The sequence below is a fragment of the Neopararhizobium haloflavum genome (genome assembly GCF_002750855.1).
Lineage (GTDB): Bacteria > Pseudomonadota > Alphaproteobacteria > Rhizobiales > Rhizobiaceae > Georhizobium > Georhizobium haloflavum.
On sequence record NZ_NWUC01000001.1, the window covers coordinates 1 to 48,754 of the forward strand.

82 protein-coding genes and 1 tRNA gene are annotated in these 48,754 nt (G+C 61.4%); 39 read left to right on the forward strand and 44 right to left on the reverse strand.

What is annotated here, in order from left to right; all coding sequences use genetic code 11:
* From CN673_RS00005 to CN673_RS00090, 18 genes are all read right to left on the reverse strand, one after another.
* Positions 1–656, reverse strand: a 656-nt coding sequence (locus CN673_RS00005) for a hypothetical protein (RefSeq protein WP_198585843.1), incomplete at its 3' end; no start/stop codon positions are given.
* Positions 628–810 (reverse strand): hypothetical protein, encoded by a 183-nt coding sequence (locus CN673_RS00010; protein WP_099863695.1) that lies wholly within the window; start codon positions 808–810, stop codon positions 628–630. The genes CN673_RS00010 and CN673_RS00005, both read right to left, overlap by 29 nt.
* Positions 811–820: 10 nt before the next feature.
* On the reverse strand, positions 821–3,112 hold the full coding sequence (locus CN673_RS00015) for a hypothetical protein (protein ID WP_099863698.1): 2,292 nt from the start codon (positions 3,110–3,112) through the stop codon (positions 821–823).
* 9 nt (positions 3,113–3,121) lie between these two features.
* Positions 3,122–3,754, reverse strand: a complete 633-nt coding sequence (locus CN673_RS00020) for a phage tail protein I (RefSeq protein ID WP_099863701.1) — start codon at positions 3,752–3,754, stop codon at positions 3,122–3,124.
* Positions 3,755–3,983: 229 nt separating this feature from the next.
* Positions 3,984–4,859 (reverse strand): baseplate assembly protein, encoded by an 876-nt coding sequence (locus tag CN673_RS00025; protein ID WP_099863704.1) that lies wholly within the window; start codon positions 4,857–4,859, stop codon positions 3,984–3,986.
* Positions 4,856–5,275, reverse strand: coding sequence for a GPW/gp25 family protein (locus tag CN673_RS00030; RefSeq protein WP_099863707.1), 420 nt, complete (start codon positions 5,273–5,275; stop codon positions 4,856–4,858). Before CN673_RS00030 ends, CN673_RS00025 begins: the two co-directional genes overlap by 4 nt.
* Before the next feature lie 10 nt (positions 5,276–5,285).
* On the reverse strand, positions 5,286–5,690 hold the full coding sequence (locus CN673_RS00035) for a hypothetical protein (RefSeq protein WP_099863711.1): 405 nt from the start codon (positions 5,688–5,690) through the stop codon (positions 5,286–5,288).
* 13 nt (positions 5,691–5,703) lie between these two features.
* Positions 5,704–5,985 (reverse strand): PAAR domain-containing protein, encoded by a 282-nt coding sequence (locus CN673_RS00040; RefSeq protein WP_099863715.1) that lies wholly within the window; start codon positions 5,983–5,985, stop codon positions 5,704–5,706.
* Between the two features lie 12 nt (positions 5,986–5,997).
* A complete protein-coding gene (locus tag CN673_RS00045) occupies positions 5,998–6,477 on the reverse strand; it encodes a phage baseplate assembly protein V (protein WP_099863719.1) in 480 nt (159 codons plus the stop codon).
* Positions 6,470–7,255 (reverse strand): hypothetical protein, encoded by a 786-nt coding sequence (locus tag CN673_RS00050; protein WP_099863722.1) that lies wholly within the window; start codon positions 7,253–7,255, stop codon positions 6,470–6,472. Before CN673_RS00050 ends, CN673_RS00045 begins: the two co-directional genes overlap by 8 nt.
* Positions 7,252–7,698 (reverse strand): hypothetical protein, encoded by a 447-nt coding sequence (locus tag CN673_RS00055; RefSeq protein ID WP_157928727.1) that lies wholly within the window; start codon positions 7,696–7,698, stop codon positions 7,252–7,254. Before CN673_RS00055 ends, CN673_RS00050 begins: the two co-directional genes overlap by 4 nt.
* Positions 7,699–7,728: 30 nt before the next feature.
* Positions 7,729–8,757, reverse strand: a complete 1,029-nt coding sequence (locus CN673_RS00060) for a major capsid protein (RefSeq protein ID WP_099863728.1) — start codon at positions 8,755–8,757, stop codon at positions 7,729–7,731.
* 67 nt (positions 8,758–8,824) lie between these two features.
* Positions 8,825–9,208 (reverse strand): head decoration protein, encoded by a 384-nt coding sequence (locus CN673_RS00065; RefSeq protein ID WP_099863731.1) that lies wholly within the window; start codon positions 9,206–9,208, stop codon positions 8,825–8,827.
* Between the two features lie 36 nt (positions 9,209–9,244).
* Positions 9,245–10,552 (reverse strand): S49 family peptidase, encoded by a 1,308-nt coding sequence (locus CN673_RS00070; protein ID WP_099863733.1) that lies wholly within the window; start codon positions 10,550–10,552, stop codon positions 9,245–9,247.
* 3 nt (positions 10,553–10,555) lie between these two features.
* Positions 10,556–10,798 (reverse strand): hypothetical protein, encoded by a 243-nt coding sequence (locus tag CN673_RS00075; RefSeq protein WP_099863736.1) that lies wholly within the window; start codon positions 10,796–10,798, stop codon positions 10,556–10,558.
* Positions 10,779–12,404 carry a phage portal protein gene (locus CN673_RS00080; protein ID WP_099863739.1) on the reverse strand — a complete coding sequence of 542 codons (1,626 nt, stop codon included), beginning with the start codon at positions 12,402–12,404 and terminating at the stop codon, positions 10,779–10,781. Before CN673_RS00080 ends, CN673_RS00075 begins: the two co-directional genes overlap by 20 nt.
* A 6-nt stretch (positions 12,405–12,410) precedes the next feature.
* Complete coding sequence (locus CN673_RS00085) at positions 12,411–14,447, reverse strand: terminase gpA endonuclease subunit (RefSeq protein ID WP_099863742.1); 2,037 nt, start codon at positions 14,445–14,447, stop codon at positions 12,411–12,413.
* Complete coding sequence (locus tag CN673_RS00090) at positions 14,347–14,856, reverse strand: hypothetical protein (protein WP_099863747.1); 510 nt, start codon at positions 14,854–14,856, stop codon at positions 14,347–14,349. The genes CN673_RS00085 and CN673_RS00090 overlap by 101 nt, the downstream gene beginning before the upstream one ends.
* A gap of 93 nt (positions 14,857–14,949) precedes the next feature.
* Here CN673_RS00090 and CN673_RS00095 point away from each other — a divergent pair, with 93 nt between their 5' ends.
* Positions 14,950–15,492: a DUF3489 domain-containing protein gene (locus tag CN673_RS00095; RefSeq protein ID WP_099863752.1), complete on the forward strand. Its 543-nt coding sequence runs from the start codon at positions 14,950–14,952 to the stop codon at positions 15,490–15,492.
* 34 nt (positions 15,493–15,526) lie between these two features.
* Here the strand turns inward: CN673_RS00095 and CN673_RS00100 are convergent, their stop codons facing one another.
* From CN673_RS00100 to CN673_RS00115, 5 genes are all read right to left on the reverse strand, one after another.
* The gene (locus CN673_RS00100; RefSeq protein ID WP_099863757.1) at positions 15,527–15,739 is read right to left on the reverse strand and encodes a DUF7220 family protein; all 213 of its coding nucleotides are present in this window, start codon (positions 15,737–15,739) and stop codon (positions 15,527–15,529) included.
* Complete coding sequence (locus CN673_RS00105) at positions 15,736–17,061, reverse strand: site-specific DNA-methyltransferase (protein ID WP_099863760.1); 1,326 nt, start codon at positions 17,059–17,061, stop codon at positions 15,736–15,738. The genes CN673_RS00100 and CN673_RS00105 overlap by 4 nt, the downstream gene beginning before the upstream one ends.
* A gap of 116 nt (positions 17,062–17,177) precedes the next feature.
* On the reverse strand, positions 17,178–17,369 hold the full coding sequence (locus tag CN673_RS20735) for a hypothetical protein (RefSeq protein WP_157928729.1): 192 nt from the start codon (positions 17,367–17,369) through the stop codon (positions 17,178–17,180).
* Between the two features lie 124 nt (positions 17,370–17,493).
* On the reverse strand, positions 17,494–17,673 hold the full coding sequence (locus tag CN673_RS20740) for a hypothetical protein (protein ID WP_157928730.1): 180 nt from the start codon (positions 17,671–17,673) through the stop codon (positions 17,494–17,496).
* 36 nt (positions 17,674–17,709) lie between these two features.
* The gene (locus tag CN673_RS00115; RefSeq protein ID WP_099863766.1) at positions 17,710–18,309 is read right to left on the reverse strand and encodes a hypothetical protein; all 600 of its coding nucleotides are present in this window, start codon (positions 18,307–18,309) and stop codon (positions 17,710–17,712) included.
* A 472-nt stretch (positions 18,310–18,781) separates the two neighbouring features.
* Here CN673_RS00115 and CN673_RS00120 point away from each other — a divergent pair, with 472 nt between their 5' ends.
* The 8 genes from CN673_RS00120 to CN673_RS00150 all read left to right on the forward strand — a co-directional run bounded on the left by CN673_RS00120 (position 18,782) and on the right by CN673_RS00150 (position 21,711).
* Positions 18,782–19,048 carry a hypothetical protein gene (locus tag CN673_RS00120; RefSeq protein ID WP_099863769.1) on the forward strand — a complete coding sequence of 89 codons (267 nt, stop codon included), beginning with the start codon at positions 18,782–18,784 and terminating at the stop codon, positions 19,046–19,048.
* Positions 19,049–19,111: 63 nt separating this feature from the next.
* Entirely contained in the window at positions 19,112–19,348 is a 237-nt protein-coding gene (locus tag CN673_RS20745) for a hypothetical protein (RefSeq protein WP_157928731.1), read from the forward strand.
* On the forward strand, positions 19,348–19,626 hold the full coding sequence (locus tag CN673_RS00125; protein WP_099863772.1) for a hypothetical protein: 279 nt from the start codon (positions 19,348–19,350) through the stop codon (positions 19,624–19,626). Before CN673_RS20745 ends, CN673_RS00125 begins: the two co-directional genes overlap by 1 nt.
* A 99-nt stretch (positions 19,627–19,725) precedes the next feature.
* On the forward strand, positions 19,726–20,034 hold the full coding sequence (locus CN673_RS21025; RefSeq protein ID WP_198585844.1) for a hypothetical protein: 309 nt from the start codon (positions 19,726–19,728) through the stop codon (positions 20,032–20,034).
* Entirely contained in the window at positions 20,031–20,375 is a 345-nt protein-coding gene (locus CN673_RS00135) for a hypothetical protein (RefSeq protein ID WP_099863775.1), read from the forward strand. The genes CN673_RS21025 and CN673_RS00135 overlap by 4 nt, the downstream gene beginning before the upstream one ends.
* A complete protein-coding gene (locus tag CN673_RS00140; protein WP_157928732.1) occupies positions 20,362–21,066 on the forward strand; it encodes a hypothetical protein in 705 nt (234 codons plus the stop codon). Before CN673_RS00135 ends, CN673_RS00140 begins: the two co-directional genes overlap by 14 nt.
* Positions 21,063–21,260 (forward strand): hypothetical protein, encoded by a 198-nt coding sequence (locus tag CN673_RS00145; protein ID WP_099863784.1) that lies wholly within the window; start codon positions 21,063–21,065, stop codon positions 21,258–21,260. The genes CN673_RS00140 and CN673_RS00145 overlap by 4 nt, the downstream gene beginning before the upstream one ends.
* 13 nt (positions 21,261–21,273) lie before the next feature.
* The gene (locus CN673_RS00150) at positions 21,274–21,711 is read left to right on the forward strand and encodes a hypothetical protein (protein ID WP_099863786.1); all 438 of its coding nucleotides are present in this window, start codon (positions 21,274–21,276) and stop codon (positions 21,709–21,711) included.
* 182 nt (positions 21,712–21,893) lie between these two features.
* Here CN673_RS00150 and CN673_RS00155 read toward each other — a convergent pair whose 3' ends face one another.
* The 12 genes from CN673_RS00155 to CN673_RS00205 form a co-directional block, all read right to left on the reverse strand.
* Positions 21,894–22,388 (reverse strand): hypothetical protein, encoded by a 495-nt coding sequence (locus tag CN673_RS00155; RefSeq protein WP_099864950.1) that lies wholly within the window; start codon positions 22,386–22,388, stop codon positions 21,894–21,896.
* Between the two features lie 43 nt (positions 22,389–22,431).
* Complete coding sequence (locus CN673_RS00160) at positions 22,432–24,627, reverse strand: AAA family ATPase (RefSeq protein ID WP_099863788.1); 2,196 nt, start codon at positions 24,625–24,627, stop codon at positions 22,432–22,434.
* A gap of 3 nt (positions 24,628–24,630) precedes the next feature.
* Positions 24,631–24,945, reverse strand: a complete 315-nt coding sequence (locus CN673_RS00165) for a hypothetical protein (RefSeq protein ID WP_099863790.1) — start codon at positions 24,943–24,945, stop codon at positions 24,631–24,633.
* A gap of 14 nt (positions 24,946–24,959) precedes the next feature.
* Complete coding sequence (ssb, locus tag CN673_RS00170; RefSeq protein ID WP_099863792.1) at positions 24,960–25,421, reverse strand: single-stranded DNA-binding protein; 462 nt, start codon at positions 25,419–25,421, stop codon at positions 24,960–24,962.
* Between the two features lie 61 nt (positions 25,422–25,482).
* Positions 25,483–25,749 (reverse strand): hypothetical protein, encoded by a 267-nt coding sequence (locus CN673_RS00175; protein ID WP_099863794.1) that lies wholly within the window; start codon positions 25,747–25,749, stop codon positions 25,483–25,485.
* A 22-nt stretch (positions 25,750–25,771) separates the two neighbouring features.
* On the reverse strand, positions 25,772–25,948 hold the full coding sequence (locus CN673_RS20750; RefSeq protein ID WP_157928733.1) for a hypothetical protein: 177 nt from the start codon (positions 25,946–25,948) through the stop codon (positions 25,772–25,774).
* Entirely contained in the window at positions 25,945–26,124 is a 180-nt protein-coding gene (locus tag CN673_RS00180) for a hypothetical protein (RefSeq protein ID WP_099863796.1), read from the reverse strand. The genes CN673_RS20750 and CN673_RS00180 overlap by 4 nt, the downstream gene beginning before the upstream one ends.
* Positions 26,121–26,396, reverse strand: a complete 276-nt coding sequence (locus CN673_RS00185) for a hypothetical protein (protein ID WP_099863798.1) — start codon at positions 26,394–26,396, stop codon at positions 26,121–26,123. The genes CN673_RS00180 and CN673_RS00185 overlap by 4 nt, the downstream gene beginning before the upstream one ends.
* The gene (locus CN673_RS00190) at positions 26,393–26,950 is read right to left on the reverse strand and encodes a hypothetical protein (protein ID WP_099863801.1); all 558 of its coding nucleotides are present in this window, start codon (positions 26,948–26,950) and stop codon (positions 26,393–26,395) included. The genes CN673_RS00185 and CN673_RS00190 overlap by 4 nt, the downstream gene beginning before the upstream one ends.
* Positions 26,950–27,246: a hypothetical protein gene (locus CN673_RS00195; RefSeq protein WP_157928734.1), complete on the reverse strand. Its 297-nt coding sequence runs from the start codon at positions 27,244–27,246 to the stop codon at positions 26,950–26,952. The genes CN673_RS00190 and CN673_RS00195 overlap by 1 nt, the downstream gene beginning before the upstream one ends.
* A 60-nt stretch (positions 27,247–27,306) precedes the next feature.
* The gene (locus CN673_RS00200) at positions 27,307–27,714 is read right to left on the reverse strand and encodes a hypothetical protein (RefSeq protein ID WP_099863805.1); all 408 of its coding nucleotides are present in this window, start codon (positions 27,712–27,714) and stop codon (positions 27,307–27,309) included.
* 66 nt (positions 27,715–27,780) lie between these two features.
* Positions 27,781–28,074: a hypothetical protein gene (locus CN673_RS00205; protein ID WP_099863807.1), complete on the reverse strand. Its 294-nt coding sequence runs from the start codon at positions 28,072–28,074 to the stop codon at positions 27,781–27,783.
* A 100-nt stretch (positions 28,075–28,174) separates the two neighbouring features.
* Between CN673_RS00205 and CN673_RS00210 the strand changes: the two genes are divergently transcribed.
* The 22 genes from CN673_RS00210 (at position 28,175) to CN673_RS00310 (ending at position 39,847) form a co-directional block, all read left to right on the forward strand.
* The gene (locus CN673_RS00210) at positions 28,175–28,900 is read left to right on the forward strand and encodes a LexA family protein (protein ID WP_245409716.1); all 726 of its coding nucleotides are present in this window, start codon (positions 28,175–28,177) and stop codon (positions 28,898–28,900) included.
* Positions 28,901–29,161: 261 nt separating this feature from the next.
* Positions 29,162–30,367 (forward strand): DUF932 domain-containing protein, encoded by a 1,206-nt coding sequence (locus CN673_RS00215; RefSeq protein ID WP_114149031.1) that lies wholly within the window; start codon positions 29,162–29,164, stop codon positions 30,365–30,367.
* A 619-nt stretch (positions 30,368–30,986) separates the two neighbouring features.
* The gene (locus tag CN673_RS00225; protein ID WP_099863812.1) at positions 30,987–31,442 is read left to right on the forward strand and encodes a cupredoxin domain-containing protein; all 456 of its coding nucleotides are present in this window, start codon (positions 30,987–30,989) and stop codon (positions 31,440–31,442) included.
* The gene (locus tag CN673_RS00230; RefSeq protein ID WP_099863814.1) at positions 31,442–32,377 is read left to right on the forward strand and encodes a PD-(D/E)XK nuclease-like domain-containing protein; all 936 of its coding nucleotides are present in this window, start codon (positions 31,442–31,444) and stop codon (positions 32,375–32,377) included. Before CN673_RS00225 ends, CN673_RS00230 begins: the two co-directional genes overlap by 1 nt.
* Before the next feature lie 18 nt (positions 32,378–32,395).
* Entirely contained in the window at positions 32,396–33,136 is a 741-nt protein-coding gene (locus CN673_RS00235; RefSeq protein ID WP_099863817.1) for a hypothetical protein, read from the forward strand.
* Positions 33,133–33,474 (forward strand): DUF7736 domain-containing protein, encoded by a 342-nt coding sequence (locus tag CN673_RS00240; protein ID WP_099863819.1) that lies wholly within the window; start codon positions 33,133–33,135, stop codon positions 33,472–33,474. The genes CN673_RS00235 and CN673_RS00240 overlap by 4 nt, the downstream gene beginning before the upstream one ends.
* 5 nt (positions 33,475–33,479) lie before the next feature.
* On the forward strand, positions 33,480–34,676 hold the full coding sequence (locus CN673_RS00245; RefSeq protein ID WP_099863821.1) for a hypothetical protein: 1,197 nt from the start codon (positions 33,480–33,482) through the stop codon (positions 34,674–34,676).
* The gene (locus CN673_RS00250; protein ID WP_099863823.1) at positions 34,669–34,995 is read left to right on the forward strand and encodes a hypothetical protein; all 327 of its coding nucleotides are present in this window, start codon (positions 34,669–34,671) and stop codon (positions 34,993–34,995) included. Before CN673_RS00245 ends, CN673_RS00250 begins: the two co-directional genes overlap by 8 nt.
* 36 nt (positions 34,996–35,031) lie before the next feature.
* The gene (locus CN673_RS00255) at positions 35,032–35,688 is read left to right on the forward strand and encodes a 3'-5' exonuclease (protein ID WP_099863825.1); all 657 of its coding nucleotides are present in this window, start codon (positions 35,032–35,034) and stop codon (positions 35,686–35,688) included.
* A gap of 4 nt (positions 35,689–35,692) precedes the next feature.
* Positions 35,693–35,848: a hypothetical protein gene (locus CN673_RS20755; protein WP_157928735.1), complete on the forward strand. Its 156-nt coding sequence runs from the start codon at positions 35,693–35,695 to the stop codon at positions 35,846–35,848.
* A 57-nt stretch (positions 35,849–35,905) separates the two neighbouring features.
* The gene (locus CN673_RS00260; RefSeq protein ID WP_099863829.1) at positions 35,906–36,112 is read left to right on the forward strand and encodes a hypothetical protein; all 207 of its coding nucleotides are present in this window, start codon (positions 35,906–35,908) and stop codon (positions 36,110–36,112) included.
* A gap of 61 nt (positions 36,113–36,173) precedes the next feature.
* The gene (locus CN673_RS00265) at positions 36,174–36,392 is read left to right on the forward strand and encodes a hypothetical protein (protein ID WP_099863831.1); all 219 of its coding nucleotides are present in this window, start codon (positions 36,174–36,176) and stop codon (positions 36,390–36,392) included.
* Complete coding sequence (locus tag CN673_RS00270; protein ID WP_099863834.1) at positions 36,385–36,627, forward strand: hypothetical protein; 243 nt, start codon at positions 36,385–36,387, stop codon at positions 36,625–36,627. Before CN673_RS00265 ends, CN673_RS00270 begins: the two co-directional genes overlap by 8 nt.
* Positions 36,628–36,662: 35 nt before the next feature.
* A complete protein-coding gene (locus CN673_RS00275) occupies positions 36,663–37,223 on the forward strand; it encodes a J domain-containing protein (protein WP_245409717.1) in 561 nt (186 codons plus the stop codon).
* 85 nt (positions 37,224–37,308) lie between these two features.
* Positions 37,309–37,515 (forward strand): hypothetical protein, encoded by a 207-nt coding sequence (locus CN673_RS00280; RefSeq protein WP_099863839.1) that lies wholly within the window; start codon positions 37,309–37,311, stop codon positions 37,513–37,515.
* Positions 37,512–38,270, forward strand: a complete 759-nt coding sequence (locus tag CN673_RS00285; RefSeq protein WP_099863842.1) for a hypothetical protein — start codon at positions 37,512–37,514, stop codon at positions 38,268–38,270. The genes CN673_RS00280 and CN673_RS00285 overlap by 4 nt, the downstream gene beginning before the upstream one ends.
* On the forward strand, positions 38,257–38,454 hold the full coding sequence (locus tag CN673_RS00290) for a hypothetical protein (RefSeq protein WP_157928736.1): 198 nt from the start codon (positions 38,257–38,259) through the stop codon (positions 38,452–38,454). Before CN673_RS00285 ends, CN673_RS00290 begins: the two co-directional genes overlap by 14 nt.
* Positions 38,447–38,617, forward strand: a complete 171-nt coding sequence (locus CN673_RS20760; protein ID WP_157928737.1) for a hypothetical protein — start codon at positions 38,447–38,449, stop codon at positions 38,615–38,617. Before CN673_RS00290 ends, CN673_RS20760 begins: the two co-directional genes overlap by 8 nt.
* A 36-nt stretch (positions 38,618–38,653) precedes the next feature.
* Positions 38,654–39,043: a Ros/MucR family transcriptional regulator gene (locus CN673_RS00295; protein WP_099863847.1), complete on the forward strand. Its 390-nt coding sequence runs from the start codon at positions 38,654–38,656 to the stop codon at positions 39,041–39,043.
* A complete protein-coding gene (locus CN673_RS00300) occupies positions 39,043–39,399 on the forward strand; it encodes a hypothetical protein (RefSeq protein WP_099863849.1) in 357 nt (118 codons plus the stop codon). Before CN673_RS00295 ends, CN673_RS00300 begins: the two co-directional genes overlap by 1 nt.
* Positions 39,396–39,614 carry a hypothetical protein gene (locus tag CN673_RS00305; protein WP_099863852.1) on the forward strand — a complete coding sequence of 73 codons (219 nt, stop codon included), beginning with the start codon at positions 39,396–39,398 and terminating at the stop codon, positions 39,612–39,614. The genes CN673_RS00300 and CN673_RS00305 overlap by 4 nt, the downstream gene beginning before the upstream one ends.
* Before the next feature lie 35 nt (positions 39,615–39,649).
* The gene (locus tag CN673_RS00310; RefSeq protein WP_157928738.1) at positions 39,650–39,847 is read left to right on the forward strand and encodes a hypothetical protein; all 198 of its coding nucleotides are present in this window, start codon (positions 39,650–39,652) and stop codon (positions 39,845–39,847) included.
* Positions 39,848–39,867: 20 nt separating this feature from the next.
* Here the strand turns inward: CN673_RS00310 and CN673_RS20765 are convergent, their stop codons facing one another.
* Positions 39,868–40,032: a hypothetical protein gene (locus CN673_RS20765; RefSeq protein ID WP_157928739.1), complete on the reverse strand. Its 165-nt coding sequence runs from the start codon at positions 40,030–40,032 to the stop codon at positions 39,868–39,870.
* On the opposite strand from CN673_RS20765, the gene CN673_RS00315 reads away from it, so the two are divergent.
* Genes CN673_RS00315 through CN673_RS00350 form a run of 8 tightly spaced genes read left to right on the forward strand, consistent with a single transcriptional unit; the run spans position 40,031 to position 43,518 of the window.
* Complete coding sequence (locus CN673_RS00315) at positions 40,031–40,411, forward strand: hypothetical protein (RefSeq protein WP_099863859.1); 381 nt, start codon at positions 40,031–40,033, stop codon at positions 40,409–40,411. The two genes, CN673_RS20765 and CN673_RS00315, sit on opposite strands and share 2 nt — an antisense overlap.
* Positions 40,408–40,800 (forward strand): HNH endonuclease signature motif containing protein, encoded by a 393-nt coding sequence (locus CN673_RS00320; RefSeq protein WP_099863862.1) that lies wholly within the window; start codon positions 40,408–40,410, stop codon positions 40,798–40,800. Before CN673_RS00315 ends, CN673_RS00320 begins: the two co-directional genes overlap by 4 nt.
* On the forward strand, positions 40,784–41,008 hold the full coding sequence (locus tag CN673_RS00325; protein ID WP_099863865.1) for a hypothetical protein: 225 nt from the start codon (positions 40,784–40,786) through the stop codon (positions 41,006–41,008). Before CN673_RS00320 ends, CN673_RS00325 begins: the two co-directional genes overlap by 17 nt.
* Positions 41,005–41,349 (forward strand): hypothetical protein, encoded by a 345-nt coding sequence (locus CN673_RS00330; protein ID WP_099863867.1) that lies wholly within the window; start codon positions 41,005–41,007, stop codon positions 41,347–41,349. Before CN673_RS00325 ends, CN673_RS00330 begins: the two co-directional genes overlap by 4 nt.
* Positions 41,346–41,756: an SLOG family protein gene (locus CN673_RS00335; protein ID WP_099863870.1), complete on the forward strand. Its 411-nt coding sequence runs from the start codon at positions 41,346–41,348 to the stop codon at positions 41,754–41,756. The genes CN673_RS00330 and CN673_RS00335 overlap by 4 nt, the downstream gene beginning before the upstream one ends.
* Positions 41,753–41,995 (forward strand): helix-turn-helix transcriptional regulator, encoded by a 243-nt coding sequence (locus CN673_RS00340; protein WP_099863873.1) that lies wholly within the window; start codon positions 41,753–41,755, stop codon positions 41,993–41,995. Before CN673_RS00335 ends, CN673_RS00340 begins: the two co-directional genes overlap by 4 nt.
* Before the next feature lie 13 nt (positions 41,996–42,008).
* Entirely contained in the window at positions 42,009–43,118 is a 1,110-nt protein-coding gene (locus CN673_RS00345; protein WP_245409718.1) for a tyrosine-type recombinase/integrase, read from the forward strand.
* A 4-nt stretch (positions 43,119–43,122) separates the two neighbouring features.
* Positions 43,123–43,518, forward strand: a complete 396-nt coding sequence (locus CN673_RS00350; protein ID WP_099863880.1) for a thermonuclease family protein — start codon at positions 43,123–43,125, stop codon at positions 43,516–43,518.
* 73 nt (positions 43,519–43,591) lie between these two features.
* Here CN673_RS00350 and CN673_RS00355 read toward each other — a convergent pair.
* The 8 genes from CN673_RS00355 to CN673_RS00390 form a co-directional block, all read right to left on the reverse strand.
* Positions 43,592–43,667 (reverse strand) — tRNA-Phe (locus CN673_RS00355).
* A gap of 113 nt (positions 43,668–43,780) precedes the next feature.
* Positions 43,781–44,005, reverse strand: a complete 225-nt coding sequence (gene yacG / locus CN673_RS00360) for a DNA gyrase inhibitor YacG (protein ID WP_099863882.1) — start codon at positions 44,003–44,005, stop codon at positions 43,781–43,783.
* Positions 44,006–44,008: 3 nt separating this feature from the next.
* Entirely contained in the window at positions 44,009–44,632 is a 624-nt protein-coding gene (locus CN673_RS00365) for a Maf-like protein (protein WP_099863885.1), read from the reverse strand.
* Positions 44,633–44,684: 52 nt separating this feature from the next.
* Positions 44,685–44,903 carry a translation initiation factor IF-1 gene (infA, locus tag CN673_RS00370; RefSeq protein ID WP_014327290.1) on the reverse strand — a complete coding sequence of 73 codons (219 nt, stop codon included), beginning with the start codon at positions 44,901–44,903 and terminating at the stop codon, positions 44,685–44,687.
* Positions 44,904–45,040: 137 nt separating this feature from the next.
* Positions 45,041–45,508 carry an arsenate-mycothiol transferase ArsC gene (locus CN673_RS00375; protein WP_370852993.1) on the reverse strand — a complete coding sequence of 156 codons (468 nt, stop codon included), beginning with the start codon at positions 45,506–45,508 and terminating at the stop codon, positions 45,041–45,043.
* The gene (locus CN673_RS00380) at positions 45,505–45,981 is read right to left on the reverse strand and encodes a UPF0262 family protein (RefSeq protein ID WP_099864952.1); all 477 of its coding nucleotides are present in this window, start codon (positions 45,979–45,981) and stop codon (positions 45,505–45,507) included. Before CN673_RS00380 ends, CN673_RS00375 begins: the two co-directional genes overlap by 4 nt.
* Positions 45,981–47,282 (reverse strand): histidinol dehydrogenase, encoded by a 1,302-nt coding sequence (gene hisD, locus CN673_RS00385; RefSeq protein WP_099863888.1) that lies wholly within the window; start codon positions 47,280–47,282, stop codon positions 45,981–45,983. The genes CN673_RS00380 and hisD overlap by 1 nt, the downstream gene beginning before the upstream one ends.
* Positions 47,283–47,379: 97 nt before the next feature.
* Positions 47,380–47,826, reverse strand: a complete 447-nt coding sequence (locus CN673_RS00390; RefSeq protein ID WP_099863890.1) for a DUF2948 family protein — start codon at positions 47,824–47,826, stop codon at positions 47,380–47,382.
* Positions 47,827–48,754 lie beyond the last annotated feature (928 nt).

The window sequence follows — 48,754 nt, forward strand, 5'->3', positions numbered from 1 at the left end:
TATCCATAGCCGCCACCACCACCGCCCCACAGTTCTACAAAATAGGCAAAATCATCGTCTTCCTTCGTGAACGTACCCGACGCTGTGAACACCTCTTTGACGACATCGCCCGCAAGAGCCGCGATGGCCTGCGCAGTCCGAAGCGGGGTCATGGGCCGCGAAGCATTGACGCCTCCAATGGCATCAGACTCCGAAGCCCAATTGACGGTCAAGCCGCCCGCAAAGGAAAACGTGAACGCCTCCGGGCCATCGAGCGCCCCCGAGATGCTGTCGATATAATCGCTGAGCTCGTAGAACGCCCCTTGCGCATTGACGTTCTCGTATATCCCGTAATTCGGGATCGTGATGTTGATCGCCTCGACGCCGCCCTGCTGAAGCGCGGCCAATTGGTCTTCGGCGAGATCGAGCTGTTCGTTGTAATCCCCGATCCGCTGCCCGATCTGGTCGAGTTGATCGGAGACGGCGTTCTCGATGATGGCTTCGGCCATCGCTGTGCCGGCTTCCTGCGCGGCCGCATAACCCGCCGCAACGACTGCCTCGATGTCGTCCAGCCGCAAGGCCACATCGCCGAACGCAGCATTCCAGACCGCCGGCGACAAGGTGAAGTTGACGGTAACTTGATAGCCGTCAGATCGGTTCGGCAGAAGCGATGACATCGGGTCCATACTCCGAGACGAGGCGGTTCAAGAGCGAGCCCACCGCGCGATGCTCGTCGCGCGGCAGGTATTTCAGACGGCCGGCATAGGCCGGGTAGGCGACGCGCATTCGATAGGTCTGCCCGTCGCTATAGGGCTCAGTGCTTTCAGCCATGGCGTGATCCTCAGAAGGCGTTGAGTTGGATGTCCTGGACGAACGGCACGTTGATCTGGCTGTTCGTGTGGCCGTCCACCTTGAGACGGCAGGCCGATGCCGCGGCCCCCAGTGTGAAGTTGGCAACGAAGGTCGACCGCGACGGTTTTTCAGGATCGACCGTCTCGCTCACGGATGTTGCCGCCACCACGCTCCCGTCAATGATGAGAGAAGGTGTGAAGTCGTGGTTGATCGCCTGATAGGCGTCGACATTCATCACGATCTGCAGCTCGTCGGTGGCAAAGCCGAAGTCGAGTTCCTGGCTGACCGCCTCCATGTTGTGCTTCATGCGCCCGGTGATCGAGAGCGCATTCGTGTCGAGGATGATCGACGGCGCGACATCCTCCGTCCCGACGAAGACGGCCCGCAGCTGAACATTTGCCGGCAGATTGGCGAGAGGGTTATCCTCCCGCTCGTCCATCGGCACCCATTCGCTCTGGCCCTCCGCCTTCACTTCCCAGACGAGCCGCGTGAAGTCCGGCTCCCAGCCCTGGTAGACCATGCGCAGTTCCGACATGCCGCCGGTAAGCTGCAGGTTCTCGAACGGCACGACCGTGCGCGACGCTTCGAAGCGCGCCGCATTGAGCCGGAACGATATGTCTTCGCGGATGTCGCCCTGCGACCAGATGCCATCGGACGACACGAACATCGTTCCGCCGGGGAAGGCATTCTCGCCGGTAGCTGCAAGCTGGTGGTTGCCGGTCGTTACCGTGAAGAAGCCGTAACGCTTGCCCTGCTCAAGCAGCGTTGGAGGGATAGCGAACTTGTTCCACGCATTGACCTGAAGGTCGCCTTGCGGCTTGTTCACCTTGGCGATGACGGACGAATAATCCGGCGCGCCAGATGGCGTGATCTCGCAGATGCAGAGCAGCACGTCACCTTCCGACCCGACGCGGGTGAAGTAGAGCTCAAGCGACGTTGCAACCATGATCTGGCTGCAGACGAATGTCTGGCCGTAGACAGCGCCCGACAGGCCGAACTGCTCGGTGTGATAGGTCGTATAGGTCGACGTGAACGTGTCGCGAATGACACGCTGCGCAGCAAACTGGCTATGGCCGTTCTGCGCCGTCGCCGTCTGGTTCCAGGGATTGTCGGTCTTGCCTTTGGAGACAAACTCCTGGCCTCCGACTGCAAAGATTTCACCGGCCTTCCGACCACCGATGGATTGCCAGCCAACCGTGTTCTCGCACACATTGATCGTTTCGCCATAGCGGATCGATGTATGGGTCGTCTGGTGCTGCGTCGCCGTGGTGATCGTGTGGACGGTGTTCGCGATGTCCTTGCGCAGACTGCCAAGCTTGTTCTCGATGCGGCGGCGCTCGGTGTAAGCCGGAAGCACCAGCGTATTGTCGTAGATGTCGATGTCGCTTGACGCCGGGTTCAAGAGCCGAAGCTGCGTCTCGCGTTGGTTCTCGTACGGAAAGCGGATGCCCTCCAGAACCCGCATGTCCGCGCCGACATAGGCGAAATCCCAGAAGTCTCGCAGGAGGCCCTGATCGAAATAGTAGTTTCGTGCTTCCTCGGGAAAGTTAAGCAATTGCCGCGTGATCGAGACATCGCGCGTGATCTGCCGAAAGATGCGTGGATCGGGGATCAGCTTGAACTTGGCCGCAAGGTTAGCCATGTCAGTCTGGATGGTTGCCGTCGTCTCGACCACAACCTCGATCGCCTGCTCGACAGCCGTCAGTCGGCCATCGAGCTCATAGACGGTTTTCACGCGTGCGCCGGAATTGGAAACGATTTCGGCGATGCCCGAGGTCGTCAGCCTGACGAACGCGACACAGCAATCGTTCTCGGCAACGGTCGGGCGCAGAGCTGGCGGCGGTGCGATCGGCCCCGTCTGCACCACGACGCTCATGTCGAGCGAGTGATACTTCGGCGTCGACTGGTTGACCGGGACGCTTTCGGTGAGCGGCTCTTCGGATGTTTCGAAGGCTCGCGTCGCGTTGCTGGTCACGGCCGAACCGCGCAGGATGAGGGCAACCCACCGCTCGTCGCCGGACACCGGCGGCTTATAAGACTGGAGGTTGACCTCGATCGGCGCTTCGTTGGTGTAGACCGCACCCTCCTTGTGGTAGGCGCCGGGAGAAAGCTGCACCACGTCCGAGGTCAGTTCAGCAACCGTGATCCGGGACCAGTGTGCCGGCCAGCCGAGCGCCGCTCCATGGATCAGCTCATCGCCGTCCATGGCGAAGATGCCGATGCTGCTGAGGTCTTCCGGCGAAGCGATCTCGGCATTGGAAAAATCAACGCGCTTGTTCATGTGTCATCCTCAAAGTCGCGCACGATCGACGTAACCGCCGAAGGGCGCTTCGCCATCGAATGGCAGGGCGTCGCCGAAGGTCGCCGGACGGCGCCAGGCAAATGAGATCAGGTATTCGGTCTCCGGTGCCTTGGAGACCTGCAGCGCGCGCTTGGCGCGGCGGATCGGCTCAAGATCAGGCTGGCGCAGTGCCGCCATCCCGACGGCCGAGCGGCCGAGGACGAAGGCATTCACCGGCTTTGTCAGATAGACCCGCACGAGATACCGCGCCTTGAATGGTGGATGGCCGATCGGTGTGATGCCGATGGCCGAGCGGCCGAAGACGAAGCGCGCTGGATAAGCCACGGTGTCGATCACGTCAGCGTCGACATAGGCCAGATAACGAACGACCCCCTCATGGGTGCCTTTCAGTTTCGCAAGCTCCGTCGCCTCGTTGACCATCTGCCGCTTGCGCGACATCGACCAATCGCTGAACCACAGGTCGACACTTTCGTGCCCCGCAAGGAACGGGACGAAATTAACCGGGGTCTCTTCAGCATTAACCACGTCGCGGATTTGGATCGGCAGATGGTCGGCCGAAATCTTCGCGAGGGCCTCTTCCGTCGTGCTCGAATGGCGCGGAAGGATCGATGCGTCATTCATTTGCGAGATACCCGATGTGGAGAATTGATCCGAATACGAGTGCTCAGTGAAAGAGGGGACGGGGTCGTGCGCGAAAGGAAATCGCTTCGCGTTAAGGTCTGCCGAACCAGCGAAACAGAACGGCGAACTTCCTCAAAAACATCACCACGAAAGAGGTCGACGTCCATGTTCTCGGTGTTTTCGCAAACCGATATCCGGTCCCGACCAATGGTTTTCCTTACGCCGTTCATCATTGCGCCTCCACGGTCAGATTGATCGACGTAAGAACAGGCACGGAATAGGGATCAGGCGGTATTACGACCGGCGCAAGATCACGAACAGAGATGATGCTCGGCCCAAAGGCTGCGCCGACAAGATAGCCAGGAGGGATTTCCTCGCCGATCTTCGTTCGCGCATCACCGGCCGCGCGGATACGCGCTTCGGCTTCCTGCATAACGACCGAAGCATCTGGCCCGTCGCGAACGACAAGAACCATGTCTACGGCGTACTCTACCCGCTTCGCGGCGATTACCGCGACGCTGACGGCCTCTGGCTTGACACCGGGGGCGCGAACGGCAGCGCTCACAAGCGCGCGCTCGACTTCCGTAGGCGCGGCTCCCGCCGGGCCAATGATGACAATGTCCGTGTCGCCGCGGCGCCCGTGTACCTGGAAGCCGTTCACGCGCACGTCATGAAGTTGCGGCCAAGCCTTCATGGCTTCGGAGACGTATAGACCGGCCGATCCGGCCGACTGCCGATCGAATGAGGCCATGTAGCGAATAAGGAACCGATCGTCGCTTTCCATGACGGCCGGGGTGGTTCCAACGGCCGGCGTGACGACGAGCCTTTGCAATCCCTGGCGGGCAGCGATTACATCCAAATCCGCCCCGGAAGAAAGCGGGGCAAGGACGGCGCGGGTGGCGTCGTTGATCCGCAGCCGCATCAGCATTTCGCGAGTGGCGTAAGCCTGGATCAATTTCTTGACGATCGCGCTTTCCGTCTGAAGAACCGGCGCAACCTGAGGGAACCGCGCAACTAGATCGGCCTCGATCTCCGCAAGGATTTCCTCGAAATCCACTTCTTCGATGATGTTCGGCTTCGGCAGCTTTGATAGATCGATGCTCATGCGTCCCTCGCTCTAAGTCCCGATCCGTCACGGAAGACGTTCACCCTCCGAGCACCTTCAGCCGAGAAGTCACCGAGAAGCGCACGGGGCCGATAGATGCCCTCAAGGCGCACTTCAAAGTGACCATTGCGATCGACACTGATCGGCACGATCCGGCTGATCTGAAAGCGCGGCTCCCACTGATCGAGAGCGGAGCCGATCGCGGCGAAGAAGTTGATGACTGTCTCTTCGTTCAGGTTCTCGCCGAGAAGGCGAGGGACCATCGATCCGAACCACTCGCGCATGATGCGCTCGCCGAACGAGGTAAGCATGATCTCGTCGATGCTTTGGACGACCTGATCCCAGCCGGTGATGTTCCCGCCAGTGACGCGATCGATGTCGACACTTGGACTTAGAAGATCGACCGCGTCTGCCATGGTGGGCTCCTTACTTGGCGTTGATCGCCTCCGCGATCTCAGCCTTCGTCATGCTCGACTTGACCTCGACGCCGGACTTCTCCGCCATTTCGATCAACTCGTCTTTTGTGTGATCGCTTGGATCGACCGGCTCATCCGTGGCGCCCTCGGCGCCTTCGTCGGCAGGATCGACCCCGCCTTCCGCTCCTTCGTCGCCGGCCTCCGTGCCTTCTTCCGCGTCTTCTTCAGCTTCCGGCCGATGGACGATCTCCAGGTCATCCCCCTTCACTTGCAGGACGACGCGGCCATTTCGGGCAACGCCACCGAATGTCAGGAAGACCCGGTTCGCATTGATCGAGAGCGCCGCCGTCATCGCGCGCGGGTCTTTCAGCCGCTCGCGCAGAAGGGTTTCGAGATCGTCTTCGCGTTTCGTCATTTCGGTTGCTCCTTTAAGGGATGCGGAAGAAGCCACGTCCCGATGTTGCGTGGCCGCAAGACGCCAGATGACCGGCCCGGCATACAGGGATGCCGCCAATTCTGAATTTCGATGTCGCCGTTGCCATTGTTGGCCCGGCGATGTGCGGATTGCCCGGCGGAACAAGCGGCGGATGCGGTGTGACCGGATCGCCCAGGACGACCGCGATGATGCCACGCACCTTAAACTTCGATTGCCCGCCGCCCATCTGCGAGCCGCCGGCCGTATCGACGCCGACGCAAGCGATCCCAGGCATCCGCGTCTCCTGTCAGTCGAACTGATAATCGGGGGCGCTCATCCGCAGACCGTCGCCGGATAGGTCGAAGGTCGAACCCCCGCATTCGAGGCGAACCTTCGGGCCGCTGATGACAAGCACGTCGCCGGCAAAGCCGATTGTGAAGCCACCGAAAGTGATCACGTTCGTCTCGGCCGTGTCCCCTGGCGACTTGTCGGCGTCCGACCAGCTTGAGGGCATCGCTACCCCCTGCTTGAAGTCGCCACTCTCGCTCAAGATGACCATCGATTGCCCCTTGCGGGGCGGGATGTGGGCTTTGAGGGCGCCCGAATGCTGCGCATAAGGGATCGGCGGGGATAGATACGGGCCGTCGGCGCCTTCCCCCAACTTCAGGCGAACCGTCTGTGCTGCCGTATCGACCTCTTCCACCGGCCCGCGCCGCACCATTCCGGCGACGCGCGCTTCAAGCGCGAGAACACGAAGGGTCAGCGCTTGGAGCGGATTGTCACTCATCCGGCAAGTTCCTGTCGATTTCGGCCTGATCAATCACGCCGATGCCTTCGATTTCGACCTCGTTCCATTCGACCGGCTCTTCCGGTGGAAGGTACGGGCCGAAGATGCCAATACCGCGCGCCTCACTGTCGGTAAGCCCGATCGACCGCGCCGCCCTACGCCACTCGGGAATGGGCTCGCCGACGATTGCGCTTCGGACTGCGGACGCAAAATGCTGGTAGGCTTCGTCGGCTTCGAGCGCATCGATGAATTCGAGCCAAACCCCCTCGATCGCCACCCCGAAGGGAGGCTCGGCCAGGGGCTCGACCGTAAGGATGATCTGCTTCGCCGCGAAGCGCGTGCCGCTCGCGCTCGCACCGCGGCGCGTCAGGACACTTCCGACCTGGGGTGCAAGCTTTCGGAAGATCGAAGCCCACGGCCCGCTTGAGCCGTATAGGGCGCGCATGATCTGCCGCGACATGAGCGCGAGTGATAACTCGAGCCCGGCATCGGTCGCCGGGATATTGACGGCACCTTCTTCGCTGTTTGCATTCGTGGCTGAACCGAGAACCGCTTCGATGATCAGGTCTATTGATCGGTCGCCGGCCAGCACGTCGCGCCCTTTGGGCGACACTCGCTCGTCTTCCGTCGATACGATGATCAGCGGCTTCGCCCCTTCTTTCGAGACAAGCTCGTCGAGGGAAGAGATCGCGCTGTCGTAGACCTTGCTCTCCGCGATTGTCGCGCCTTCGATCAGGCGGCGGGCTGCAAGGCGGATAGCAAGGGCTGCAATGCTCATGGCGACGGGTCCGCTTCAGGCGGGAGCGTCGCCGCCCCGCGCGTCATAAATAGGCTCATATCGCCGTTGTCGTTCGGATACGCGGCGATGACCGTGAAACTGCGCGGCCCACCTTCGCGTGCGGTTGCTCGCACGATGTCGCCTCGTTTGGGGCGCCATTCGAGCGCGTCTACGGTCTCGGATGCTATCCATAGAACCGGGTCGTCCGTCACGATCCGGGCGCCGCCTTGGAAGTCGCTGCCCGGGCCAGTCACTTGACCCTTGAGGCCGACACTTTCGGATGCGGTCATCAAGACCGCCGTGATCTGCTGGATCGGCCGCGAATTATCGTGGGCCGTCGAATAGTCTGTCGATGTCATCGGGATAAGGTCGATGTCCTCGCCGTGCACCTTGGCAACCGCCGCCTGTGCGCGACGGGCTGCTCTATGAAACGGCGAGGACATGATCGACTTTCCTTATCCGCGGGCTACAGCTTAACCGCTTGCGGCGCTGCTACCCTTGAGCAGCACCTTCGGGCGGGTGCAGATTTGCAGTGCGTTCGACTGCATCTCGCCGTTGATGCCCTTGTCGTTCGGCATCGGCCATTGCTTCGAGTAGAGGCGACGGCCAAGCGTGTTGACGGTCTCGATGTAGTCCGCAGGCCCGTAATAGGTGCGGAAGAGGCCGGGGACGCCAGTCGGGAAGATGTGTGCTTCCTCGACACCGACGCCGATGCCTTCGCCATCGATCTCGCCGTAGTTCTCCCACACGATGCCGCCGAACTCGAAGATCGGGTTCGAAGCGCGGTTCGGGCCGATATAGCTTTCGCGCAGGATTTGCGCGTCAGACCAGCCCTTGTAGGTCTCGCGTACTTCGGGGTGCTTCAGGAGCTTGTCGAAGAAGTTGTCTCCGACGAAGGCATGAAGATTGCCGAAGCTCAGACCTCCAAGCTGCTTGCGCGCCAGACGGATTGTCTGGACGCACTTCTCGCGCAGCGCGCCGTCTGCCGGATCAGCCGCAGACAGATCGAAGTAGATCACGCCTTGCTGCTGGACGCCGAACTGATCGAATAGGTTGAGCGTGGTCCCGTCAGCATAGGTGACGATGCCCTTCACCGCGCCCAGGCGCGCATGCTCTTCAGTGACTTCGAAGTCCGCCATGTTGGCATTCATCTTCTCGCCAACGACCTGCTGGACGGTGCGAAGCTGCGTCTCGGAGCCAAGAGCGCGGATGCCCTGAACTTCGTCTGCATAGACATGCCAATCGCGCTGGAAGTGCGGGATGGTGATGTTCTGCAGCTTGCGCTTCGGCATGTCGCGCGTTTCGCCTGGGGCGCCGCGCGGGGACGGCTTCACAAGCTGGAGGATGTCGCCGATGCTTTCGATCGCAATCGAAGTCGTCGAGACGGCAGTCGAAGAGAAGAGGCCGAGATCGCGGATGCGCGAGGGCCGGTATTTCAGTTCATTGACCACGTCCGTCAGCGCACTGACCGAGAACGCGGAATTTCGGAAGATGTCGAGCATCCTATTTTTCCCATAAAAAAGCCCGCTCGAAGCGGGTCAAAAGAATTCGAGGGGCTGATCGCGGCGCTTAGTAGCGAACGATGATCCCGGCGTCGGCAAGCTGGGCGACCTTAGCCGCCCGCTTGGTGTCGTCGTTGACGGTATCGTCGAGCGTCAGGATGTGGCCGTTGACCTCGGCATCACGCTCGATGATCGCGATTTCCTGGTCAGCGTCCGTTGCATCGCAGCCGTAAAGGGCGATGGCTACGCCGGTTTCCGCGCCTTCGCTGCCGACGACTTCGGCATTGCCAGATGGGATCATCTTCCCGCTGGCGGTGATGGCGCCGAGGACCGTGCCGGGCGCCACAACCCCGGCGCCGGCAGCGATGGTCGCCTTACCGCGGCTGCGGTGGAAGTTGGCCTCCGACAGGAGGAATTCGCCGGGGTGCCGGCCTTCTTCGAAAGTGGTCATTTCGGGGTTCTCCGATTGAGGACGAGGCGACGCGTCTTAAGCGACGCGCGCGTTGATGTTGTCGACGACGCCCGACCAGCCGGCCTTGGCGGCGGCGATCGGCTCTTCCTCTCCGCCTGCGCCCATTTCGGCGGCGCCGGCCGCGCGCTGCTCGATCGTGAGCGTCGCATCGGCCTTGCCCGTTGCACCTGCCGGTGCAGAGGCGAGAACCTTCTCGGCGGCTTCCGCCGACATGTCGGTTTCGAAGGCAAGCGTCATTGCCATTTCGGCGCGACCCTTGGCGGCATCGCAAGAAAGGATCGACTTGATCCGCGCAGACGCCTCGGTGGCGCCTTCCTTGCGAGCGGCGGCGACTGCGGAAGCGTGGGCTTCAGCGGTAATGGTGTTTTCGTTCTCCCCGGACATACGGGCTGTCTCCTGTGCGGTTTGGCCCGATGGACCGGGCTTGGATGGCGAAGCGAGAAGTTCGGCAAGCGTCCCGATCCGGTCTGCGAGACCGGCGTCGATGGCCTGTTGTCCGATAAAGGTTTTCGCCTCGGTTCGACGGGCGGCGGCGGCGGTCGTCCGCTCGCCTCGCCCGGCTTCGACCGTTTCGAGGAAGCGGTCATAGAAGGTCATCACGTCGCGCTGAAGCGAGGCGCGGACCTCTTCGGTAAGCGGGCCGAAAGAATTGCCGTCCACCTTGTGGGCGCCCGCGTGAATGAAGGTCGGCTTGACGCCCTTCGCCTTAAGCTCGTCCGAGCGATCAAGGTGAAGCATGACGACACCGATCGACCCCACGACAGAAGTCGGAGATATCACAACTTCCGTAGCCGATGCGGCAATGCCGTATGCGGCCGAAGCCGCAACATCGTTGATAAAGGCCACGATCGGCTTTTGCTCCCGAAGCGCGCGAACCGTAGCCGCGAGCCCGAACATGCCGGTCGCCTCGCCGCCGAAGCTGTTGATGTCGAGGATGATCGCCGAAATCTCGGGATCGCCTGCCGCGTCCATCAACTGCGCCTCGATCCCCTCATAGGAGACAAGGCCGGACGAAGCGCCGATCCAAGCGCCTCTATTAACGAGTGAGCCATCGATCGTGATGATCGCCGTGCTCCCCATCTTCCGCGTCAGGCCATACCCCCGCGCGCTATCGCGGCGGTTCGTCCCAACAAAGCGGCTTGCCTGGGGATGCAGCGCGGCCGGGGATTGATCCCCGGCCTGCGCGCCCTCATCGCCTGCCTCAAGCGAGCCGGGAAGGATACGGCCCTCAAGAGCGGCAAGGATGACTTCCGCCTTCGACGGATCGAGAAGGAGGGGCCGGTTTAGAACCCTGTCGGCCAGCAGGGGAAGGTGTCGGTTCATCGTCTACCTCGGCATGATTGCGAAGCGACGGGGCCGCTTGCCGTTCCTGATCGCGCAGGCGTTGTCAGCCGCGGCAATCTCCTGGTCGAGCCTCGTAAGGTTCGCCGCAGAGTACTTGACGCGCTGCCGACCGCCGTTGCCGCTTTCGATGTCAGTCTCGACGACGCCGACCCCGGTGATGATCTCATCGCGGATCGCGCGAAGCTCTTTCGCTCGCTTGCAAGGATCATCTTGCTCGATCGGCATCGTCGTCCTCGCTTGCTTCTGCTTGCTGCCCCGGGGCGCCGCCTACGTTGTTCTGGACCGGCTCGGGGAGGCCATAGTGCTCCCGAAGCTTTCGCTCTCGATCCCGCTGCGCGTAGACATCCTCGATGTCTACGCCGAGATCGTTCGCGATCATCTCGTCGGTGATGACGCCCATGTTCCGGTAGACCTCATGCGCCTTCGCGCTCTTGAGATCGTCTGCCTGGGGCTTCGGTGCTCCCGGCCATTCGGCGCGACAAGCTGCCGTCCGGTTGGCAAGGAAAGCATCGATCCCGCCCGGGAAGGGCACGTCCCCGTTCTCGATCGCCTCTTCAAGCCATGCCTCGTAAATTGGCTGGCAAAGCGGGGCGACGATATGCTTCCGGCGCATCGACGTGATCGCGAAGATTTCGGTCCCAGCCATACGAACGGACGAGTAACTGGCATCCGAATAGTCGCCAGTCGCGCTCTCGTATGTCAGCCCCAGGCAACGCGCCAATTCCCGAAGGAGATGAAGCGAGAAGTCCTTGTAGGCCGTCGTCGGCTGGTTGGGCGAAAGGAACTCCATCTTCTGCCCGGGGAAAAGCTGCGCGATGCGCCCGCCCATCCCGACATCGATAGAATTCCCGTCGTACCACCCGGCCTGCGCCTGATACCAAGCCTCAAAGGGCGATACGCCCTCCGCTGCCATCATCGCTTGCTCTTGCGGCGAAAGAAGCCCCTGAAGGATATCCTCCGTCGGCGCATCCGATTGGACCGCAGCGGCAAAAACCGTCTGGATCAGCGACGCAAGAAGCGTCGCGTCCGCAAGCTGATCAAACTGCTTGGCGACCTTCAGTCCCGGGGTCAGGGGTGAAATGCCCCGGACCTGTCCGGGTAGCCCCTGGAATACGAGGATCACCGCCGGCCGTCCGAGCGCATCGCGAGCCGGGACAAGCGCGTCATACTCGCCGATCAACGGGTGCTTACGCCGAGCCACGTAGGCTATCGGCAGACCGTCGGCATTCATTTTCACGCCAGACTTCACGCGATTGAGCGGGTCGTCGGTGCGCGAAAGCTTATGCGGCGACAATAGCCGGACCTTCGTCCCGTAGCGCGAGCCGTAGCGACGCCGATAGACGATCTCGGCGAGGATTTCCCCTGTAGCGAACCACTGCCGAAAGGCCGCGTCCTGCATCTGGCCGATCGTGCGCCGCCCCTCGATGTCGCATTCAAGCGGGTTGTTCGCCCAAAGGCTGAAACGCTGCTCGACCAGCTTCCGCCACTTCTGCGCGTCCGCTTCGGACATTCCGAAAAGCTCGTTCTCGGGCATGCACCGTAAGCGCAGGCCGTTTCCGACCGTATTCGCTGCGGCCTGCTCGATCGCGCCGGCAATCCATCCGCTGTTCTGGATGACATCGACGGCCCGTCCCGCCGCCGCGTCCCAGGCGGCGGCTACATCGTCGGAGACATCGCGCAGGGCAGGGCGCCAAGTCGACATCGTGACGCCGCGGCCACCGCGCATGAACTCGGATCGGACATGAGCAGGCGCCCCCAATCCGCTGTCCGCGATCGTCGGCGCTGCCGCCCCGCTATCACGCTTGAGCGGAATTTGGGGAACTCGAAGCATCGGGCATTACCTCATGCGCGCCCCGAGATTTCGGAAGCGGTTGCGGAGATCGACAGTCTTTGGAGCCGGCGGCATCGGATCGTCGTCATCATCGTCCGGTACATCTTCGGCCGGGGAGGGCGTAGGGCTGCTCTCTTCTTCATCACCCCACGAGCGAACGACCCCTTCGGGGATCGTCTGAACGTTGAGCGAATAGCCAGCCACCGCCACAAGGGCTTCACAGTCGAAGAAGTGATTGTCTTTGCGCTGCTTGACCCACTTCGGCTTCGGCGAGCCCGGCTCGACGACGCGCACTTCCGACAAGACTTGCCGCGCATATTCCTCGTCGGCGCCTTGGTGCAGGAAGAACGCCCCGCTTTGCTCGATCGGTGTCTTGATCCGCGAGTGCACCAACCCCTTGAAGAAATCGGTGTTCACATGGACAAGATTGATCGAATAAGGGCGCTTCGAGCCGTCCGGTTTGACCTCGATTTTGGCGACCGAGTAAGGCCGGCCGTTCAACGTGTCCCGCCCCTTGGTTGGAAGGCAAAGAAACGAATAACGCCGACAGAACTCGTAGACTTTGTGTTCCGACCCGGCATCCGTCTTGTTCGGACGGAAGCCACTGTCGATCATGACCTTCTCAATGTGCAGCCCAGCGATCGGCGCGAGCATGATGTTGGCGAGATCGCCCCACACCACGTCGTCGTCGGTCATTCCGTGCAGGATGCCGTAGTCGAGAAGGAACGATGTCCCCCGCGAGCCGAAGCCGCGGATGACGTAGTAGAGCGTGCGCTTGCCCACATCGACGCCCATCGCAACACGAATAACCTCGCGCGGCGCGGATCGCGCCGGGTAGGGGCGGACGTTCTCTCGCAAGAGCGTCTGCCATTCCGGCAGATCGCCCCCACCCTCGGCGTAAAGCTCGCCGAAGCCGGCGTTGACCGCCGTCTGTATCTTGTCCGGCTCGCCCGAAAGGACGGCGTTCAGATATCGTTCGGCGCGATCGCCCCACGTCACGAAAGGCGAGCAGAGGCCGGAATTCCACGTCGAATACGTGCTGTTCTCTGGCACGTTCCGATCTGCGAATGCGTCCTCGATGGTCTGGCCGGGCGCGATCATCACGCCCTTCGCATTCATTTCGGCCTTATGGTGCTCTTCGATCGGGTCCGCGCAGCCCTGCGGGCATTGCAGATAGGCCGAACGCTTCGCTTGAACGGGCGTCGCACCCTTCGGCCACTTCAAGTGCTTCAGGCGCGGGACGAAGAACTCGCCGCAGTGCGGGCAGGGCCACGCCCAATGATGCCGCGTCCCTTGCTGCCAAAGCCGCCAGATGGGGCTTTCGATTTCTTCGGCGCTTCCGGTCTTCCAAAACTCGAGCCCCGATACGGGGTCGGTCTCGGTTTCTACGATCCCGCGGCCCGGTGTCGAAGTGACGACGGTCACGAAGTCCGCGTAGGTATCACCACGCGCCAGGACAAGGCCGAGCGGATCGCCCTGGCCTCGAATGTTGGCGAGCATCTCATCGTATTCGTCCACGATCGCCATCCCCGCCGGATCGGACTTCAGCGCCGTCGAAGAACCCGCATGCGCAAGCCGGATGGGAACGCCCGCGACGATCTTTTTCGTCTTCTTCATGCGCTTGCCGCGCGCGACCTTCGCCTTAAGCGTCTCGGCCTCATCGAGCAGGCCCATAAGTCGGGGCTCAAACTGGTCGGTGTTGAACTCTTTCGACGGGCCGACGTAGAGGATCGGAACCGGCCGCTGCGACAGGCGCGCGCCGATCAGGTCAAGAATGTTGTCAGTCTTGCCGGACTGTGCCGACATCATCGCCACGGAAAGCGCATAGCGGCCCGAGTGGGCCGCGCGAGCGAAGTGGACGCCATAGGGCGTAAGCATCGGGTCACGATCGCCGGGAACGCCGGCCGTCTTCGGATACGTGCGGTTGTTCGCACCCCATTGATCAGGTGTCGTCAGGGCTTCCGGTTGAAGGAAGCTCTCCGCCCTTCTCAAAAAATTCGGCAGATGCTGCGATGGCTTTCGCGATGCGCTTGAGGCTGTCATTTACTTCGGCTTCCAGCTTGCGGCGCAATTCCATGTCGCGCGTCGTCCGGGCCGGCATGCCGTCGAATTCTTCGCGGACCTTGCCGAGAACGATATCGAATGCCGCCTGGGCGTCCTCAATCGGGACCAATTGGCGAAGGCGCTCCCTGATCCGAAGGTCGATTTCGGTCGCCTTGGCGTCCTGCATCCGCGTCGCTGTCGCCGATTTCGACGACCGGCGCTCTTCGTCCTTGAGGAAGCGGATGTAGCCTTGCACGGCGCCGACGAGCGTCACCTTCCCGCGCGCAATGCGCGGGATGTAGTCCATTTTGCAGAGTTGGCGGACGCGCTCTTCGCTGATCATCAGTAGGCGCGCGGCCTGGGCGATTGGAATTGTGCCTGCCTTATCGGCTTCCTGCTTCGGCGCCATAGGCTTCCACCTTTTTCCAACCACACATCATTTTCGAGTTGCTGTTTCCAACGCCAGAGCTATGTGTTCATCACCGAAAAGGGAGATTGATCGATGACGAAGGCAGAACTCACCGGCAAGGAAATCTCGATGCTGACCGCAGAGCTTACGGGCGGCGGCTTCAAGCGATCAGCCAATCGGGAAGCGGCCGTTGCGCGCTTCCGCAGCGCCGCCGCAGAGGCGGGTATTTCCAATCCTGACAACATCCTCGCCATGAACTTTGAAGACGCTCAGGCCTCACTCAAGCCAAAGCCTGTCGCCACCGGTGGCGAAGATGGGGCGATCGAACAGGCCCTGCGCGAATTCATCGGCGGGGATGAGCGCAGCCACGTTTTCATGCGTGATCTTTTCCGCCGGGTCTTCCAGGCGGGCGCGGCGTCGAAGCCGGCCCGCAAGCCCCGCGAGCGCACCGGCCCGACCAAGCGCGAGATCGCCGCAGGCCTCCTGATGCGCCCCGAAGGGGCGACCTCGAAGGAAATCCTTGAAGCGACCGGCTGGCCGGCGGTTTCCGTCCCGGCCATCGCCCGGGCAAGCAAGCTTTCCCTTCGAACGGAGAAAGACGGGCGCGCCTCCCGGTACTTCGGAACGTCCTCCTGACAGTCAGAGTATCCCCGATCTGAGAAGCCGCCGGTCAACCCCGGCGGCTTTCGAATATCCGGCGCAGGACATAGCCGCGAGCCAGCGAAACGATCGTGAAGATCGCCCCCATCGCCATGCTGTCCGAAAGCCGCGCTGGCAATCCGAACCACGGAAAGATGACAAGCTGCGTCGCGACCGCCAGCCAATAGCCGACCAAGACGTTCGTCGCCGCTTCGAAAAGCGACATCGCCCGACTTTGTTTCACGCCGCTTCCTTCGTGCGCTCGGCACTGATCTCGGCGAAGGTCTGCCCCGTTTCAGCGTGGGTCGCCTCTTCCCCGGTGAACGCTTCCCATCGCTTGATTGCAACGTCGACGTAAGCCGGGTTCAACTCGATGGCGAAGCAGCGCCGGCCGCTCATTTCCGCCGCGATGATCGTCGTCCCCGAGCCGCTGAACGGCTCGTAAACGGCGTCGCCCGGCTCGGAATTGTTCTCGATCGGACGTTTCATGCACTCGACAGGCTTCTGCGTTGAGTGCCCGGTTTCCGATCGGGACGGCTTCGGGATTTCCCACAGCGTCGATTGCTTGCGACCGCCGTGATAGTGACCCTTTCCACCCTTCCGAACCGCATACCAGCAAGGCTCATGCTGCCAGTGATAGTCGCCGCGACCGATAGCGAACTGCTGTTTCGCCCAAATGATCTGCGATCGGATGGCGAAGTCGGCCGCATTCAGGCTTTCGGAAACCGTCGCCGCGTGGATGCCGGCGTGCCAGACGTAAGCAACCTCTCCGGGGAAAAGTGCCCACGCCTCGCGCCAGTCGGCGCGGTCGTCGTTTAGAACCTTCCCGACTGCTCGCGCACCAACGACTGTGCCATTCTCACGCAAGATGCCATTTCGGAAGGCGGCATCGTATTCGACGCCGTATGGCGGGTCCGTCACCATTAGGTGCGGTTTCTCTCCGCCAAGCAGTGCTGCGACCGTTTCGGCATCCGTGCTGTCACCGCAGATGATCCGGTGATTGCCGAGCAGCCAAATATCGCCGGGAAGGCTTACCGGCGCCTCCGGGGCTTCTGGCGTTTCCTCGGGGTCGGCTTCGCCAGCATTTCCGCCAAACTTAAGCAGGCGATCGAGTGACTTCGTATCGAAGCCGGTCAGGCCCAGGTCGAATTCTGCCTCGCTCAAGAACGTCAGTTCCAGCTTGAGAAGCTCGTCGTCCCATTCGCTCGTTTCCGCAAGCCGGTTATCGGCGAGCGTGTAGGCGCGGCGCTGCTCTTCCGACCAGTTGCTGCAGTCGATGACCGGGACGAAGCCCGCCGGGAGGTTCCGCCCCGACGGGAGCCGGATCGGATCGCCTGCTTCGAGCAGCTTCATCGCAGCCAAGCGCCGGCCGTGGCCGGCTATGATCACGCCGCCATCGTCGATGTCGGCAAGGATCGGATTTGTGAAGCCGAACTCCCGCATCGCCCCAGCGATCTGCTCAATCTGGTCTTCGGGGTGGGTCCGGGCATTGCGCGGGTTCGGCGTCAAGTCGGCAATCGGAACAAGCCGCCCATCGAAGGCGGTATCGGCGGCGTTCTTCGGCATTTTCGGCGTCCTATAACCGCAAGCTATACAAAACAAACAGGCGATTTCATTTTCTTATAAATACGCGAATTTCGGGGGGCAGCGGCTCCGCGCCATTCGGGGGGCGCGAAAGGTACCTAACCCGGGGGGTGCGCAATATTCTTTCGCGAGGCCGAGGGGTGCGGGGTCGCACGGGGTCGGCGTGGTGGCTGCGACGGGAAGGGGAGGAAGGCGTCGGGATGGCGGATGGTGATGAGGGTGATGCCGATGATGAATGCGGCGATGATTGCGAAGAGGACGCTGAAGCCGATGATGATCGTCGGGTCCATAGGCCACCCTTCTTGTTGGATGGAAGGTGGGGCCGGGGCTTCGCCCCGCCCCTTCGGGGCTCTTCCCCCTATGGTGTTTTCCCTTCCCCCCTTGAGGGAGATGATAGGGCTGCGGATGTGCAGGCTATTCCTCGCTCGACAAGGCGGCGAGCAGGAGGAAGGACATCAGCCCGCCAAATCCTCCTGGCTGGTCAACTCCACCACGACTTTGAAAGTCACGCTGGCGCTTCATTGCGTCCTGCGCCTTCTTCCGAAGCTCGGGGTCTTCGGGAAGCAGCGGCGGCGGTGCGGATGGGATGCCCATGTTAATTTTCGCTCCCGCTTTTGAGGCGCTTGCCGATCAGAACTTGAGCGCGCGGCTGATCTCGTGGAAGACGCGCTGCGGCAGCATCGTCGCTACCGTCTGCTCGAAGGTCCGCCGGCTTTCGCCGCGGACCATCTCTTCAGGGATCGAAGGACCGAACATCATCTCGACCGCGTTATTGCGGCCTGACCTTGTGTTCGGCCCGCGCGTGTTCGTGAAGACGTGGCCATTCCCGACGTAGATGCCGGATCGATACGTGCCGGCGTAGATGAAGGCGCCGGGGAAGCGCTGCGTCTGCCCCCACACCTTGGCGCGAACGCCCCAGGAGAATTGCTTCGGCCGGAATTCCTTGAGGGGCAGCGGGCGACCTGTCGCCCAGATCACGCCTTCCAGCGCGCCCATGCCTCCTGGCCGGACTTGCCGCTTCTTGATCTCCTTGCGGACGCGACCGGCTGTAAGGCTGGTTTGCTTCGCAACTGCGCGGACGACGCGGCTGTGAACGGTATTGGTTACGCGATTGACTGCCCGGGCAAGCGCCTTGTGCGCCTCTCGTTCGCCGAGAGCGCCGAGCATGTTGCCATATCGCTCAAGGACTTCATCGCGCGTCTCGATGACGACAAGCGGGTTCTTAGCCATCGCTGCACCGTCTCTTTATCTGGCGCCGTACCGACCTTACCGGCGGCGCGCGGCTTGGGCCGCGTCCGCCTCGTTCGGTGTCTTGATTGCAATGAGATTGTAAAGCCCGCTGCTTGTTCCCGCCGCTATCCAATCAATGAGCGGGCTTTGTATGTGCACGGATCGAGCCTGATGACGCGAAGAAAGCAGCCATTTTGTCTCATTCGTCAAGCGGATTTTTTCGCATCATTCGCCATTGACGTATGGAGGGATCGCAAAAATCGAGGAAGATCAACGGTGTGACACGATGCAAAAAAATTCGCTGCGGGGCCTTGGGAACCCACTCAAATGATTGACCTATATCTTGTGCCGCTCATCTAAGCCGCCACAATTACCGAATATTTCCGACAATTTCCAACCGATGCGTTGTCAAATCCTACGATTGATTGTAAATCTCCAACGTCGATAGAGAACGACCGATGGAGATACCCGAATGAAGACCGCCGAAGACCGCATCACTTCCGCCCATTGCTTCCAAAGAGGCGCTCGCGTTGCCCCTCTCAACGCTGAGGTCGCCGACACCCTGGCCCGCCGCAAATTCTTCAAGCGCGGCGTCGGCACTTGCGTTCGCGAAGACGCATTCATTCCGGCAACCGGAACCGTCGTTGGTCGGGCTGGCGATTACGCCATGGTTCATTGGGACAGCAAGCCGAGCGGCTGGGATGAGGCCGTCCACCCGGCCAACATCAAGGCGATTTAGGAGCCTTCCGGTTTCCCGCCCGGAGGGCGGGTTTCCCGAATGCTTGGCGAAAGGGGAATTCCGATGAAAGACTGCCCAAACTGGCCGAAGTGCGACTGCCCGAACGGCTTCCGGCTTCAATCCTGCCCAGTGCTTCAGGAGCGCATATCGCTCGCGAAGGATCACTCCGAACTCTTTACGGCAACGACCCGGGCGATCGTTTTTGTGGTGGCCGTCGTGGCGCTGCTTCTGGCGGGCGTCCAGCTTGCCGGCGCGCTTGGCGACCTTGACCGTAAGATCGAGCTTGAGGCGCGGGTCTGATGGAAGCTGAAGCGATCACCATCTACGACACGCTCAGCGCCTTCCTTTCCGATCCCGCTGCGCCTGAGCGCCCGCATGTCCCGCCTGGGGGATGCTGCGGCCATCGCGACAACAGCCACATGACGTTCCTCGCGATGACGATCAGGAAGACGCGCAGCAACACCGAGCGCCTCCGCAAGCTTCAGGACTACGCCGTCCTTCTTGAACAGGTCGCCCCCGGCGATCCCTGCGTCGGCCGCGTAATGTCCTGGCACCGGGAACTGATCGGGGCGCGCTAAAGGCGCCCCTCCTTTCCATCCCCTTTTCCAAGGATTGCCAGCCTATCCGCCCACACCGGCCGATAGACGGGCAATCAGGCCCGGAAGGGAGAATAGCTGATGAAAAGCATGGATAGCGTCGTCGAGGCCGTGCGCGCCGACCTTCTTGCCCGATCACAGACGGGGATTGAGAAGTACGGAAAGACGCTCGATCGCGAAGACCTTTGCCTGCGGGAATGGCTGCAGCACGCCTACGAAGAAACGCTCGATCAGGCCAATTACCTCAAGAGATCAATCATGGAGATCGATGCCGTCAGCAATGAATGGCCGATCGACAAGGTTCTCCTTTCACCACGCCGCGCGGCCGATGAAATCGCCCGGCTCCGGGTAGGGCGAGGCCAATCATTTACCGAAGGAACATCATCATGACGGATAAGACGGATAAGGGCGCGTGGCGCTATTCCATCAACTACGGGCCGGAAGGCGAGGCGAATTATGCCAACGTATATGACGACCAAGGTGATCTAGTCGGCAACTTCAAGATACGACATGCCATTGCGGTTGTTCGCGGTGCCAACGCTATCGACCGGCTGGAAAGCGCCGAGCGGGCGCTGCGGGCTTCCATGCGCGCCGCCGAACTGGCCATCTTCGTGGTCCGCAAACAAGGCGTCATGCCAAATTCAAGTTGGTCGGCCGGGTTCAAAAAAGACATGGACGCCGCCCTCGCTCACCAACAGAAATATGGAGGCAAGACCGATGCGGATAACTGACGAAATGCTGGAGCGTTGCGCCGCTCTTATCGGCGGCGGATCGACCTTTAGCCAAGAGGATCGGATTGAAACGGCGCGAGCGATACTGGAAGCCGCCATGCCCGACCCGGTGACGGATGATCCGGTTGCTTGGCGAACCGTAGGCAAGAGGGGTGACCCTCTCTTCAAGACGGCAGTCTACGAAATTGAAGGCAACGCCAAGAAGGTCGCCGAGCACCCCGAAACACCTGCTGTCAGCTATGAACCCCTCTATTCCGCCGCCACAGTCGCCCGCCTGCAAGCGGAGCGGGAAACGCAAGCAAAATTGTATCGGCAAGCTCTTTCCCGTGCCAAGCGCGCCGAAGCCGAGCGGGACGAGCTAGAGCGCGCACACGATGTGACATGCAACGTCCTGGCGGACACGACCAGACAGGCCACCGCCGCCGAAGCCGAGATCAACAGGCTGCGGGAGGCGTTGACGCCGATTGTGCGGCTGATCGAGAGTGTCGATGCATACGCGGCGGAATATCTCCGCGCCAACCCCGGCGAAGGAAAAGCCGACGGCATGACTGACAATGAACTGGCGTCGCTTTTTGCTCCAGACAACCAAGCCTGCTTAACTGACGGCAAAATCAAAAGCCCCGTCAAAATCACATGGGGCGATCTTCGCGTGATCCGATCAGCCCTCAGCACAGAGGGGGATGGGCGGTGAGCGAAGTGGATCAGACACAAGCGGAAGAGCTTCTGAAGGCAGCGAAGAAGCTCATCGCTGCAGTCGACTACGACGTGAACGGTATTCGCGGGAAGGGCGGTAATGGTGGCCTTACTTCTACCGACACGATCCGAGCCGCGGACGAAGCGCGGCTTGCTATCTACCGATACGAGCGGAAAAAGAATGAAGAATGACGAACTTCCACCTATGCCGATCGGCAAGGTCGCCGAGCTTATCGGCGTGCCGCAAAAACTCCTTTCGCGCTGGCGAACAATGGGCGAGCTTGCGGGGATCGCCCCGCACCCGCAAAAGAAGCGCAGCAAGGCCGTGTGGGAGCCGGATGCGATAAGGGCGGCTCTTGAGCGAAAAAAGCGTCAAGAGGCGGCCAGGAGCCGCCCTGCCAAGCGATCCGGGAGCATTCCTAAGAAGACCCGATCCACAAGCCCAACTGTGCGTCAAATATTCAACGCGGCCGACGCAAAGGATATTCGAATGGTCGATATCCAGCAGGCGACAAGTCGCGGATATGACCTGATCATGCGGTGGCGCTACGGGAAGAACCTTCCCTCGATCGCGGCGGTGGAAGAGATGGCTGAAGCCTGCGGGCTTGAGATCGTCGTCCGCGAAAAATCAGAAGCGGAATAAAGCTGCGGCGCCCATCGTGGGCGCTAACCGCTCAGGACTAAGGCGCAAGGCGATCCTGATCACAATGATCGGGAAGCCTTGCCGCCGCATCCCCCTTGCCGCAGCCATGATGCGCGGGCGCTTGCTATAGGCGCGGACGCATAGCGTCGAAGCGCCAGCGCGTTTGATGAAGACGTGCCGGCTCAATGTTGCCCCCGCGCAATTTCGTTTCCTGCCAAGCCCTGGGCGATCGTTGAAAGCGCCTTGTCCCGCGCGCGGTAGGCAGTCGCCCGCGGCCAACCGAGATGGTCGCAGGCAGCATCAAACTTCGCCTTCTTCGTGATCTTGCATCTGATCCAGACGTGCAGGACGCGCGCCGGTCCCGGCTGCTCGCGGAGATACTGCGCCGGCCACCACAAGATGCGCTCGAATTGGCTGACACGGGCCGGGCTGTAAGCCCGGCGGCGGACGGGAGCATCAAGCTCGTCGATATCCGGCCATCCCTCAAGATCGCGCTCGGCGGCGGTAATCAGGAGATCGGGAAAACTGTTGATCCGGGTCGAGGGGCCGACAGGCCCGGCGGCAGCACGCGCCCATCGCACCGCCTCGACCAACTCTTCGCCGACGGCCTTTGGCGTCCAGACATCCTCAAGGCCGCGATGCGTGACACCGCGATTGTCACGCTGATAATTATTCATGTCACTTTCCCAATCTTCCATGAATTTTCCCGATATTTCCGCGTCACGACTGAAGGAGATCGAGAACATCATCCTCAGGCGGCAGATCATCCGCTTCGGCCGGTGGCGGCTCGACGTAGCTGTTCTCGATTTCGTTGATGCCGCGGATGCGGAAGTTGCGGACCTGCTTGCCGGTGAACCAGAGCCATGGCTTCTTCGATCCGATGATGCCGAATTTCAGCAAGCTCTTCGTCGCGCGCGACCAGCGCTGCCGTAGGCGCGCCTCTATCTGTTCGTCGGTCCCCGTCTCGGTTCCCGAGAACTTCTCCTTGTAAGCGGTTCGGACATCTTCCGACGCAACGATGAGAGCGACCTTTGGCGGCACAAGAACGTCTGAAGGGGGCATCACGCCCCGCTTCTCGATCATGTCCGCCAGGACGGTCAGGAACTCCCGCTCGGTATCATTGACCTTCCAGCCCTTGGGCTTCTCTTCGCCTGCCGCTTCTTCGGTTGCCTGCTGGCTGACGACCACGCATGAGGTAATCGGGTCGCCGTCGACATCTTCCCCGAGCGTCTTCTGTCGGAGCCGGAAGCGATGCGTGGCGCCACCGGGGCCAGCCTTCAGCTTTCGCACGCTCCAGAGGTTCGGCGTATCCGGCGTGGCGCCTGAGACCTCGATTTCGAAGTCGGCGGCGCCGTGCAGTGCTTCGTGGCCGCGCGGCCCGCGGCCGGCTTCCTTGCCCCCGTGGTGGACGCCGATGCACGCGACCTTGGTCATCTCCTGAAGCTTGCCGCAGTTGATGACGAAGGCACCCATGACTTCCGAGGCGTTCTCATTGCCGCCGGCCAGGGCGCGGGCAACGGTATCGATGACAACGACCTCGGCGCGGACGCCGCACCGTTCTTCCATCACGGCCGATATGCCGGCGATCTCTTCCGCCAGACGCTTCGTGTCGGCATCGCTTGAACGCATGTCGATCGCTGTCGGCAGGAAGACGAAGGGGATGATCTGGTCATCCTCGATGCCATGCTCCGCCCGCCAAGCGTGGAGCCTGATCTCGAAGTCTTCGCGGCCCTCTGCGACGACGTAAATCACGCCAAAGGGGCGCCCGCGGTATCCGAACCAGTCGGGCCGGTTACGGCCGGGAAGCGCCGAGGCTGCGCATGAAAGCATCATGTCGGAGGTCAGGAACGATTTCCCGCACCCCGGCGGGCCGTAGATGATCCCGAAGGAATTCGCGAGGATCAGGTTCTTGACCAGCCAGTCGCGCTGCGGCTTGTGCTTTCCGACCTCGTGAAACCATACGGCCCCGAAGCTTGACTTAAACTCTGGCAAGGCCGGCGGCTTCGCCGCGGCTGCAAGCTCATAAAGCTGCTCGATCGTCCCCCCGGCTTCGATCCAATCGAAGGCGTCGCCTTTCGGCTTGAGGTCAGGGAGTTCAAGGACGCCGATCTTCTCGGCCGTGCCCTTGAGCTTTGAAGCGACAAGCGCCGCATGCTCGCGGCCAGGGTCATCATTGTCCGGCAGGATGACAAGATCGGCACCATCGAAGTGCGGCGTCAGATCATCCCACCACTTCTTCGCGCCCATCGGGTTGCACGTCGCCGGCACGCCGAGATCATTCAGAGCGTCGGCCGTCTTCTCCCCCTCGACGAGGAAAACGCGATAGCCACCCGAGAGCGCTTCGAGAAGATCAGGGAGGCGGTAGGGGACCATCCGCGCCCCCTTGAGGCTGTAGACCCAGCCGTCGCGGCTGTCTTCGCCATCCTGCGCCTTGCGGCGCTGCATATAAGTCTTCTCAGGCTTGCCGTCTTCACCCAGGCGCCACGTCCCATCCGGCTTTTTGAATTGGTAGCGAAGCGTCTGGTAAAGGACCGCCCCGTTCTCGTCGGTGTAATCCCACGACTTCACAAGCTCCTTCTTCGCGCCGTCGGCCGGGTGCTCCTTCTTGCGGCCAGCCGGCTTTGCATCGCGGTTGCTCAGGGCTTGCGGGGGGCGATTGTCTTCGACGTGGAAGCCATGGCCGCGAAGCCAGTCGACGGCTTCCTTCCCCTTGCGCCCCGTCTCCCGTTCGATCAGGGCGATGACGCCGCCGCCCTCGTCGGCCGAGTGATCAAACCACGTCCCCTTGGTCGGATTGACCGTTCGGCCTTCCCCGAACCTTTGCTCCGAATTCGTGCCGCCTTTGCGCGGATCGCCCCACAACTCGGATGCGACCGCCATCATGTATTTGCCTAAGTCCTCGCCCGACGCGGACATCAATCAGTCTTTCTTTTTTGGCTTTTGGGTCAGTAGCTTCTTGATCTCGGGAAGGACCGGCGCGAGCCGGTCCAGGAATTTGCTACAGGCGAGCAAGACCTCGATCTCGCGAAGCTGCTTCTCGCTTGGCGGGTTGCCGAACTCCCGCTCTATGGCCCGGGTTGTGAAGCGCCGCCGAAGACCTTCTCCAAGGATCAGGTCCGACATCTCCGAAAGGCCGATCGGCTTCGAGGGCTTGAAGTCCTCGTTATCCTCGGGCGCTTTGTTGATACCGGGATCTGGCGCATCTTCGTCGCGCTCGGTGTTTTGGGCCGACATCAGCGATCCTCCGGTCAGAACGGGATTTCGTCGTCCATTTCCTGCTGGCCGTAACCGCTGCGGTCGTTCCTGCGACTTCCTTGATCATCGTCGTCGTCGCGGCTTCGACCGCCGCCGCCGCTGCCGCCGCTCTCTCCAAGCATGATCATGGTGCCGTTGAACGCCTTCAGGACGATCTCGGTCGAGTAGCGATCATTGCCGCCTTGGTCCTGCCACTTGCGGGTCTGAAGCTGCCCTTCGATAAAGACCTTCGAGCCCTTCTTGAGATACTGCTCGATGACCTTGCAGAGCCCTTCGTTGAAACAGACGACCCGGTGCCACTCGACCTTCTCGCGGCGATCGCCCGTATTCTTGTCGCGCCAGCTTTCCGAAGTGGCGATGCTCAAATTCGCGATCGGTCCATTATTCGACTGCCGCATTTCGGGGTCTTGCCCGAGGTTTCCGATAAGCTGCACGCGGTTCAGCGATCCCGCCATGGTTCAAAATCCTTCTTGTGTCTGACTGAAAAGAGAACCGGCCCCACGAGGGGGCCGGGAGTTAGGACCGGATGCCGCGGAGGGCTTCGGAGACGCGCCCGATATTGACGTTGAACTTCCGCGCAATCTCTTCGTAGGAGGCTTTGGAGTGGGCCAAGCTGTAAGCCTGGATCAGTACCTTGAGTTCTGGCGTCATCGGCTGGCTCGAGTTCGGCGCGCGCTTCTCCGGCTTGCGCCTGCGAAGATGCTCGGCAAGCACCGCAAGCTCGCGATCGTTGTGCTGTGCAGCCTTCTCGATCAGGCGATTTCGAATATCGGGTATCCGCATCTTGCTTCTTCGCCCCCGCGTTTCAGCGGCCGGCGATCCTTGTCTCGTGTGCGCGGTCGCGGATCGCCCAGGTATTGCGGGCGATCACGCTTTCATGGAGGGAGAGCCGCTCGGCGATCTCGGCAGTTGATTTGCCCTTGCGCCACATGACTGCGGCGATCTCGATTTGATGATCGTTCAGGCCTTCTGGGGCGGTCATAGCGGCGCGCTCACGAAGATCGCGAAGGCCATCATCAGAGCGCCATGCGCCATGTGATACGCCGCTTTGCCGTAGAGGCGATCATCCGCATCCCGCATGCCTCGACGGTGATCACTCCAGGCAAAGAGGACGAGGATGACAGTCGCCGCTATGCGCATCCCGTCATAAAGCGTCATTGGCCTTCCCCTTTGAATAGCCGGCCGCTCGGCCCGCAGGGACCGATAAGCCGCATCGCCAGGGCGTCGATCGAGAAGTCGATGAGCATCGGCTCGCCCGTCAGCGGGCTTCGCTCGAAATCGTTAATCTCGCCCATGACCTCGCAGCGATCGCGAATGTCGGTGTCCTCCGTGCGGACCGTCTGCCGGATCAGGCCGTGGACGATCGGCGGATCGCCTGGGATCGAGGTCGCGCGCGGCCGAAAGAATTTGCATTGCTTGCAGAGTTTCATTCGCCGTTCTCCTTGAATAGCGGCGCCTTCGGCGTCTGCAGACGCAGCTCAGGCACCTTGACCGCGGACATGAAGCTCCACAGAGCAAGCGCGTCCGCTTCGTCATCATTTTTGACGTCCCATCCGCGCCGCCGGCATGCGGCGACGACTTCCCGCTTCGCTTCTGCGCGCTTGAGGTTGCGCTTCCCGATGAAGAAGCCGCGCACATCGTTGGACGTGGCTTCCTGAAGGTCGTGGACGCCCATGCGGTAGGCCACGCCCTGCATGACGGCGGGGAGCCCGAAGAGAACTTCGATCGTGTGCCGGGTCGCCTTGCCCGATCGCAGACGGAAAAGCTCGGGCGCCTCGAATACAATCGTCCGTGGCCGGAAGGCTTGGAGGCGCGACCCCAGGAATTGGATCATCCCGCCGAAGATGGCTGCTTGCGACGAGCCATCCGGGGCGAGGCGAACCGAGCCGAAGCGCGGCTCTTCGCCCGGCTCACCCTCGGCCCACCCGCAATTGCTGGCGATGTCGAGGGCGAGGATTGATCCTTTCCAGCCACGATCTTGCATCAGGCGGCGCTCTCGATGAGTACCGGCTCGCGATGCGGATCAGTTGCGTCGAGAAGCGTCTGATGAAGAGGGGTGATCGAGATGAAGCTGTTGACGCCGAGGATCATCGGAACCTTGCGCGTCACGTGAAGCGTCCGGCTGTTGCGGCGCTCGCCTTCATACTTCAATCCCTTGATGCATCCGGCCCCATCGAGTTCTTCGAAGACTTCGTCGATATCCTCGCAATCAAACTCGACCGGCCACCAAACAAAGCCGGTGTGGCTCGGGATCACGGTCATTACGGACAAAACAATCATCGGGGCTTCTCTCTATAAAATTGGGGGAGCCGGCCGCGCCTGGGCGCAGCCGAAAAGTGATCAGTTGATCATCGAAGAGACGACATCATCGCCTTTGGACTTGGGCGGGTCTGTCTCGCGCTTATCAGCCTTGGTGACGATGTCGCGCATGACCTCGATCACGTCGGAGAAGGCGTCTTGCTGGTCGAAGAAGCCCATCTTGCCGGAGTATTCGATCAGGCAGCGCAGCGTCGCTTGTCGCTTGCTTTCATCGGACTTCTTGAGCCCGGTGATGATAGACAGGGCTTTGCGATCAAGGTTGTATCGCTCGATCGAATTCTTCGCATGCTGGCCCGCCAGCCCGTTGCTCTCGGAAGCCGCCTCCTTGTGGCGCAGGATTTCTCCAACGACCCGCTTCAGATCATCGGCTTTGACGCCACCCTTCGCTTCCTGCGAGGACGCGGCATCCATCTTTGCTCGCTTCGCCATATCGGCGCTCCTATGGTTGGATTTTGGGAAGTGCATCTGCCGTCATCGGCGGGAAATCAGAGGCGGTTACGACGCCAGCTTGCGCTTTCGCTCGCGGACATCGCTTTCAGAGAAACGCGGAATTCCTTCAGGCCAGGGGGTGTCTTCCGGCCATTGGTCGGAAAGTCGGCCGATCGTCCGGTCGAATGCGTAGGCCGTGAAGGTTTTCTCGCCGCCGATCAGGCCGCGATAAAAATACCCGTCTCCGCCGCAGACTTTGACGCCGATCGAAACGGGCGTGCGCCCCGTCGCTTCCGCAAAACGGTCAAAAAGTGTGATAAGCCAGCGCCGCAACTGCGGCTCAATAGGCAAATCGGCCATACGTTTCTCCAATCGGATGATGCAAATCGATTGGATTGTACCCTATTTTTGGGTTGGAAAAGTCAATAGCGGTTTTCAGAAAAATGGGATACATTGACAAATGCCGCTGCAGACGCGGCCGATAAAGATGGATACAGGGACAATGCAAGACAATCGAACTATTCAGGCTCGCATCCGCTCGCGAGTGGAAGACCTTGGACAATCTCCAATCACTCTCGCAAAATCTGCCGGCCTAGAGCGCGGCTACATCAACGATCTGCTTATTGGCAGAAAGAAAAACGTTCGCGACGACAAGCTTGCGAAACTAGCCAAGGCGCTCGACTGCGATATTGAATTCCTTACCGGAAGACAAAATGAGCCGAGACGCGATAGAGGCGATCGAATTCCTCTATACGGAATATGCGAAGCCGGGGCTTGGCGGCGAGTTCAGCCAAAAACCCGCGAAGACAGCTATGTTCCTATGCCACCTGACACAAGATTTCCTGGCTTAAGAAATCTTGCATTCGAAGTCCGAGGGCAGTCGATGGCGGGGGACGGGATTTCCGACGGAATGATCGTCGGCGCGATCGCTCGGGAAGATTGGGAAAATACAATCGGCCCGTTGCGTACCGGGATCACGGTTGTGGCCCGGGCCACGCGAGGCGATCCACCCGAGGAAGAGATTTCGCTTCGTCGCGTTCTAGTCGGCCCGACTGACACTAAGCTTATAACAAAGGCTGGGGATAACGATCTCGATTACCCGGCCCTCGTCTTGGGTGAGGGCGTTGAGGTAATCGCAGTGGTGACGCGAGCGGTGAAGCTTTTTTTAGACCTTGAGGCCGCTTGACATTTTCAATTCCCTTACGCGCATGCGTGCGCGGATATTTATTATTATATCTCTATAAGGGGGGAAGGGTTCTAACCCTTCCCCCCAATCTTATGAGACGTAGGTATATCTAGATACTGGTATCCGGGCTGTAGACGGGAAGCGCAGAAGCGCGTCCGACAATAGGGTTAAAAATTTCCAACGGAGGGGGTTGCATTTAGTTGGAAATCGTTGGATCAATCCACTTGTGACGCTTTTTAGTCAGATTTGGAGATTGATTGAATGAACGCCGTAGCCGCCCAATCCACCCTTACGCCCGAAAATCCGACCTCTTACGCGGTCGGCAATTTCCACAAGGGAGAAGTGCGAAGCGACCTGTCAAAACAGTGGATTGCCAGACCGGCAGACCAGCGCTTCCTATCCCTTTCCGACCTTCACGCATCCGTATCCGCCCGGGCCGAGCGCACCGAAGAGCATCGGATCATGAACAAGGAGGTCGAATTCTTCGCCCCGGACCCGAAGACCAAGGACGATACGAACAAGCTCTTCGTCGGCCTTCCTGGCGGGAATGAGATCGCTCCGACGCATTGGAGCTTCGGGCAGGTCGCCTCGCTTGCGCAGGCGCCCGCCGGCTACCTTCGGAAGCTTCCGACGCAGATTGTTGCCGATGCGGTCAACTGGGGCCTGCGCTACAATCGCGGCGTCGAGCGGATCAAGACATACTCGACGGGCGACGAGCTTCTCGCGGCTACAGGGCCGGACTATGGGCGCATCTTCGACCGCGAGGTTGTTGAAGCGGTCCAGCAGATAGCCGGAAACGGGACGGGCGATTTCCGATGGAAGGTTCCGGGTGTCCTCGATTGGCAAACCGGCCGCTACGACCCCGAGCATCCAGTCACGAAGGACACGACGACGCTCTACGCCAGCGATCGCGATGTCTTCATCTTCCTTGTCGACGACCGCAACCCGATAGAGGTCGGCAAACTGCCGAACGGCGACCCTGACCTGATTTTCCGCGGCTTCTACATCACGAATTCCGAGGTTGGAGCCGGCGCGCTGAAGCTTGCCGCCTTCTATCTCCGGGGGATTTGCTGCAACCGCCTCATGTGGGGCGTCGAAGGCTTCGAAGAGATTTCGATGCGGCATTCAAAATATGCCCCGAGCCGCTTCGTCGAAGAAGCGCGCCCCGCCCTCGCGGGCTTTGCCGAAGGATCGGCGACACGCCTTCGAGAAGGCGTCGAGAAGGCCAAGGCGGCGAAGATCGCGGCATCCGATGAGGAAGCTCTCGAATGGCTTTCCTCGCGCAAATTCAGCCGATCCCGCGCGACCGCGATCATGGAGACGGTCGAGAAGGAAGAGGGTCGGCCGGCGAGGACCGCTTGGGATTTTGCCCAGGGCATCAGCGCCGTAGCGCGGGACATTCCGCACACCGACGAGCGCGTCTCCTTCGAAAACGAAGCACGGAAAATTCTCGATCGCGCGGCTTGAGCGGCGCGCGTAGCGGGTCGGGTGAGAGCGGAAGCCTCCCTGTACTGAAGCCAGCCCGGCCCGCTTTTGATTTTGTACCGACGCGTGAGCGCTCGGCCGAGACGCTGGGCAATTCCAGGGAAGAGACCTTCGAGGAATAGATGCCAGAATTCATTGATCCAACACCGGAAATTGCGGAATTCCAACGAAAGCGGCTGACAGAAAGGATGGCGGAAGTACTGATCGAAACGGCCCCCGTGAGCGAGGACCATGCGCAAGCGGTTCTTCGCGCCGCCGGCTTCGACGACAAGGCCGTAAGGCTCCTGGCAAGCGATGCCTTGGAGCAATCTAGGGCGGCAAGACGGAGATGATCAGCGAGCCAGTCGAAGAGTACAGACCTGAGCGCGTATCGCGGGTGCAGAAGAAGATAATTCTCATGCCGCGGTGGGGGGTCAAAAGGGTCGTGGTCAAGGAGACGATGATCACCTTGTCCCGAGTTTCGCTGATCGACGGGCCGCGGGAAGCACGCCCCGCAGACTGAATTTTTAAGAGCCTTCAGCGGCCCCGGAGCGGGCCGCTCTTCAACCGGAAGACAACCCGTCTCCCCGGAACGGGGAAGCTATTGCGAAAGGAAAATTCGATGCTTTTCAAAAAGGGCGATGTCGTCGCGGTCGAGGCGACAGTCAAATTCGACCAGAGACCCGAGGACGATATCGTCTTCCTCGAATACAGCCCGGGCTCTCCGACGCCGGACAGGCTGAAGATGGTCCGGCCGAACCTTAAGCCCGGAGATAAGGTTCGCCTCATCGAGAAGTCTCGCTTTGGATGGGATGGCGTATTCGTCGCACAAAACGACGGGGTTGCATGGATCAGTTTCCCGGGAATTGATCCAGGCTATGACAATTTTGGACGGCCGCTGCCGGGCGACGCATCCGCGCTCTGCGACATCAAACTGATTGAACGAGCCCCATCTGCCGCGCCGACGGCAGCGGATGAAGCCGAACGCGCCGATCCGCCGCCGCCAGATGTTCGCAGCCTTGAGGCAGAAGCCGACAAGAAAGAAGACGAGATCGCGCGCTTGCGGGGCGAAGATTGATGCGCGGGACGATCGAGCACCCCGATGGCATCTACTTCGGCCTTGCGGATGAAATCTACCGCGCCGACCCCGCGCTTGGCTCTTCCGATCACAAGATGCTTGCCGTCGCCCCGGAGGCGTATTGGTACGGATCGCACTTCAATCTTGCGCGCCCTACCGACAAGGATAGCGCGGCCCGGGCAATGGGTCGGGCCGTCCATGCCGCGGCCCTGGAAGGCAACGATGCCTTCCGGGCGCGCTTTGTCCGCCGACCTGATGATCTTGAGCGGCTGACGGCGAAGGAGCGGGCGATCCTCGCTCCGCGCGGGGAAGCGGTTCTCCCTGGCGAGCAATATGATCGCGCGTCAATGGCCGCGAAGATGATCAGGACGCACCCTGATCTCGCGAACGCCCTCGATAACGGCTACCCCGAGGTTTCCGCCTTCTGGACCGTCGAGGTCGATGGTCATCCGGTGCGCTGCAAAGCGCGCTACGACTTCCTGAAGCCGCGAGCGATCGTCGACCTGAAGTCGGTCAATCCGCAAAAGAAGCCGCTTCCGTTCAAGGCGCTCTGCATCCGCGACATTCGCTCCTACCGCTACGGCGTCCAGGCGGCTGAGTATCTCGAAGGCCGCGCCCGCTTCGCCGGCTTCATCCGAGCCGGGATGGTGGAAGGCGATCCTGATCCCGAGTGGCTTGATGAACTCCGCAAAGCCGATGGCTTCGCCTTCGTCTGGATTTTCTGGGCGAGTGACGGCCCGCCGCTTGTTTGGTCCGGCGCGATGTCGCCCGGCAACCCTCTTCTCGAAGACGGCAAATCGATCGTCGAACAGGCCCGCCGCAACTTCGTGAATTTCCGCGACCGATTTGGGACGGACGCCGCGTGGATCGATTTCGAGCCGCTCGCGGAACTGACCCACGACGACTTCGAAGCTGCCTACGGGCGCCATTTTTGACAACGGAAAGGAACTGCAATGGATGACCCGAAGCACAACCAGCCGCCTTTGAGCGATCGGCTCTCAATCGAATACGAAACGCTGTCGGATCGCATTACCGACATCCTCACGCGGGCTCGCGATGAGGTTCCGCAGACCATCGAGGACGACGAAGGCAACGCCAAGGTCGGCGATTTCGTCCGAGGGTTCCGCGGCCTGATCCGCGAATGCGAGGACGCCAAGAAAGAAGAGAAGCGCCCGCATCTCGACGCCAACAAGACGATCGAGGACTTTTTCAAGGCGATGACCGAGCGTCTGATGAAGGCTCGCGAGGTCGTTGAAAAACGCGGCGACGCATACCTCAACAAGAAGGCTGCAGAAGAGCGGGCGCGCCGCGAGGAAGCGGCGCGGATCGCCCGCGATGAAGCCGACAGACGGATGCGGGAAGCCCAGGCGGCGGAAGAAAGCGGCCGGGAGGTCGCGGCCGACATCGCGCTTGCCCACGCCACTGAAGCCGACGAGCGCGCTCGTGTTGCGGAAGAAGCTTCCTTCGACAAAGCGTCCGACCTTGCCCGCACCCGCGGCCCGGGCGGGACATCGACGTTGGCAACGAAGTGGGACTTCGAGGTCCAGGCGATCGGCGATGTGCCGCTCGACCAGCTTCGCGCCTTCTTCTCACAGGCCGAAATTGAGAAGGCAATCCGCGGCTTTGTCCGGGCCGGCGGACGGCAGTTGAGCGGCGTCCGCATCTTCGAAAGCACGCGGGCGAGCTACCGATGAGCACGGCACAGAAGCTTCCTACGATCGGCCTGCTTTCGATCACGGATGGCCGGCTCATGGGCGATATCGGCACCGTCTACGAAGTGCTTTCGCACTTCGTTGGGCGCCCGGTCTTTACCCACGAAATCCCGAAATACGGGCGCCTCGCTAGGCCGATCATCCTCAAGGATTTCGAGCAACTTGATACGACCGACTGCCCGGATTGGCAGGCCGCTCGCGATTGGGCAGTCGCCCATTTCGGAGAAGAAATGGAAGTCCCGGCCGGATGGGCCGGGGTTTTGGCGGACGGGAAATCCCCGATCGAAAACCTCAACAACATCGTAGACGGGAAGGATTGAGCGCCATGGCTCAAAACGAACACATCACCGAAGACGGCGAGATCATCGAGACGACCGGCACTGCGCTTATGCAGGATGCCGGCACCGTCAGCGTTCTCGCGAAAGCCGAAATCGATACGCAGATTTCGACCGCCCGCCAATATCCCCGGTCAATCAGCCGGGCGATGAACAATATTCTTTCGCTGGCGACGCTCGACGAACAGACGGCCGAAGAATGCATCTACGCGCTGAAGCGCGGGGGCAAGCCGATCCGGGGTCCATCGATCCGGCTCGCGGAAATCATCGTCACGCAATTCGGCAACAACCGATCCGGCGCCCAGGTCGTCGACATCGATCGGACGAATAAGCTGATCGTCGCCGAGGGCTTCTTCCACGACCTCGAAAGCAACTCAGCAACAAAGGCGACCGTCTCGCGCCGGATCAGCGATAGGCAAGGGCGCATCTTTAACGACGACATGATCGCCGTAACCGGCAACGCGGCCTGCTCTATCGCCAAGCGCAACGCGATCCTTGCCGGCGTCCCGCGTGGCATCTGGCGCCGCGCGTTGGAAGCGGCCGAGCAGCTTATTCGGGGCGACGCGAAGACCCTGGTCGAAAGCCGCGACGCGGTGATGAAGGCTTTCGCGCACTTCAACCTTTCACCCGAACAGGTCTGCCAGATCATGAACGTCAATGGGGCCGACGACCTCGACCTCGACGATCTGGTCACGCTGCGGGCGATCTATCGCAGTCTGAAAAACGGCGAGCAGACGGTCGAAGAGCTTCTCCGATCGAAGACCGCCGCTTCGGATCACAAGGTTGTCGAAAACCCACTCGGCGACAAGCCGAAGGGCGAGAAGGCGAAGGAAGAAGAGCCCGCCGACCAAAAATCAACAGACAAGGCCACTGACGCGAAGAAGGAGCCGGAAGGCAAGAAGGCATCGGATAAGCCGGCCGACGAAGCGGGCGAGAAGGAGCGAGCCGAGGCGGACGGTCAGGAAGCGCAGAGCAGCGCGCAGGACGAAGCCGACGCCGACCAACTCGCTCAGGAAGAGGTCGATGCAGCTTACCTGAAGGGCGAAGAGGCGCGCGAGAAGGGGATGACCCCGAAGGCCATGCCGAAGGAGTACGCCGCCGCCAGCAAGAAGCGGCTCGCCGATGCTTGGACCGCCGGCTTCAAGGGCTGGGACATGCCCGAAGCGGAGGGCGAAGGCGATGAGTAAGCCCGCCGAGAACGTCACCGACTTCCGCAAGCCCTCGACGCCCGATGAGCGCGAAGACCTGATGCGCCTTCAGCTTAAGCGGACGCTTCAGGAGCGCGACAAGCGCATCCATGCGCTCAATCAGACCTTCGAGCGCAGCAAGGCAGGTTTCACCGAAGCGATCCTAGAAGCCGAGCGGGTCTATCTCGCGGAGAAGGCCGTCATTCAACGCCAGCTTCGCGACGCGGAAGACCGGCGGCGCCAGGGCGTCGAGGCAGAGCGGCGAATGGCTGAAGCCGCAAGCGCGGCGCTTTCCGCCATGAACCATCCGCGGGGCTGATCGGCGCTACCCACTCATCATCGACAGGAAAAAACAATGAGCACTCCGAAATTTGTCGTTTTCGACACCGAGACATCCGGCCTTTTCGTTTTTCGCGACAAGGCGACAAACAAGCCGGTTCCGGCTGACCATCCTTCTCAGCCACGCATGTACAGCTTCGCGGCGATCCTTGCCGATGAGCATGGTCGTGCCATCGATCGCAAGAAGCTTTATGTTCGGCCGGACGGCTGGACCGTCGCCGAATTTGACCGCCGGGCGATCGCTGAAGGAAAACGGCCGGCATCCGAGATCAATGGACTGAGCGACGATTTTCTTACCGAGCACGGCGTTCCGATCCGCGAAATTCTTGACCTATGGAATGGGTATGTCGACGACGACCTGATCGCGGTCGCATTCAATGCCCAATTCGATTGCAAGATGATGCGCGCCGAGCTTCGTCGCGCGGCTCTTCCAGATCGCTTCGAAGATACCCGCAACATATGCGCCATGCGCTCGCTCGATCCTTACGGCCGTGACGGGCTTCCGATCATGCGCGGCTTCGTCAAGCTTGCCGTTGCCTGCGAGTGGTTCGGCATCGTCAACGACAACGCTCACGACGCGATGGCCGATGCCGAAGCAGCGCGCGCAATCCTCGAAATAATGATCCAAGACGGTCGACTTCCAGACGCCCGCGTCCACTACGCGGCGGCGTGATCCCATGATGAGCGAAGAAGTTTCCAAGCACATAACGACGGTAGGAAGCACCGTCGTTCTGCAAGGCTCACTCCGCTACGCCGCCTACGTCCTGATGACGCTGATCGCGTTCGTTCACATGGACCGATGGGTCATGGCCCTGATCGAGACGCTTCAATAGTCGGCGCGGCCACAGCCGGCCGCGCCCAAAAATCACGCCAACCAGAAAGGACATTCAATGGCATCCGAGAACGGCATCGCAATCACGGTCAAGGGCTTCATCCCCATCGATCCGCATGACCTCGAAAAGCATCGCGACGCGATCGATGCGGTCGTCGAAGCCAAGACCGGCAAGCTTGAGACGCTCGCGTCCGTAGGCTTCCGCGTCGAGGAATTCAAAGCCGATCCGGTCAAGCGCCGGGGCCGCGAGGCGCCCGCCGAATAGACCGCCGCCACGCCGGCCGCGCTCTTGCGGCCGGCACCTTGGCCGACCGGAGGATGCCTCGATGACTGCCCCCGAATTCAGCGCGCGCGAGAAGCTTCAGGAGATCGAGCGCGAGATCAAATTCCGCCACCGGGTTTATTCGCGGGCGGTCCACAACGGGAAAATGAAGCTCGCCGATGCGCAGCGCAAGCTTCGGCTGATGACGGCGATCGCCGAGGACTATCGGCGTCTGATTGCAGCCGAACCCGACCTTTTCAACAGGAGTTCTTTCCATGGCTAGTGGCTCGCCAATCATCAAGGCAGCAAGAAATCTCGCAAAGGAGATTTCGACAATTCTCGAAAACCAAGATGCGACGTCTGTCGAAATAGCATTAATATTAGTCAACGCGGCATATTTGGTCGGCAAGGGGGAAACCCGGGGCGACGCGTATATCAATCTTCATTGCTTGAACTCTGATATCGCGGATGAAATTGACGGCCTCATGGCCGATCGGCTCCGGGGAGATGTCGAATGACAGCTTCCGCCTTTCCACTAGTTTGGCCAGAAACGATGCCGCGCGCTAAGGCGCGGGAGAAGGGTCAATTCCGCACCACGCTTGCCGGTGCGCTGAAGAACGTCGAAGGCTCGCTCGCCTCCTTCGCCCGCGACAGCGGTAAGAAGATTGAAGGGCTGGTGATCTCTTCGAACGTGACGCTCGGCGTGAACCGGCCCGACGATCCTGGCGTGGCCCTATGGTTCACATGGGACGGCCTTCAGGTCTGCATCCCGGTCGATCGATACTCGAGTGTCGAGGCAAACCTTCAGGCGATCCACCATGTCATTGAAGCCCGCAGGACTGAGCTTCGACACGGCACGCTCGCGCTTGTCCGCGCGACCTTTCAAGGCTTCCAGGCACTCCCCGCGCCGGCCGGTTTGCGCAAGCGATCGTGGCGCGATGTTATGGATTTCGGGCCGAAGTCCCTTGTGACAACCGGCGATGTCGAGAGCCGCTTCAAGGCGCTCTCCAAGCAGCGCCACCCGGATATGCCGGGCGGCAGCGATGTCGCCATGTCTGAACTGAATTCCGCGAAGGTCGAAGCCCTGCGCGAGATCGGGGGCGGCAATGGCTAAGCGCGAAGTTCTCGTATTTGCCAGCTATTGCGGCAACGACAATCCCGATTGCTCGGATCGAGCGCCTTGCCCGGACTGCCTTGCGATGAGCAACGTCTTCGAAGTCGAATTCGAGGGCGCAACTTACAAGCGGCTTCTTGCGCCGGGGCGTCCCGAAACCGACGAGTGGAAAGGGAAGCTCACAGCACTTCTGATGCCTCTCGCCGGCAAGCGCCCATTGAGTAAAACTCGGTTCGATGCCCTGGCGAAGCTCGCGGGCGCGACTTGGTTGATCGGGGGACGCGGGCAATGACAGACGTTTGGACTGCAAATAGCAGCGCTATTTACCCATCCGGCTATTCTCCGGTGAACCGGAAATATCAAATAGGCGCAGGCGATAAGATCACTTTCACTGCCGTTCTCGATGACGGAGAGGTTATCGAAGACGAAGGCACAGTCACCGTCCCCGGGCTCCGAAGTCATTTTGTCGATTTTAGTAACGGTCGAAGTTTGGAATTAATCGGCTTCCGATTTTCATTAAAAGAGGGGCGCTATACCTACAATGCCATCGCAGAGCATGCCGATATCCAGCACATATGCGGCCATACGCACAATCATTCTCTCTTCGGGGCATACCAAGAAAACGAGGGCAAAAAACGATGGCTGAAACGCCGGGTTTGTCCTCTTTGCTATTACGGGGCTGATCGCCCGGGGTCGGAATATGCGGTTGTTGATCGCGCAGAGCACATCATGGCCGGCCTCTCCATCCCTTTACCCGCTTTAGCGGGGACAGAGAAGCAAATCGCGTGGGGGAATACGCTAAGGGCAGAGCGCATCATTCGGTTGCGCGACCGTGTGTGCGCCAGTCTCTACGCTCCCGTCCTAAGCGGTTTGACGGAAAACGAAACGATTGCACATCGCTGGATCGATGATCGAGATAAATCTGACGACTATATCCTGAGAAAGATCATTTCCGGCATCGCGTGGGATGAGTTCGTCGCCGCAGGCCGGATTAAACCATCGCCGCGTTGTCCAGCAGATAATGGGGGCGGCGATGTCGAGCAATAAACTCGAATACAAGGTGCCGCCGCCGGCGCCGACTTCGCGGCGCGTCTACGTCCTGCCTGTCGAATTGGTCGAGCGCATTCACGCCTACGGCTTCGATCGCGGTCATCCGAGCGAAGTATCGGCTGTCCGAGAACTGTTGGAATGCGCTTTGAAGCCCCTCGGCTACGGGGGCGGCGATGTCTGACCGGCCTTGGTGGCTTTCCGCTGATCTAAACTCCCCGGCCTACCGCATGTGGCTGATCAAGACCGTCCTCGGCGACGGCTTCCACGTCGCGCTCGCCCCGCATCCAGGCGGGGTGAAGGTCTGCGCAATGCGCGAACTGCGCCGGCCGAAACGCTCCGCATGAAATCTCCGAAACCCTACCAATCGAAAGAAGAAGACCATGAAGGAATTGCTGATCGAGAATACCACCGCGATCGTTGCGGCATACGTCTCTAACGTCGCCGTCAATGCGAGCGACATGCCGGGCTTCATCGCCTCCGTCCACAAGGCGCTTGCCGATCTCGCAGAGGACAAGCCCGATGCGGAGAAGCCGAAGCCAGCGGTCTCGGTTGCCAAATCGGTGACCGAAAACGAGATCACCTGTCTCGACTGCGGCTCGAAGTTCCAATCCCTGAAGCGGCATATCAATGCCCATCACGGCCTGACCCCGGAAGGCTATCGCGCCAAGTGGGGGCTCGCACCGAACTATCCCATGACCGCGCCGGCATACGCCAACAAGCGATCAGCGATCGCCAAAACCATGGGGCTCGGGCGAAAGGCGGGAGTGTGATGCAGCTTGGCCTATTCGACACGCTGCGCAAGCCGCCGGTCACCGTCCCAATCGAGAAAGATGGGCCGGTCGTCCAGGGCGAGCCCGACGAGGTTCTTCGCCTTGAGCAACCCCGGATGGCTTGGGATCGGGCGACGATCGAACTCCATCGCCACACCAACGGCTTGTGGATGTGGTCGGCAAGTTGGAACGCTGACGGCAGCGGCGTCGGATACAGGGTCGGCCCGAAGTGGGGCCGCTTCGCCGAAAGCCGCGACGACGCCCTCTTCTATGCGGTCAAGGAAATTGAGGATCGGCTCTCGGGAAAGCCCGGCCCGGCCGCAAAGCTGATCCTTTCGTGGGCGAGGTCACTATGACCTACACCATCGATCCCACGCAGCCCTTTCCGAAGCGATGGCTCGACGCAAACGGCGAGCCGATCCTCGTCATGGGCGAGCCGGTCGAGGGCTATCTTCTGGCCCGCCGTCCCGGCTGCGCACCTTTCGCCATCAGCGTCAAAGACATCCTCAACTCTGGGCGCCATCCGCACAGGTTTGGGCCGTTCACGCTTGCCCGAAAGGGGCGCCGATGACCGGAAGGATGTCCCGAGAAGAATGGCAGGCATACATGAGCGACGCAGCGGCAGACTTCCGCGAGGCCTACAAGGCAGCGAAAGCCGAGTTCGGCCTAAAAGGCTTCATCCCGGCCCGGCTCCTGGCGATCAGTGGGCTCACGCTTGGCGACCTCGCTCGCTACGGGAAGATCGAGCAAAGCGGAGATTGCTACGCCCCGCGCCGGACGCGCAAGCGGGAGCGTGCGCGATGACCGCCATCACTGTCACATGGTCAGTTCATCTCGAAGGCGAGAACGCTTTCGTCTTCGAGAGATACACCGACTGTCATTTCATCATGAGGTTTGGCCCGATGCCGCGCGACTTCGCCGGCCCCTTCATCGATGAACGAAAAGAGAGATGGGAGGACGAAATTAAGGCTCGCCGCGGGGGTCGTCATGATTGATCGCCTTCAATGCTGTGTCCCGGCATCCCCAGGGGCGCTCGCCCCGCGCTCCGTCGAGCGCCGCGTCACGCCTTGGAAATCGTTATGGTTTAAGAGCGACCACTACACGCATGTCCGCATCTGGCAGGAGTTCGATGGCGTTCGATGGTGGCAGATGCACGAATGGCGGCGAGAGGACGGATCGTCATTTGCAGAAAACTGGATAATTGGCACGCGTGGGTGGTCGAAGAATGCGGCAGCGGCAACCGAAGCCGCGCCCGGAGATCGACCATCACTGACAGCCGATGAGATTGCCTATCTGATCGAGCGGCTGGCCGGGGTTAACGATCCGATTGGTGCATCTGCGCTTGCTAAGCTTGAGGCGATGTTATGAAGCGCCGCCGCCTCTCCCTTTCCGACAAGCTAGAAATCGTCGCCGCCCAGGCGACGTGCCGGCTTTGCAACGAGCCGCTCGGGCCGCTTGCCGGCGTCGAATATGACCACGCCCATGCCCTGGCGCTCGGCGGCGCGGACACGAACGACAACATGCGCGCCGTTCATTCTGACTGCCACGCGGTCAAGACGAACGGCAAGGGCGGAACGAGCTACGGCTCGGACAAGCACGCAATCGCGAAGGTGAACCGGCTGACGGCTGCACAGGAGGAAGCCCGGCGGCAGATGCTCGCGCGCGCTGACGGCGCCCCTGTGGCCCGCGACAAGCCAAAAACGAAATGGCCGAAGCGGAGGTTCGAGAAAAGGAGAAAGCATGATCCCGCGACCTGACTACTTCGTTCTAGGCGAGCACACGCTCGGCTATATCGACGCCCGCCAGCCGCACGTCTTTTGCATCCTGCACGCATCTATCCTGCGCGGCAGCACATTCGATCGCTTGGCCGGCATCACCTTCCTTCACCCCGAAATCGACACCATTCGGCCGGCGACGCCAGAAGATTTTGAGAGCTATCGCGTATGCTCGAAAGGACACCTATGAGCGGCCGCTTCGACAATATCAGCACCGCTGATCTAATCGCTCGCGAGGCGGAGACACGGGCCGAGGCATATGACCTGTTATGCGCGCTGCGTGAACGCCTCGTAGCCGAAGCGAAGGCCAAGATCGAAATTGGCTCCGTCTATCGTGTCAGTCACGGTCGCTTTGCCGGGCGAAAGCTTCTTGTAAAAGGCATCGGCGCCGGGGTCGCCGGTCTTGATCTCCGCGGGCGCAATCCGTGGGTGGTCTTCGCCTGGGGTCGGTTAAATGGCAAGAGCGCGGCAGGCGACGGCTGGACGATCCGCCCGCAGAACGTCGGGGTCGATAGGCTTGTAAAGCTATGAAGCGCGGCGCCTGGATAATCTGCGGCGGGCGGCACTATTCGAAAGCCGATCGCGTTTTCCAGATCCTCGATGCGGCAGTCGAGCGTCTCGGGCTCGCCTTCCTGATCGAAGGTGGTTGCGAAAGCGGGGCCGATAAGCTGGCCCGCGAATGGCGAGAAGCGCGCGGCGTACCGGGCAAGTCCTTCCCTGCCAATTGGCGCGACGTAAGCAGCCCGCACGCCTTGATCCGCGAGGATCGCTTCGGCCGTCGCTACAACGTTCTGGCTGGCCCCTGGCGCAATCGACAGATGATCGACGAAGGCGCCCCTGAAGGCGTGATCGCCTTTCGAGGCGGGGACGGGACGCACGACATGCTGGCGCGCGCCGAGCGCGCCGAAATTCGGACGATAAGGATCGATTGGGAATGAATGCCGCCGCTCGCCCCTTGCCGTTTGCCCCCCGCGGCTTATCCCGCGTCGAAGCATCTCGCTACATCGGCGTTGGACCGACCCTTTTCGACGAGATGGTCAAGGATGGGCGCATGCCAAGCGCGAAAAAGATCAACAGTCGCGCAGTATGGGACCGCGAGGAACTGGACGTTTATTTCGAGGCATTGCCTACTGTCGCCCCGAAGGGCAACGACCCCTTCGCATTCATGGACGATTGATAGGATGCGTCAGATGCAGATTGATCAGAAGTACATCATTCGGGAGAAGGATCGCCACGGCAACGTCCGCCTCTACTACCGGAAGAAGCCCGGCCCTCGGGTAAGGCTTCGGGAGAAGCCAGGGACCGCCGCTTTCGCCCGCGAACTCCTTGCGGCGCAGACTGCAGAAATGAAGCCAGGGGCAGGGCGCCCGCAACGGGAGAAGGCAGAGAAGGGGAGCCTGCGCGACCTGATCGTTGCCTATATGAAGTCGCCCGAATACGGCCAACTCGACGATCGGACCCAGCGCGTACGCCGGCAGATACTCGACCGCCTGTGCGAAGCCAAGCCGAAAGACCGCCAAGGCGTCCCGGCCTTCGGCCTTTGGCCCGTTGCGCGGATGCAGCCGCGGCACATTCGGGAAATCCGCGATGACAACGCCGACCGGCCGGAAGCGGCGAACGGCATCCTCAAGGCCCTGCGGCAAGTCTTCGCCTACGGCATCGAGGCGGATATCCGATACGTGAAGGGCAACCCTGCGCGCGAGGTCCAATACCTCAAGAGCAAGGGCGACGGCCATCATGCCTGGACGATCGAAGAGGTCGAGCAATACGAGCGCGTCCATGCCGTCGGCACAATGGCCCGCCTTGCTCTCGCGCTCCTTCTCTACACCGGGCAACGCCGGTCGGACGTGGTCCGTTTCGGGCCGGCCATGGTCAAGGACAACTGGCTCGTCTTCCGGCAGCACAAGAACCGCAATTCGAAGCCAGTCGACATGGCGATCCCAATGGTCGGGCCCCTGCGCGAAATCATCGATGGCACGCCTGATGCGGGCGACCCATGGATCAGGAATGAGTTCGGCGGGCCATACGGCCCCGATAGCTTCGGAAACTGGTTTCGTGATCGGTGCATTGAGGCAGGCGTGCCCGGGCGCGCGCATGGCCTTCGGAAAGCGGCGGCGAGCCGCCTTGCCGAAATCGGATGCTCCGACCGGCAGATCATGTCGATAACCGGGCACACGACATCGAAAGAGATCGACCGCTATACCCGGTCGGCGCGACAGCGTGTGCTTGCGGCTTCAGCGATGGATATGCTGACCGGAACGCCTGCGAAGCCGCACCTGAAGCTCGTATCGGGAGAGTAGCCGAATGCTGGAACTGATCATCGCGCTTTCAATGGCGGGGATGCCGCCGGTCTGCGAAGGCGGCGATCGCGCCGCCCGCCGGCTGACATGCATCGTTGATGGCGACACCGGATGGGAAGACGGCCGCAACTGGCGATACGAGGCGATCGATACGCCGGAAATGCCAGGGCATGCCGAATGCGAGCGCGAAGAGCGCCTCGCCTATGAAGCGCGCGATCGCCTGCGCGAGTTGATGGCCGGGGGATATCGGATCGAATGGAGCGGCGAGGTCGGCTACTACGATCGCGAGATTGCGACGGTCACGTTGGCCGATGGCCGGGATGCGGGGGAGGTCTTGATCGGCGAAGGGCTCGCACAGCCATGGCCGAATGAAGGAAATCGATGGTGCCTCAATCCATAAACGGGCCGCACCGATAAAAAGTGCGGCCAAAAAGCCCGCGAAGCAATTGATTTCTAATCGTTTCTGAAGTGATTGGTGCCCAGGGGCGGAATCGAACCACCGACACTGCGATTTTCAGTCGCATGCTCTACCAACTGAGCTACCTGGGCATCCGCGCCGTTTCCAGCGTGACGGGGCGGTTGGTCGGCCCGTCGAAGTGGGCGGGTTATAGCATCTCACAGACGGCTGTCCAGCACCCTTCACAAGGAAATTTGTTTGAATTTCAAAGCTTGTCCCAAGCACCGTCGTCGGCTTCATCGGGGCGGCTTTCCGCTTCCTCTTCCTCGCGAACGGGGATGGCGTAGGCGCCCGTCAGCCAGCGGTTGAGGTCGACGGATTTGCAGCGTTCGGAGCAGAAGGGGAAGGTGGCGCGTGCCGAGGGTTGGCCGCATTCAGGGCAGGGGCGCGGTTTGCGCAACGGGGTGACCTTGGCGCTTGCATCAGACAAGGATCATTCTCCCTCGAGCCAGCTGAAATGCACGTCGTAACCCTCGCCGGTCAAAAGGTTGACCGTCTCGTAGAGCGGCAGGCCGACCACATTGGAATAGGAGCCGACAAGCTTGACGACGAAGGCGCCGGCCAGGCCCTGGATCGCGTAACCGCCGGCCTTGCCGCGCCACTGGCCCGAAGCGAGATAGCTGTCGATCTCGACGCGCGATAGACGCTTGAAGCGCACGCGGGTCTCGACGATCGCCTGGCGGATCTTGCGCGACGGCGTGACGAGGCAAAGGCCGGTGAAGACGCGATGCGAACGGCCGGACAGCAGATAAAGCGCGTCGGAGGCCGCATCGAGCGTCTCGGGCTTGCCGATCGGACGGCGGCCAACGGCGACAACGGTGTCGGCCGCCAGGATGTGGTGGCGCGCATATGCGGGATCCGCCTTCACCGCCGCCAAAGCCGCTTCGCCCTTCTCGCGCGACAGACGCCGTGCAAGCGATCGGGGGTGCTCCGACTTCTTGGGCGTCTCGTCGAGTTCCATCGGCATCAGACGGTCGGGCTCGATGCCGACCTGGGCGAGGAGCTCGACCCGGCGCGGCGAGCCGGATGCCAGGATGAGTTTGTGCGAAATGGCCATGATTGCCCGTGCCGTGGGAAAATGGCGGCGCGGCTTGCGCCGGGTGGTCGCGCTATTTGAAGCGGTAGGTGATGCGGCCCTTGGTCAGATCATAGGGCGTCATCTCGACCAGCACCTTGTCGCCGGCCAGAACGCGGATGCGGTTCTTGCGCATGCGGCCGGCCGTGTGCGCGATGATCTCGTGGTCGTTCTCAAGCTTCACGCGGAACGTCGCGTTCGGCAGCAATTCGGTGACCACACCGGGAAATTCAAGAACTTCTTCTTTCGCCATATACTCGCTGTCTTTCTTTTGAGCGGGGCGCGGGAAGCGCCTCCCCGCAGATTTGCGCGGAAACTACACAATCCCGTCACCTTTGTGAACCGAATTGATCGGTCCGCCAGCGCGGGTCCGTCGAACTGGCCTGCAGCCTATTTCGAACGGTCGAACCGCTGCGCCACCATGGCCCGGATACGCTCGCGCACCTCGCGGTAGGCGGCCAGAATCTGATCCCGCGTCCCGGTCGCCACGGTCGGGTCGGGCGTCGGCCAGTAGACGACGTCGACGGCGTTCGTCCGCGTCAGTTCGAGCGCGCGGTGATGGGCCTCCGGCGCCAGCGTCACGATGATGTCGAAAAAGCCGTCCTCCAGATCGTCCAGCGTCTGCGGCTGGCGCTTGTCGAGGGAGAGCCCCACTTCTTCGAGCACGGCGTCGACGAACGGGTCGCGCTTGCCGGGTCTGACGCCTGCCGATGCTATATAGGTGCCGCTGCCGAGCATGTCACGGGCAATCACCTCGGCCATCGGGGAGCGGATCGCGTTCATTCCGCATACGAAGAGGATGGAAGCCGGGGCCTTGTCGCTGTCTTCGTCGGCTTTGTCGGCGTTCATCGGTGTCATCCGCGCCAGTGCAGCACACAAATGAGCGTGAAGAGGCGGCGGGCGGTCTGGAAGTCGACGCGGATCTTGCCATCCAGCCGATCCATCAGGGTCTGAGAGCCCTCGTTGTGGACACCGCGGCGTCCCATGTCGATGGCTTCGATCTGCGTTGGAGAGGCGGTGCGGATCGCCTCGTAGTAACTCTCGCAGATCATGAAATAGTCCTTCACGATGCGCCGGAACGGGGTGAGCGAGAGAATGTGGGTGGCGACACCGCTGCCGCCTTCGGTCGCGATTGCGAAGACAAGCCGCGAATCGACCAGCGACAGCTTCAACCTGTATGGCCCGCCCTCATGGCCGACCGGCTCGAAGCGGTTGTCCTCGACGAGGTCGAATATGGCGACGGCGCGTTCGTGTTCGACGTCCGGCGTCGAGCGGCCGATCGTATCGTCCAGTTCGACATCGGAGAGTCGGAACGCGTCCTTGCCAGTCATCATTCCCTCGGAAGGTTCAATCTTATCGCAACCGATCGGGCGTGCGCGTCGAGGCCCTCGGCTTCCGCCAGGGCAATCGCGGCCGGGCCGAGCGCGTGAAGCTGGTCGGGGCCGAGCCGCAAGACGGACGTGCGCTTCATGAAGTCGAGAACGGAAAGGCCGGAGGAAAAGCGGGCGGAGCGGGCCGTCGGCAGGACGTGGTTCGATCCTCCGACATAGTCGCCGATCACCTCGGGCGTATAGCGGCCCATGAAGACCGCACCGGCATTGCGGATCTTCGGCAGCAGCGTTTCGGGATGCTCGACGGCCAGTTCCAGGTGTTCCGCGGCGATGCGATTGACGTAGGGCAGGGCGGTCTCGATATCGGGCACGGTGATCACCGCGCCGAAATCGCGCCAGCTGGCGGCGGCGCGCGCGCGGCCCGAAAGTGTCGTCAACTGCGCTTCCACGGCCTTTTCGACGGCGTCGGCCAGAGCGGGCGTGTCGGTGATGAGGATCGACTGGGCCGCTTCATCGTGCTCGGCCTGCGCCAGAAGATCGGCGGCCAGCCAGTCGGCGCTGTTGTCGCCATCGGCGACGACGAGGACCTCCGAGGGGCCGGCGATCATGTCGATGCCGACCTTGCCGAACACCTGCCGCTTGGCGGAGGCGACGAAGGCGTTGCCGGGACCGACGATCTTGTCGACCGGGCGGATCGTTTCCGTGCCGTAGGCGAGGGCGGCGACCGCCTGCGCGCCGCCGATGCGGTAGATCTCCGTGATGCCGGCGATGGACGCGGCGGCAAGGACGGCCGGATTGATGGCGCCGTCGCGGGCCGGCACGACCATCACCATGCGTTCCACACCGGCGACCCTGGCCGGCACCGCGTTCATCAGCACCGAACTTGGATAGCTCGCCTTGCCGCCGGGCACATAAAGGCCGACGGCTTCGATGGCGCTCCAGCGCGAGCCGAGGCCGACGCCGAGATCGTCCAGATATTCGTCATCTGCAGGCAGCTGGCGCGCATGGTGCGCTTCGATCCGCCGGGCCGCGAGACGCAGCGCGTCCAGCGTTCGCGCATCCACCGCGTCGATGGCTGCATCGATCTCGTCCTGAGGAACGGCGATTCCCACTTTGTCCAGATCAAGCCCGTCGAACCTGGCGGTCAATTCCTTCAAGGCATCATCGCCACGCGTGCGCACGTCGGCGATGATCGCACCGACGGCGTCACCGACATCCTGCGAGACTTCCCGTTTGGTCGCCAGCAGGGCGGCAAATCGGGTTTCGAAATCGTCATCGGCGTAATCGAGGCGGATCGGCAAGAACGGCTCCCCTTGGGCGTGTGATGTACCAGCGCGCTTTTCTCGTTAAAGCAAAAAACGGGGTGGAGTGCGAGGCGGCGATGGCGAAAGAGCAGGATCAGGCGGTGTCGGGATGGCGCGGCTTGTGGCGGGTCTCCCAGGCCGGACCAAGATCGGACAATTGCACCTCGATGCATTCCACCTGCAACTGGATTGAGGCGTCGTCGGAGAAGATCAACTCGATCTCGCCGCCGGGCGATCCTTCGATCGCGTCGGGAAAGAACTGCACCGTTAGAAGAGAAAGGACCCGTTCGCTTTCGGTTCGGTCGAAGCCGCGCGAGCGCACTGCCATCACCCGGTCGAAATGCATGGCGGCAAGACGGCGCTCAAAGCCGCGGCGACGGCCGCCAGCGGTTTCCCACACGAATCGGTTGGCCGTCAGCGCAAACTGATGCGTGCGCGCGTCATAGCTCAGGTCCTTCGCCTTGGCGACAGCGTCCTGCATGTGAGAGGCGAGCACGTCGAGATCCTCGCTGTCTAGGGCCATGAGCTTGATGAGGTCCATGAAGTCATTCCACTGCAAATGCCGGCGTCGGCGGGTTCTATCCTGGAGTTCACATAGGATGACGGCGGGCAATTCGCAACGCGTTGCAGGTCCAGCGGGGCTGGCGGGGAGTGAGCCGAGAAGATGCGTGGAGCCTTTGTCTTGCCCTTCGCCATGGCTCCGGGCGTTCGTCACTGAAATCGCGATGCGATTTCTGACCTTCGGTCATCGCATGCCGGTCCCCTCACCAGCGATTTCCAAGGACTTGGTCTTCGCCCAAGCCCAGGAAATCGCGTCCTCTCCCACAAAGGGGAGAGGTGAAAATGCCGCGCTCTCCTCGTGTCACCTCTCCCCTTCGTGGGAGAGGTTGCAAAATCAGCGCTTGGCGCAAGCCAAGTGCTAGATTTTGCTGGTGAGGGGGTCGCGATGCCGCGGCTTCGCCCGTTCGGCTCCCGCACACGCCTTCTGCCCGGCACGGCCTTGTCCGCCCGGTGGATGCAACAGGCAATCTGGATACGGAGCGCGAAGACCGTGCCGTGATGCAGATTGGATGGAGATGGCGCGGGTTTCGCGCTCCGTTCAGCGTTCTGCGAGGGGTCTCCCCCTCTCCGGGCAGGTCGAAGCTCTCTGCGTCGACCCGGGTTCATGGCGGGTGTCGGCCCGCGAAAACCCGAGCGACTTGCATGAGCACGCAGTCAAAGCCGGTCATAGTGCCGGCGGGAGCCCTTTTTGCCCGGCTCCGGGCCACAGCCACGTTAGCTGCGACCGGAAGCGCCGGTCCTTTCCCGCATCCGAACGTCTCGCGAATACTTCCAGCCGGAAAGGACGGGGTGAGTATGCCACGAGTTCGAGGGGCGGGGGAAAGGGGGATCAAAACAGGCGGCGCGTCTTCCCCCATCGGGGTTGGGCGGTTGTGCCGAGGGTGCCTTGCTGCCGGACGGCGTGAGCG

What these genes read in the sequence shown, in the direction of transcription:
- CN673_RS00010 (WP_099863695.1), bottom strand. Translation starts at nt 810, where the DNA reads ATGGCTGAAAGCACTGAGCCCTATAGCGACGGGCAGACCTATCGAATG.
- CN673_RS00015 (WP_099863698.1), bottom strand. Translation starts at nt 3,112, where the DNA reads ATGAACAAGCGCGTTGATTTTTCCAATGCCGAGATCGCTTCGCCGGAA.
- CN673_RS00020 (WP_099863701.1), bottom strand. Translation starts at nt 3,754, where the DNA reads ATGAATGACGCATCGATCCTTCCGCGCCATTCGAGCACGACGGAAGAG.
- CN673_RS00025 (WP_099863704.1), bottom strand. Translation starts at nt 4,859, where the DNA reads ATGAGCATCGATCTATCAAAGCTGCCGAAGCCGAACATCATCGAAGAA.
- CN673_RS00030 (WP_099863707.1), bottom strand. Translation starts at nt 5,275, where the DNA reads ATGGCAGACGCGGTCGATCTTCTAAGTCCAAGTGTCGACATCGATCGC.
- CN673_RS00035 (WP_099863711.1), bottom strand. Translation starts at nt 5,690, where the DNA reads ATGACGAAACGCGAAGACGATCTCGAAACCCTTCTGCGCGAGCGGCTG.
- CN673_RS00040 (WP_099863715.1), bottom strand. Translation starts at nt 5,985, where the DNA reads ATGCCTGGGATCGCTTGCGTCGGCGTCGATACGGCCGGCGGCTCGCAG.
- CN673_RS00045 (WP_099863719.1), bottom strand. Translation starts at nt 6,477, where the DNA reads ATGAGTGACAATCCGCTCCAAGCGCTGACCCTTCGTGTTCTCGCGCTT.
- CN673_RS00050 (WP_099863722.1), bottom strand. Translation starts at nt 7,255, where the DNA reads ATGAGCATTGCAGCCCTTGCTATCCGCCTTGCAGCCCGCCGCCTGATC.
- CN673_RS00055 (WP_157928727.1), bottom strand. Translation starts at nt 7,698, where the DNA reads ATGTCCTCGCCGTTTCATAGAGCAGCCCGTCGCGCACAGGCGGCGGTT.
- CN673_RS00060 (WP_099863728.1), bottom strand. Translation starts at nt 8,757, where the DNA reads ATGCTCGACATCTTCCGAAATTCCGCGTTCTCGGTCAGTGCGCTGACG.
- CN673_RS00065 (WP_099863731.1), bottom strand. Translation starts at nt 9,208, where the DNA reads ATGACCACTTTCGAAGAAGGCCGGCACCCCGGCGAATTCCTCCTGTCG.
- CN673_RS00070 (WP_099863733.1), bottom strand. Translation starts at nt 10,552, where the DNA reads ATGAACCGACACCTTCCCCTGCTGGCCGACAGGGTTCTAAACCGGCCC.
- CN673_RS00075 (WP_099863736.1), bottom strand. Translation starts at nt 10,798, where the DNA reads ATGCCGATCGAGCAAGATGATCCTTGCAAGCGAGCGAAAGAGCTTCGC.
- CN673_RS00080 (WP_099863739.1), bottom strand. Translation starts at nt 12,404, where the DNA reads ATGCTTCGAGTTCCCCAAATTCCGCTCAAGCGTGATAGCGGGGCGGCA.
- CN673_RS00085 (WP_099863742.1), bottom strand. Translation starts at nt 14,447, where the DNA reads ATGACAGCCTCAAGCGCATCGCGAAAGCCATCGCAGCATCTGCCGAAT.
- CN673_RS00090 (WP_099863747.1), bottom strand. Translation starts at nt 14,856, where the DNA reads ATGGCGCCGAAGCAGGAAGCCGATAAGGCAGGCACAATTCCAATCGCC.
- CN673_RS00095 (WP_099863752.1), top strand. Translation starts at nt 14,950, where the DNA reads ATGACGAAGGCAGAACTCACCGGCAAGGAAATCTCGATGCTGACCGCA.
- CN673_RS00105 (WP_099863760.1), bottom strand. Translation starts at nt 17,061, where the DNA reads ATGCCGAAGAACGCCGCCGATACCGCCTTCGATGGGCGGCTTGTTCCG.
- CN673_RS20735 (WP_157928729.1), bottom strand. Translation starts at nt 17,369, where the DNA reads ATGGACCCGACGATCATCATCGGCTTCAGCGTCCTCTTCGCAATCATC.
- CN673_RS20740 (WP_157928730.1), bottom strand. Translation starts at nt 17,673, where the DNA reads ATGGGCATCCCATCCGCACCGCCGCCGCTGCTTCCCGAAGACCCCGAG.
- CN673_RS00115 (WP_099863766.1), bottom strand. Translation starts at nt 18,309, where the DNA reads ATGGCTAAGAACCCGCTTGTCGTCATCGAGACGCGCGATGAAGTCCTT.
- CN673_RS00120 (WP_099863769.1), top strand. Translation starts at nt 18,782, where the DNA reads ATGAAGACCGCCGAAGACCGCATCACTTCCGCCCATTGCTTCCAAAGA.
- CN673_RS20745 (WP_157928731.1), top strand. Translation starts at nt 19,112, where the DNA reads ATGAAAGACTGCCCAAACTGGCCGAAGTGCGACTGCCCGAACGGCTTC.
- CN673_RS00125 (WP_099863772.1), top strand. Translation starts at nt 19,348, where the DNA reads ATGGAAGCTGAAGCGATCACCATCTACGACACGCTCAGCGCCTTCCTT.
- CN673_RS21025 (WP_198585844.1), top strand. Translation starts at nt 19,726, where the DNA reads ATGAAAAGCATGGATAGCGTCGTCGAGGCCGTGCGCGCCGACCTTCTT.
- CN673_RS00135 (WP_099863775.1), top strand. Translation starts at nt 20,031, where the DNA reads ATGACGGATAAGACGGATAAGGGCGCGTGGCGCTATTCCATCAACTAC.
- CN673_RS00140 (WP_157928732.1), top strand. Translation starts at nt 20,362, where the DNA reads ATGCGGATAACTGACGAAATGCTGGAGCGTTGCGCCGCTCTTATCGGC.
- CN673_RS00150 (WP_099863786.1), top strand. Translation starts at nt 21,274, where the DNA reads ATGCCGATCGGCAAGGTCGCCGAGCTTATCGGCGTGCCGCAAAAACTC.
- CN673_RS00155 (WP_099864950.1), bottom strand. Translation starts at nt 22,388, where the DNA reads ATGAATAATTATCAGCGTGACAATCGCGGTGTCACGCATCGCGGCCTT.
- CN673_RS00160 (WP_099863788.1), bottom strand. Translation starts at nt 24,627, where the DNA reads ATGTCCGCGTCGGGCGAGGACTTAGGCAAATACATGATGGCGGTCGCA.
- CN673_RS00165 (WP_099863790.1), bottom strand. Translation starts at nt 24,945, where the DNA reads ATGTCGGCCCAAAACACCGAGCGCGACGAAGATGCGCCAGATCCCGGT.
- ssb (WP_099863792.1), bottom strand. Translation starts at nt 25,421, where the DNA reads ATGGCGGGATCGCTGAACCGCGTGCAGCTTATCGGAAACCTCGGGCAA.
- CN673_RS00175 (WP_099863794.1), bottom strand. Translation starts at nt 25,749, where the DNA reads ATGCGGATACCCGATATTCGAAATCGCCTGATCGAGAAGGCTGCACAG.
- CN673_RS20750 (WP_157928733.1), bottom strand. Translation starts at nt 25,948, where the DNA reads ATGACCGCCCCAGAAGGCCTGAACGATCATCAAATCGAGATCGCCGCA.
- CN673_RS00180 (WP_099863796.1), bottom strand. Translation starts at nt 26,124, where the DNA reads ATGACGCTTTATGACGGGATGCGCATAGCGGCGACTGTCATCCTCGTC.
- CN673_RS00185 (WP_099863798.1), bottom strand. Translation starts at nt 26,396, where the DNA reads ATGAAACTCTGCAAGCAATGCAAATTCTTTCGGCCGCGCGCGACCTCG.
- CN673_RS00190 (WP_099863801.1), bottom strand. Translation starts at nt 26,950, where the DNA reads ATGCAAGATCGTGGCTGGAAAGGATCAATCCTCGCCCTCGACATCGCC.
- CN673_RS00195 (WP_157928734.1), bottom strand. Translation starts at nt 27,246, where the DNA reads ATGATTGTTTTGTCCGTAATGACCGTGATCCCGAGCCACACCGGCTTT.
- CN673_RS00200 (WP_099863805.1), bottom strand. Translation starts at nt 27,714, where the DNA reads ATGGCGAAGCGAGCAAAGATGGATGCCGCGTCCTCGCAGGAAGCGAAG.
- CN673_RS00205 (WP_099863807.1), bottom strand. Translation starts at nt 28,074, where the DNA reads ATGGCCGATTTGCCTATTGAGCCGCAGTTGCGGCGCTGGCTTATCACA.
- CN673_RS00210 (WP_245409716.1), top strand. Translation starts at nt 28,175, where the DNA reads ATGCCGCTGCAGACGCGGCCGATAAAGATGGATACAGGGACAATGCAA.
- CN673_RS00215 (WP_114149031.1), top strand. Translation starts at nt 29,162, where the DNA reads ATGAACGCCGTAGCCGCCCAATCCACCCTTACGCCCGAAAATCCGACC.
- CN673_RS00225 (WP_099863812.1), top strand. Translation starts at nt 30,987, where the DNA reads ATGCTTTTCAAAAAGGGCGATGTCGTCGCGGTCGAGGCGACAGTCAAA.
- CN673_RS00230 (WP_099863814.1), top strand. Translation starts at nt 31,442, where the DNA reads ATGCGCGGGACGATCGAGCACCCCGATGGCATCTACTTCGGCCTTGCG.
- CN673_RS00235 (WP_099863817.1), top strand. Translation starts at nt 32,396, where the DNA reads ATGGATGACCCGAAGCACAACCAGCCGCCTTTGAGCGATCGGCTCTCA.
- CN673_RS00240 (WP_099863819.1), top strand. Translation starts at nt 33,133, where the DNA reads ATGAGCACGGCACAGAAGCTTCCTACGATCGGCCTGCTTTCGATCACG.
- CN673_RS00245 (WP_099863821.1), top strand. Translation starts at nt 33,480, where the DNA reads ATGGCTCAAAACGAACACATCACCGAAGACGGCGAGATCATCGAGACG.
- CN673_RS00250 (WP_099863823.1), top strand. Translation starts at nt 34,669, where the DNA reads ATGAGTAAGCCCGCCGAGAACGTCACCGACTTCCGCAAGCCCTCGACG.
- CN673_RS00255 (WP_099863825.1), top strand. Translation starts at nt 35,032, where the DNA reads ATGAGCACTCCGAAATTTGTCGTTTTCGACACCGAGACATCCGGCCTT.
- CN673_RS20755 (WP_157928735.1), top strand. Translation starts at nt 35,693, where the DNA reads ATGATGAGCGAAGAAGTTTCCAAGCACATAACGACGGTAGGAAGCACC.
- CN673_RS00260 (WP_099863829.1), top strand. Translation starts at nt 35,906, where the DNA reads ATGGCATCCGAGAACGGCATCGCAATCACGGTCAAGGGCTTCATCCCC.
- CN673_RS00265 (WP_099863831.1), top strand. Translation starts at nt 36,174, where the DNA reads ATGACTGCCCCCGAATTCAGCGCGCGCGAGAAGCTTCAGGAGATCGAG.
- CN673_RS00270 (WP_099863834.1), top strand. Translation starts at nt 36,385, where the DNA reads ATGGCTAGTGGCTCGCCAATCATCAAGGCAGCAAGAAATCTCGCAAAG.
- CN673_RS00275 (WP_245409717.1), top strand. Translation starts at nt 36,663, where the DNA reads ATGCCGCGCGCTAAGGCGCGGGAGAAGGGTCAATTCCGCACCACGCTT.
- CN673_RS00280 (WP_099863839.1), top strand. Translation starts at nt 37,309, where the DNA reads ATGAGCAACGTCTTCGAAGTCGAATTCGAGGGCGCAACTTACAAGCGG.
- CN673_RS00285 (WP_099863842.1), top strand. Translation starts at nt 37,512, where the DNA reads ATGACAGACGTTTGGACTGCAAATAGCAGCGCTATTTACCCATCCGGC.
- CN673_RS00290 (WP_157928736.1), top strand. Translation starts at nt 38,257, where the DNA reads ATGTCGAGCAATAAACTCGAATACAAGGTGCCGCCGCCGGCGCCGACT.
- CN673_RS20760 (WP_157928737.1), top strand. Translation starts at nt 38,447, where the DNA reads ATGTCTGACCGGCCTTGGTGGCTTTCCGCTGATCTAAACTCCCCGGCC.
- CN673_RS00295 (WP_099863847.1), top strand. Translation starts at nt 38,654, where the DNA reads ATGAAGGAATTGCTGATCGAGAATACCACCGCGATCGTTGCGGCATAC.
- CN673_RS00300 (WP_099863849.1), top strand. Translation starts at nt 39,043, where the DNA reads ATGCAGCTTGGCCTATTCGACACGCTGCGCAAGCCGCCGGTCACCGTC.
- CN673_RS00305 (WP_099863852.1), top strand. Translation starts at nt 39,396, where the DNA reads ATGACCTACACCATCGATCCCACGCAGCCCTTTCCGAAGCGATGGCTC.
- CN673_RS00310 (WP_157928738.1), top strand. Translation starts at nt 39,650, where the DNA reads ATGAGCGACGCAGCGGCAGACTTCCGCGAGGCCTACAAGGCAGCGAAA.
- CN673_RS00315 (WP_099863859.1), top strand. Translation starts at nt 40,031, where the DNA reads ATGATTGATCGCCTTCAATGCTGTGTCCCGGCATCCCCAGGGGCGCTC.
- CN673_RS20765 (WP_157928739.1), bottom strand. Translation starts at nt 40,032, where the DNA reads ATGACGACCCCCGCGGCGAGCCTTAATTTCGTCCTCCCATCTCTCTTT.
- CN673_RS00320 (WP_099863862.1), top strand. Translation starts at nt 40,408, where the DNA reads ATGAAGCGCCGCCGCCTCTCCCTTTCCGACAAGCTAGAAATCGTCGCC.
- CN673_RS00325 (WP_099863865.1), top strand. Translation starts at nt 40,784, where the DNA reads ATGATCCCGCGACCTGACTACTTCGTTCTAGGCGAGCACACGCTCGGC.
- CN673_RS00330 (WP_099863867.1), top strand. Translation starts at nt 41,005, where the DNA reads ATGAGCGGCCGCTTCGACAATATCAGCACCGCTGATCTAATCGCTCGC.
- CN673_RS00335 (WP_099863870.1), top strand. Translation starts at nt 41,346, where the DNA reads ATGAAGCGCGGCGCCTGGATAATCTGCGGCGGGCGGCACTATTCGAAA.
- CN673_RS00340 (WP_099863873.1), top strand. Translation starts at nt 41,753, where the DNA reads ATGAATGCCGCCGCTCGCCCCTTGCCGTTTGCCCCCCGCGGCTTATCC.
- CN673_RS00345 (WP_245409718.1), top strand. Translation starts at nt 42,009, where the DNA reads ATGCAGATTGATCAGAAGTACATCATTCGGGAGAAGGATCGCCACGGC.
- CN673_RS00350 (WP_099863880.1), top strand. Translation starts at nt 43,123, where the DNA reads ATGCTGGAACTGATCATCGCGCTTTCAATGGCGGGGATGCCGCCGGTC.
- CN673_RS00365 (WP_099863885.1), bottom strand. Translation starts at nt 44,632, where the DNA reads ATGGCCATTTCGCACAAACTCATCCTGGCATCCGGCTCGCCGCGCCGG.
- infA (WP_014327290.1), bottom strand. Translation starts at nt 44,903, where the DNA reads ATGGCGAAAGAAGAAGTTCTTGAATTTCCCGGTGTGGTCACCGAATTG.
- CN673_RS00375 (WP_370852993.1), bottom strand. Translation starts at nt 45,508, where the DNA reads ATGACACCGATGAACGCCGACAAAGCCGACGAAGACAGCGACAAGGCC.
- CN673_RS00380 (WP_099864952.1), bottom strand. Translation starts at nt 45,981, where the DNA reads ATGACTGGCAAGGACGCGTTCCGACTCTCCGATGTCGAACTGGACGAT.
- CN673_RS00390 (WP_099863890.1), bottom strand. Translation starts at nt 47,826, where the DNA reads ATGGACCTCATCAAGCTCATGGCCCTAGACAGCGAGGATCTCGACGTG.